Origin of the sequence: Tardiphaga sp. 285_C5_N1_2 (genome assembly GCF_052076065.1) — a bacterium.
Taxonomy (GTDB): domain Bacteria; phylum Pseudomonadota; class Alphaproteobacteria; order Rhizobiales; family Xanthobacteraceae; genus Tardiphaga; species Tardiphaga robiniae.
Window position 1 is genome coordinate 1,019,388 of record NZ_CP197241.1, and the last position, 55,823, is coordinate 1,075,210.

At 62.2% G+C, this 55,823-nt stretch carries 56 protein-coding genes (2 of these 56 cut by a window edge); 37 read left to right on the top strand and 19 right to left on the bottom strand.

Features of this window, described 5'->3' with window-relative positions; translation table 11 throughout:
• A protein-coding gene (locus AB7951_RS04810; RefSeq protein ID WP_175366268.1) for a 3-hydroxyacyl-CoA dehydrogenase crosses the window boundary here: on the top strand, nt 1-141 show its final stretch. It extends 807 nt beyond the left edge of the window; 141 of the gene's 948 nt are visible here — the last part of the coding sequence; its start codon lies off the left edge, out of view; it ends in the stop codon at nt 139-141.
• A 35-nt stretch (nt 142-176) separates the two neighbouring features.
• A complete protein-coding gene (locus AB7951_RS04815) occupies nt 177-1,100 on the top strand; it encodes a 3-keto-5-aminohexanoate cleavage protein (RefSeq protein WP_068734883.1) in 924 nt (307 codons plus the stop codon).
• A gap of 393 nt (nt 1,101-1,493) precedes the next feature.
• On the opposite strand, the gene AB7951_RS04820 is transcribed toward AB7951_RS04815, so the two are convergent.
• Complete coding sequence (locus AB7951_RS04820; RefSeq protein ID WP_158596890.1) at nt 1,494-1,667, bottom strand: hypothetical protein; 174 nt, start codon at nt 1,665-1,667, stop codon at nt 1,494-1,496.
• Between the two features lie 289 nt (nt 1,668-1,956).
• Entirely contained in the window at nt 1,957-2,985 is a 1,029-nt protein-coding gene (locus tag AB7951_RS04825) for a LacI family DNA-binding transcriptional regulator (RefSeq protein ID WP_441256110.1), read from the bottom strand.
• A gap of 108 nt (nt 2,986-3,093) precedes the next feature.
• On the opposite strand from AB7951_RS04825, the gene AB7951_RS04830 reads away from it, so the two are divergent.
• The 6 genes from AB7951_RS04830 to AB7951_RS04855 are packed head-to-tail and all read left to right on the top strand — an operon-like array spanning nt 3,094 to nt 8,040.
• Nucleotides 3,094-3,984 (top strand): dioxygenase family protein, encoded by an 891-nt coding sequence (locus tag AB7951_RS04830; RefSeq protein WP_089265523.1) that lies wholly within the window; start codon nt 3,094-3,096, stop codon nt 3,982-3,984.
• A 7-nt stretch (nt 3,985-3,991) separates the two neighbouring features.
• Entirely contained in the window at nt 3,992-4,738 is a 747-nt protein-coding gene (locus AB7951_RS04835) for an SDR family oxidoreductase (protein WP_120293233.1), read from the top strand.
• A gap of 19 nt (nt 4,739-4,757) precedes the next feature.
• The gene (locus tag AB7951_RS04840) at nt 4,758-5,642 is read left to right on the top strand and encodes a 3-keto-5-aminohexanoate cleavage protein (protein ID WP_120293310.1); all 885 of its coding nucleotides are present in this window, start codon (nt 4,758-4,760) and stop codon (nt 5,640-5,642) included.
• Between the two features lie 20 nt (nt 5,643-5,662).
• Nucleotides 5,663-6,682 (top strand): quinone oxidoreductase family protein, encoded by a 1,020-nt coding sequence (locus AB7951_RS04845; protein ID WP_120293235.1) that lies wholly within the window; start codon nt 5,663-5,665, stop codon nt 6,680-6,682.
• Between the two features lie 4 nt (nt 6,683-6,686).
• Nucleotides 6,687-7,037, top strand: coding sequence for a cupin domain-containing protein (locus AB7951_RS04850; protein WP_089265520.1), 351 nt, complete (start codon nt 6,687-6,689; stop codon nt 7,035-7,037).
• A gap of 34 nt (nt 7,038-7,071) precedes the next feature.
• A complete protein-coding gene (locus tag AB7951_RS04855) occupies nt 7,072-8,040 on the top strand; it encodes a Bug family tripartite tricarboxylate transporter substrate binding protein (protein WP_158596892.1) in 969 nt (322 codons plus the stop codon).
• A gap of 45 nt (nt 8,041-8,085) precedes the next feature.
• Here AB7951_RS04855 and AB7951_RS04860 read toward each other — a convergent pair whose 3' ends face one another.
• The 5 genes from AB7951_RS04860 to AB7951_RS04880 are packed head-to-tail and all read right to left on the bottom strand — an operon-like array spanning nt 8,086 to nt 13,159.
• On the bottom strand, nt 8,086-9,060 hold the full coding sequence (locus AB7951_RS04860; protein WP_093756899.1) for a sugar ABC transporter substrate-binding protein: 975 nt from the start codon (nt 9,058-9,060) through the stop codon (nt 8,086-8,088).
• 55 nt (nt 9,061-9,115) lie between these two features.
• Entirely contained in the window at nt 9,116-10,096 is a 981-nt protein-coding gene (locus AB7951_RS04865; RefSeq protein ID WP_120293241.1) for an ABC transporter permease, read from the bottom strand.
• Entirely contained in the window at nt 10,093-11,070 is a 978-nt protein-coding gene (locus AB7951_RS04870) for an ABC transporter permease (protein WP_199712139.1), read from the bottom strand. The genes AB7951_RS04865 and AB7951_RS04870 overlap by 4 nt, the downstream gene beginning before the upstream one ends.
• Nucleotides 11,067-12,638: a sugar ABC transporter ATP-binding protein gene (locus AB7951_RS04875; RefSeq protein WP_120293314.1), complete on the bottom strand. Its 1,572-nt coding sequence runs from the start codon at nt 12,636-12,638 to the stop codon at nt 11,067-11,069. Before AB7951_RS04875 ends, AB7951_RS04870 begins: the two co-directional genes overlap by 4 nt.
• Nucleotides 12,639-12,694: 56 nt before the next feature.
• The gene (locus tag AB7951_RS04880; RefSeq protein WP_158596893.1) at nt 12,695-13,159 is read right to left on the bottom strand and encodes a RidA family protein; all 465 of its coding nucleotides are present in this window, start codon (nt 13,157-13,159) and stop codon (nt 12,695-12,697) included.
• A gap of 164 nt (nt 13,160-13,323) precedes the next feature.
• Between AB7951_RS04880 and AB7951_RS04885 the strand changes: the two genes are divergently transcribed.
• Nucleotides 13,324-13,842: a MarR family winged helix-turn-helix transcriptional regulator gene (locus tag AB7951_RS04885; protein WP_120293245.1), complete on the top strand. Its 519-nt coding sequence runs from the start codon at nt 13,324-13,326 to the stop codon at nt 13,840-13,842.
• 92 nt (nt 13,843-13,934) lie between these two features.
• Here the strand turns inward: AB7951_RS04885 and AB7951_RS04890 are convergent, their stop codons facing one another.
• Entirely contained in the window at nt 13,935-15,086 is a 1,152-nt protein-coding gene (locus AB7951_RS04890; protein ID WP_120293247.1) for a LacI family DNA-binding transcriptional regulator, read from the bottom strand.
• 190 nt (nt 15,087-15,276) lie between these two features.
• On the opposite strand from AB7951_RS04890, the gene AB7951_RS04895 reads away from it, so the two are divergent.
• The 10 genes from AB7951_RS04895 to AB7951_RS04940 all read left to right on the top strand — a co-directional run bounded on the left by AB7951_RS04895 (nt 15,277) and on the right by AB7951_RS04940 (nt 25,797).
• Nucleotides 15,277-16,356, top strand: a complete 1,080-nt coding sequence (locus AB7951_RS04895; RefSeq protein ID WP_120293249.1) for a maleylacetate reductase — start codon at nt 15,277-15,279, stop codon at nt 16,354-16,356.
• Complete coding sequence (locus AB7951_RS04900; RefSeq protein ID WP_120293251.1) at nt 16,353-17,720, top strand: amidohydrolase family protein; 1,368 nt, start codon at nt 16,353-16,355, stop codon at nt 17,718-17,720. Before AB7951_RS04895 ends, AB7951_RS04900 begins: the two co-directional genes overlap by 4 nt.
• Nucleotides 17,717-18,634: an NAD(P)-dependent oxidoreductase gene (locus tag AB7951_RS04905; protein ID WP_439061836.1), complete on the top strand. Its 918-nt coding sequence runs from the start codon at nt 17,717-17,719 to the stop codon at nt 18,632-18,634. The genes AB7951_RS04900 and AB7951_RS04905 overlap by 4 nt, the downstream gene beginning before the upstream one ends.
• Before the next feature lie 9 nt (nt 18,635-18,643).
• Nucleotides 18,644-19,528, top strand: a complete 885-nt coding sequence (locus AB7951_RS04910) for an intradiol ring-cleavage dioxygenase (RefSeq protein WP_120293255.1) — start codon at nt 18,644-18,646, stop codon at nt 19,526-19,528.
• 59 nt (nt 19,529-19,587) lie between these two features.
• Nucleotides 19,588-20,988 (top strand): FAD-linked oxidase C-terminal domain-containing protein, encoded by a 1,401-nt coding sequence (locus AB7951_RS04915; RefSeq protein ID WP_120293257.1) that lies wholly within the window; start codon nt 19,588-19,590, stop codon nt 20,986-20,988.
• Nucleotides 20,985-22,523: a sugar ABC transporter ATP-binding protein gene (locus tag AB7951_RS04920; protein WP_120293259.1), complete on the top strand. Its 1,539-nt coding sequence runs from the start codon at nt 20,985-20,987 to the stop codon at nt 22,521-22,523. Before AB7951_RS04915 ends, AB7951_RS04920 begins: the two co-directional genes overlap by 4 nt.
• Nucleotides 22,516-23,466: an ABC transporter permease gene (locus AB7951_RS04925; RefSeq protein WP_089265508.1), complete on the top strand. Its 951-nt coding sequence runs from the start codon at nt 22,516-22,518 to the stop codon at nt 23,464-23,466. Before AB7951_RS04920 ends, AB7951_RS04925 begins: the two co-directional genes overlap by 8 nt.
• Nucleotides 23,463-24,437, top strand: a complete 975-nt coding sequence (locus AB7951_RS04930; RefSeq protein ID WP_120293261.1) for an ABC transporter permease — start codon at nt 23,463-23,465, stop codon at nt 24,435-24,437. Before AB7951_RS04925 ends, AB7951_RS04930 begins: the two co-directional genes overlap by 4 nt.
• Nucleotides 24,438-24,473: 36 nt before the next feature.
• Nucleotides 24,474-25,445, top strand: coding sequence for a sugar ABC transporter substrate-binding protein (locus tag AB7951_RS04935; protein WP_120293316.1), 972 nt, complete (start codon nt 24,474-24,476; stop codon nt 25,443-25,445).
• 64 nt (nt 25,446-25,509) lie between these two features.
• Nucleotides 25,510-25,797, top strand: a complete 288-nt coding sequence (locus tag AB7951_RS04940) for a YciI family protein (RefSeq protein ID WP_120293263.1) — start codon at nt 25,510-25,512, stop codon at nt 25,795-25,797.
• A 148-nt stretch (nt 25,798-25,945) separates the two neighbouring features.
• Here the strand turns inward: AB7951_RS04940 and AB7951_RS04945 are convergent, their stop codons facing one another.
• The gene (locus AB7951_RS04945; RefSeq protein WP_441255705.1) at nt 25,946-27,583 is read right to left on the bottom strand and encodes an isocitrate lyase; all 1,638 of its coding nucleotides are present in this window, start codon (nt 27,581-27,583) and stop codon (nt 25,946-25,948) included.
• Between the two features lie 146 nt (nt 27,584-27,729).
• On the opposite strand from AB7951_RS04945, the gene AB7951_RS04950 reads away from it, so the two are divergent.
• On the top strand, nt 27,730-29,169 hold the full coding sequence (locus tag AB7951_RS04950; RefSeq protein WP_120293267.1) for a helix-turn-helix transcriptional regulator: 1,440 nt from the start codon (nt 27,730-27,732) through the stop codon (nt 29,167-29,169).
• Nucleotides 29,170-29,175: 6 nt separating this feature from the next.
• Here AB7951_RS04950 and AB7951_RS04955 read toward each other — a convergent pair whose 3' ends face one another.
• A complete protein-coding gene (locus AB7951_RS04955) occupies nt 29,176-30,675 on the bottom strand; it encodes an ATP-binding protein (RefSeq protein ID WP_120293269.1) in 1,500 nt (499 codons plus the stop codon).
• Nucleotides 30,676-31,052: 377 nt separating this feature from the next.
• Here AB7951_RS04955 and AB7951_RS04960 point away from each other — a divergent pair, with 377 nt between their 5' ends.
• Genes AB7951_RS04960 through soxA form a run of 8 tightly spaced genes read left to right on the top strand, consistent with a single transcriptional unit; the run spans nt 31,053 to nt 37,343 of the window.
• Nucleotides 31,053-31,502, top strand: a complete 450-nt coding sequence (locus AB7951_RS04960; protein ID WP_093756882.1) for a (2Fe-2S)-binding protein — start codon at nt 31,053-31,055, stop codon at nt 31,500-31,502.
• Nucleotides 31,503-31,513: 11 nt separating this feature from the next.
• Nucleotides 31,514-33,688, top strand: a complete 2,175-nt coding sequence (locus AB7951_RS04965) for a molybdopterin cofactor-binding domain-containing protein (RefSeq protein WP_441255706.1) — start codon at nt 31,514-31,516, stop codon at nt 33,686-33,688.
• 43 nt (nt 33,689-33,731) lie between these two features.
• Complete coding sequence (locus AB7951_RS04970; RefSeq protein WP_120293318.1) at nt 33,732-34,019, top strand: cytochrome C; 288 nt, start codon at nt 33,732-33,734, stop codon at nt 34,017-34,019.
• Between the two features lies 1 nt (nt 34,020).
• On the top strand, nt 34,021-35,301 hold the full coding sequence (locus AB7951_RS04975) for an NAD(P)/FAD-dependent oxidoreductase (protein ID WP_120293273.1): 1,281 nt from the start codon (nt 34,021-34,023) through the stop codon (nt 35,299-35,301).
• 16 nt (nt 35,302-35,317) lie between these two features.
• Nucleotides 35,318-35,758 (top strand): sulfur oxidation c-type cytochrome SoxX, encoded by a 441-nt coding sequence (gene soxX / locus AB7951_RS04980; protein WP_120293275.1) that lies wholly within the window; start codon nt 35,318-35,320, stop codon nt 35,756-35,758.
• A 12-nt stretch (nt 35,759-35,770) separates the two neighbouring features.
• The gene (locus tag AB7951_RS04985) at nt 35,771-36,247 is read left to right on the top strand and encodes a SoxY-related AACIE arm protein (protein WP_120293277.1); all 477 of its coding nucleotides are present in this window, start codon (nt 35,771-35,773) and stop codon (nt 36,245-36,247) included.
• Nucleotides 36,247-36,567, top strand: a complete 321-nt coding sequence (gene soxZ, locus AB7951_RS04990) for a thiosulfate oxidation carrier complex protein SoxZ (RefSeq protein ID WP_441255707.1) — start codon at nt 36,247-36,249, stop codon at nt 36,565-36,567. The genes AB7951_RS04985 and soxZ overlap by 1 nt, the downstream gene beginning before the upstream one ends.
• The gene (soxA, locus tag AB7951_RS04995) at nt 36,564-37,343 is read left to right on the top strand and encodes a sulfur oxidation c-type cytochrome SoxA (protein WP_120293281.1); all 780 of its coding nucleotides are present in this window, start codon (nt 36,564-36,566) and stop codon (nt 37,341-37,343) included. The genes soxZ and soxA overlap by 4 nt, the downstream gene beginning before the upstream one ends.
• A 38-nt stretch (nt 37,344-37,381) precedes the next feature.
• On the opposite strand, the gene AB7951_RS05000 is transcribed toward soxA, so the two are convergent.
• Nucleotides 37,382-37,876, bottom strand: a complete 495-nt coding sequence (locus AB7951_RS05000) for a PaaI family thioesterase (protein ID WP_120293320.1) — start codon at nt 37,874-37,876, stop codon at nt 37,382-37,384.
• Nucleotides 37,877-38,060: 184 nt separating this feature from the next.
• The gene (gene carA / locus AB7951_RS05005) at nt 38,061-39,251 is read right to left on the bottom strand and encodes a glutamine-hydrolyzing carbamoyl-phosphate synthase small subunit (RefSeq protein ID WP_120293283.1); all 1,191 of its coding nucleotides are present in this window, start codon (nt 39,249-39,251) and stop codon (nt 38,061-38,063) included.
• Nucleotides 39,252-39,560: 309 nt separating this feature from the next.
• Between carA and AB7951_RS05010 the strand changes: the two genes are divergently transcribed.
• Entirely contained in the window at nt 39,561-41,186 is a 1,626-nt protein-coding gene (locus tag AB7951_RS05010; RefSeq protein WP_439061834.1) for a glycosyltransferase family 39 protein, read from the top strand.
• Nucleotides 41,187-41,328: 142 nt separating this feature from the next.
• Nucleotides 41,329-41,784, top strand: a complete 456-nt coding sequence (locus AB7951_RS05015) for a GatB/YqeY domain-containing protein (RefSeq protein ID WP_093756874.1) — start codon at nt 41,329-41,331, stop codon at nt 41,782-41,784.
• A gap of 109 nt (nt 41,785-41,893) precedes the next feature.
• On the opposite strand, the gene AB7951_RS05020 is transcribed toward AB7951_RS05015, so the two are convergent.
• Together AB7951_RS05020 and AB7951_RS05025 are read right to left on the bottom strand one after the other, a co-directional pair.
• Complete coding sequence (locus AB7951_RS05020; RefSeq protein WP_120293285.1) at nt 41,894-42,244, bottom strand: endonuclease domain-containing protein; 351 nt, start codon at nt 42,242-42,244, stop codon at nt 41,894-41,896.
• A gap of 89 nt (nt 42,245-42,333) precedes the next feature.
• Nucleotides 42,334-43,962: a fatty-acid--CoA ligase gene (locus AB7951_RS05025; RefSeq protein ID WP_120293287.1), complete on the bottom strand. Its 1,629-nt coding sequence runs from the start codon at nt 43,960-43,962 to the stop codon at nt 42,334-42,336.
• A gap of 88 nt (nt 43,963-44,050) precedes the next feature.
• Between AB7951_RS05025 and AB7951_RS05030 the strand changes: the two genes are divergently transcribed.
• Nucleotides 44,051-45,142: an extensin family protein gene (locus AB7951_RS05030; protein ID WP_120293289.1), complete on the top strand. Its 1,092-nt coding sequence runs from the start codon at nt 44,051-44,053 to the stop codon at nt 45,140-45,142.
• 270 nt (nt 45,143-45,412) lie between these two features.
• Here the strand turns inward: AB7951_RS05030 and AB7951_RS05035 are convergent, their stop codons facing one another.
• The gene (locus tag AB7951_RS05035) at nt 45,413-46,099 is read right to left on the bottom strand and encodes a L,D-transpeptidase (RefSeq protein ID WP_068734945.1); all 687 of its coding nucleotides are present in this window, start codon (nt 46,097-46,099) and stop codon (nt 45,413-45,415) included.
• A 430-nt stretch (nt 46,100-46,529) separates the two neighbouring features.
• Here AB7951_RS05035 and AB7951_RS05040 point away from each other — a divergent pair, with 430 nt between their 5' ends.
• Nucleotides 46,530-47,510, top strand: a complete 981-nt coding sequence (locus tag AB7951_RS05040; protein ID WP_309948501.1) for a magnesium transporter CorA family protein — start codon at nt 46,530-46,532, stop codon at nt 47,508-47,510.
• A gap of 1,104 nt (nt 47,511-48,614) precedes the next feature.
• Here AB7951_RS05040 and AB7951_RS05045 read toward each other — a convergent pair.
• Both AB7951_RS05045 and pdxH read right to left on the bottom strand, forming a co-directional pair.
• Entirely contained in the window at nt 48,615-49,334 is a 720-nt protein-coding gene (locus AB7951_RS05045) for an SDR family NAD(P)-dependent oxidoreductase (RefSeq protein ID WP_089265492.1), read from the bottom strand.
• Between the two features lie 65 nt (nt 49,335-49,399).
• Nucleotides 49,400-50,050, bottom strand: a complete 651-nt coding sequence (pdxH, locus tag AB7951_RS05050; RefSeq protein ID WP_120293293.1) for a pyridoxamine 5'-phosphate oxidase — start codon at nt 50,048-50,050, stop codon at nt 49,400-49,402.
• Nucleotides 50,051-50,172: 122 nt separating this feature from the next.
• Between pdxH and AB7951_RS05055 the strand changes: the two genes are divergently transcribed.
• Entirely contained in the window at nt 50,173-50,586 is a 414-nt protein-coding gene (locus tag AB7951_RS05055; RefSeq protein WP_089265490.1) for an RT0821/Lpp0805 family surface protein, read from the top strand.
• A gap of 140 nt (nt 50,587-50,726) precedes the next feature.
• A complete protein-coding gene (locus AB7951_RS05060; protein ID WP_120293295.1) occupies nt 50,727-51,701 on the top strand; it encodes a DnaJ C-terminal domain-containing protein in 975 nt (324 codons plus the stop codon).
• 26 nt (nt 51,702-51,727) lie between these two features.
• Here the strand turns inward: AB7951_RS05060 and AB7951_RS05065 are convergent, their stop codons facing one another.
• Together AB7951_RS05065 and AB7951_RS05070 are read right to left on the bottom strand one after the other, a co-directional pair.
• A complete protein-coding gene (locus tag AB7951_RS05065) occupies nt 51,728-52,501 on the bottom strand; it encodes an anti-sigma factor family protein (RefSeq protein WP_120293297.1) in 774 nt (257 codons plus the stop codon).
• An 18-nt stretch (nt 52,502-52,519) separates the two neighbouring features.
• Nucleotides 52,520-53,008, bottom strand: a complete 489-nt coding sequence (locus AB7951_RS05070; protein WP_068734962.1) for a sigma-70 family RNA polymerase sigma factor — start codon at nt 53,006-53,008, stop codon at nt 52,520-52,522.
• Between the two features lie 226 nt (nt 53,009-53,234).
• Between AB7951_RS05070 and fabI the strand changes: the two genes are divergently transcribed.
• The 3 genes from fabI to aroC all read left to right on the top strand — a co-directional run.
• Nucleotides 53,235-54,056, top strand: coding sequence for an enoyl-ACP reductase FabI (gene fabI, locus AB7951_RS05075; RefSeq protein ID WP_093756866.1), 822 nt, complete (start codon nt 53,235-53,237; stop codon nt 54,054-54,056).
• Nucleotides 54,057-54,067: 11 nt separating this feature from the next.
• The gene (locus AB7951_RS05080) at nt 54,068-54,667 is read left to right on the top strand and encodes a histidine phosphatase family protein (protein ID WP_120293299.1); all 600 of its coding nucleotides are present in this window, start codon (nt 54,068-54,070) and stop codon (nt 54,665-54,667) included.
• A 75-nt stretch (nt 54,668-54,742) separates the two neighbouring features.
• A protein-coding gene (gene aroC, locus AB7951_RS05085; RefSeq protein ID WP_120293301.1) for a chorismate synthase crosses the window boundary here: on the top strand, nt 54,743-55,823 show its 5' portion. It continues 5 nt past the right edge of the window; only the first 1,081 of its 1,086 coding nucleotides appear in the window; its start codon is at nt 54,743-54,745; its stop codon lies beyond the right edge, outside the window.

Here is a 55,823-nt window from a genome sequence, read left to right on the forward strand (position 1 = left end):
CAAAGCCCGAATGTCGACCGGGTGATAGCGGCCTGGCCGCATCAGCCGTCGCCCGATCGGATTGCCGCACTGACACAACAACGCAACGAACGCCTCGCAGCGCTGGCGGCTCACAAGGCCACGCAGCGTCCCAAATCCTGACTACACCATCTCTTAACAGTAAGACGGAGACTGACATGAGCCGCAAAGTCATCATCACCTGCGCCGTGACGGGCGCGATTCATACGCCCTCGATGTCCAAAGCATTGCCGGTAACGCCGCAGGAAATCGCCGACGCTGCCGTCGATGCGGCGGAAGCCGGCGCCGCCATTGTGCATCTGCATGCGCGCAACCCGAAGACCGGGCAACCCGATCAAAGTCCCGAAGCCTTTGCGCCATTCCTGAAGATCATCAAGCAGCGCACCAATGCGGTGATCAACCTGACTACCGGTGGTGCGCCCACCATGACGGTGGATGAACGCGTACGGCCCGCCGCGGTCTACAAGCCGGAAGTGGCGTCGCTCAACATGGGCTCAATGAATTTCGGGTTCTTCGGCATGCTGAACCGCTTCAAGAAGTTCGAACATGATTGGGAATTGAAGCACCTGCAGAACAAGGACATTGTGTTCCGCAATACATTCCAGGACATTGAGTATGTGCTGAAGACGCTGGCGGAGACGGGCACGCGCTTCGAGTTCGAATGCTACGACACGGCGCACCTCTATAATCTCGCCTACTTCCTCGAACAGGGGCTGGTGAAGCCGCCGCTGTTCATCCAGACGGTGTTCGGTTTGCAGGGCGGTACAGGTGCACATCCCGAAGATGTGCTGCACATGAAGCGCACGGCGGATCGGTTGTTCGGCGACAAGTATGTCTGGTCGGTGCTCGGCGCCGGTCGCAATCAGCTGCCGATCGCGGCGATGGCCGCGGCCATGGGTGGCAATATCCGCGTCGGTCTGGAAGACTCGCTGTGGGCGGCGCCAGGTCGCATGGCCTCCTCGAATGCCGAGCAGGTCACGCTCGCGCGCAAGATCGTCGAAGGCTTGGGTCTTGAGATCGCGACCCCGGATGAAGCGCGCGAGATGCTTGATCTGAAGGGTGGAGACAAGCTGGAGGTCTAAGCTATCCCTGGAGGAGGCGGACAGTGCAAGAGATGTCCGCCTGCTCTGCTTTGGGGGAACCCTGCTGGCGAATGCCCGCTTCTGACACAAAGTCGACGTGATGGGTTACCGCTTTTGGCGCAAAGCGGACATTTGGCGCGCTGGACGTTGCGGGGATCGCATACTTTATCGTTCATGAATTTGGCATTTCTCAACCAAATCTCTCCGTATGATTCTGTTCACCATCCGCTTTAGGGAAGCGAAGAGGCGCATAAGAGATGCTGTGCCATGTTCGAAGATCAACTTCGACAAGGAGGCGTCAATGGCCCTTATCATTATGCCGTTTTTGGTGACCGCAGCGGCTGTCGGTATGTTTGTCCTGGCGACCGAGCGCACCGATGACAAACAATGCAGTTAGGCGCGGGGCTGGTCAGATTTAGAAACTTCCGGCTGATCGGAGAGCAGCTGAACAGCTTGCGAGATCAACAAGGCTACATCGCTTAGATCCAGGCGTTGGGCCCGGCCTCGCATGATGTGCAGATCGTTTTTCAACAGAATAAGTTGAGCGCGGCGAGAAACATCATGCATCTTGGGTTCCCTAGCGTGGGAACCGCCCAGCTTCATTATATGGAATGTGGAATAGCGCCGAATTACTGCACATGAATGTTCAATGCATCCCATATGACGTCAGATCTGTCATGCAACTTGCTCCGGTCTGATCACTCGCTTGTTATCGTTTGGGCGTGTCGCTTCTGGATTTGGCCGAATTGATAAGGAACGTCGGGGGCGTGTGCCGGTATGCGAGTCCGCCCTTGTTCAAAGCGAAGGGGCGCAAACCAGAATCACGCTGGCTCAATTAATCAGATCCAACGCTGGCTTATCGCGAGATCCTTGGTGGCTGTGTCGAGCGGCGCACGACGAGCAGGGGCGCTGTGACGACATAAGGCGCATCGCCGCGGACGCCTTCGATCAGGTCGAGCAGGAGTTGGCCGGTCTGTTCACCCATCTCGCGGTGGCTGATGCGGATCGTGGACAGCGGCGGATCCACCAGATCCACCAGCGGCATGTCGTTGTGACCGATCACTGACAGATCTTCCGGACATCGCCGGCCCGTTTCGCGCAACGCTTCATAGATGCCGAGCGCGAGGAGATCGTTGGCTGCGACGATGGCGGTGGCCTCAGGCTGTCGTGCGAGCAGTCTGAGTGCGGCAGCGCGTCCTGCCTCGCGCGTGAATACTTCAGCCTCTTCGATATCATTGTCGGCCGGCGCGAAACCGGCTTCGTGCATTGCCTCCAAGAAACCGCGGCGGCGAAGCGATCCGGTCGATAGCATTTGCGGGCCGGCGAGGTGGAGGATGTGGCGATGTCCAAGTTCGAGAAGATGCGCAACCGCGAGCCGCATGCCGGCCACATCGTCCGAGACCACCGAAGGCACACGCGCCTCAGTCTCCGCGCGATTGACAAGCACGACAGGGACTTTCCAACTCAGACAACGCTCGATCGAATTATCCTTGAGCGCGACATTCGCCAGCACGAGGCCGTCCACGCGGCGCGCCACGAGCCGTTGAACGATGTCGTCGGTGCCCGTCCGTTGCGGTTGCGGGTCGGCGACAATCAGCGCGTAGCCGCGCGCCGATAGCACGTCTTCGAGGCCGCCGATGATCGGCGAGAAGACGGGGTTCGCGATGTCCGGGACGATGATGCCGACCATGTTCGAACGGCCACTGCGCAGACTCGCGGCCACCGTGTCCGGGCGGTAACCCAGCCGCTCCGCTGCTTCCAGAATCCGGCGCACGACCGGCTCGCCGATCCGTCCGCGGCGGGCAGGGTCGAGCGCGCGCGACACGGTGGAGGGGTGCACTCCCACCTCGCGCGCCACGTCTTTGATTGTCGTCATCCCTGCCACGATCTCCAAACTAGCTGGTGCGGTTGACTTGCGCAATCGATTGCACTAAATGTGCAATCGATTGCGCAGAGTGGGCAGCCAAAAAAACCGCAAGGTGAGGGAGTGTCGATGATCATCACGCGTCAGGAGGATGTGACCGACGTTGTGCTTGCCGCGATGAGCGGTGCGCCGAACGAGCGGTTGCGCACGGTCATGGCCGCTTTCGTTCGTCATCTGCACGAATTTGCCCGCGAGGTTCGGCTGACCGAGGCGGAATTCGAGTTTGCTATCGATTTCCTGAACCGCATCGGCCAGGCGACAAACGACACCCATAACGAGGGCGTGTTGTTCAGCGATGCAGTCGGGCTCTCGACATTGGTCTGCCTGTTGAACAACGGCCAGGATGGCGCGAGCGAGACCGCCGCAGCGTTGCTCGGGCCGTTCTGGCGGGCGAACGCTCCGCGCGTGGAGAATGGTGCCTCGATCTTGCGTTCGCCGACGCCCGGTGCACCACTGTTCGTCGATTGCCGCATCACCGACGCACTGGGAGCGCCGCTCTCGGGTGTCAGCGTTGATGTCTGGCAGGCCTCGCCATCGGGAATGTACGAAAACCAGGACGCGGGTCAGGCTGACATGAATTTGCGCGGCGTGTTTGAGACCGATGCGAATGGCCGCTTCGCGTTCCGCTCGGTCAAGCCTGCTGGCTATCCGGTGCCGACCCATGGTCCGACCGGGGAGATGCTGGCCGCGCAGCGCCGGCATCCGTTCCGGCCGGCGCATCTGCATGTGCTTGCCTTCAAGCCAGGCTTCAAGACGCTGATCACGCAGATCTTTGTCGATGACGACGAGCATCTGGAGAGCGACGTCGTATTCGGCGTGACGCGTGCGCTGATTGGCGATTTCCGCAAGGGCGAAGGCGCGTCGCCAGCGCCGGATGTCGCTGGCGAATGGTTCAGCCTCAACTACACATTCGTCATGGAGCCCGGCGAAGCTGTGCTCCCGCATCCTCCCATCAAGTGAGCTCTCGATGTCGGATATTCTCGCGAACAAGGTAGCCGTGGTGATCGGCGGTTCGGGCGGCATCGGCGCCGCGGCCGCGCAAGCTTTGGCAGCCGAAGGTGCCCGTGTCGTCGTGACCTGGCGCTCTGGCGAAGCAGCCGCCAACGCGTTGCTAGCCGGCCTTCGGGGCGAAGGCCATCTCGCCAGACGCGCGGTAATTGAAGATAGCGCAACGCTGACGGCGCTTGCCGGCGAGGTGGAGCGAGCGTTCGGTCGCTGCGATATTCTCGTCAATACCGCCGGCTACACCAAGCCCATTCCGATCGGCGATCTCGACGCGCTGACCGACGAGTTCATCGACGACATGTTCAAGGTGAACTGGCGCGGCCAGTTCGCGGCCATCCGCGCTTTCGCACCGCTGCTCAAGGCGAGCGGCGACGGGCTCATCGTCAACGTCTCCTCGATTGCGGGGCTGAACGGCGTCGGCTCCAATCTGGCTTACGCGGCGATCAAGGCCGGCATCGACACCATGACCAAGTCGCTCGCGCGGGCGCTGGCGCCGGCCGTGCGCGTGATGGCGGTGTCGCCGGGCGTGGTGGCCACTGACTTTGTGCCGGGCCGTGATGCGGCCGCGCTTGAAAAGGTCGCGGGGACCATTCCGCTCAAGCGTGTTGCGACGGCCGAGGATGTCGGCCGCGCAATCGCGGCCTGCGCCACCCACCTGACCTATTCCACCGGCTCGCTGATCGTCGTTGACGGCGGCCGAGCGTTATAAGGAGAGATTGATGCGCCCGATGCTCGACAAGATCGTCATCACTTGCGCCGTCACCGGCAATCTGACGCGGCCGGACCAGACCCCGCATCTGCCAATCACGCCGGAAGAAATCGCCGACGCCTGTCTCGGTGCAGCTGAGGCCGGCGCGGCAGTCGCGCATATCCATGTGCGCGAGCCCGGCACCGGCGCGCCGTCAATGAAGCTCGAATATTATCAGGACGTCGTGGCGCGCATTCGCGCGCGCAATCGCAACCTGATCCTGAATATCACCACCGGTCCCGGCGGTCGCTTCGTGCCTTCGCAGGACGATCCCAAGGTCGCCGCCGCCGGTACTACGCTGATGAACCCGGAAGAACGCGTTGCCCATATCACGGCGCTGAAGCCTGACATCTGCACGCTCGATCTCAACACCATGAATTCCGGCGGGCAGGTGGTGATCAACACGCCCGGCAATGTGCGCCGCATGGCCAAGGTCATCCGTGAGGCCGGCGTGAAACCCGAGATCGAACTGTTCGATTCCGGCGATATCGCGCTGCTGCACGATCTCCTCGCCGACGGTACGCTCAGCAGCCCGGCGCTCACCTCCTTCGTGATGGGGGTGAAATACGGCTTCCAGCCGTCGCCGGAAACGGTGCTGTATGCGCGCGGTCTGCTGCCGCGGGATGCGCATTTCACGGCCATCGGCATCGGCCGTTCCACATTTCCCATGGTGGCGCAATCGGTGCTCGCCGGCGGTCATGCCCGCACCGGTCTGGAAGATGCGGTGATGCTCGGCCGCGGCGTACTGGCGCCGTCGAACGCCGTGATGGTGGACAAGGCACGCCGCATCATCGAAGAACTCGGCGCGCAGATCGCGACGCCTGCTGAAGCACGCGCACTGTTCGATTTGCCGGGCGCCGCATAACACAGCATTCGAGGACTGAAATGACTGCAGCCGCCAAGACTTCCTCCAGCGTCACCGCAACATGCCTGCGGGTCGCCGCCAAGGCTGATCGCATCGAGAATGTGGCGCTCGGCATCGAGCAACGCACACTCGCCTGCGCCAGGTCAGGCGATGCGCTGGTCGAGATAAGGGCCGCCGCGATCAATCCGTCGGACGCCAAGGCGACGCTCGGTCTGATGCCGCATGCGGTCTTCCCCCGCACGCCCGGCCGTGACTTCGCCGGAGTCGTGATCGATGGGCCGACCGACCTGATCGGCAAGGAAGTATTCGGCTCGTCCGGCCAACTCGGGATCGGCCGCGACGGCACCCATGCCACGCATCTGGTGGTGGAAGCGTCTGCGCTGGTCGAGAAGCCGATCAATATCAGCCTCGCGGAGGCGGCCGGCATCGGCGTGCCCTTTGTCACCGCGCAAGAAGGCTTTCGCCGCAGCGGCATGCCGAAGCCCGGCGAGACGGTGTTGATCCTCGGTCTGAACGGCAAGGTCGGTCAGGCGGCGACGCAGATCGCGTCATGGCAGGGCGCTCGCGTGATCGGCGTCGTCCGCAAGGACGAGCTATATGCTGGCCATGCCCATGGCGAGGTGACCGTCGTCGATTCCAGCCGCAATGACGTCGCAGCGACCGTGCGCGAAATTACCGGCGGCAAGGGCGCGGACATCGTCTACAACACAGTCGGCGAACCGTATTACGACGCCGGCACGAAATCGCTCGCGCATCTCGGCCGCCAGATCTTTATTGCCTCCACCAAGGCCACCGTGCCGTTCGATATCTTCGCCTTCTATCGCGGCAAGCACACCTTCTTCGGTGTCGACTCGCTGTCGCTGTCATCGCCGGAAGCCGGCGAGATCCTGCGTGAATTGGTGCCGGGTTTCGCCAGCGGCGCATTGAAGCCGTTTCCGATTAAGCCGGACGCGATCTACCCGTTGGAGCGCGCTGCAGAGGCCTATCTCGCCGTGCTCGGCTCCTCGCGCGATCGTCTTGTTTTTCAGCCTAACGGGTGAAGCCATGCATGTTGTCCGCCTGAACGATGCCCCGCGCTACGAAGCCCCTGGCCACAATGACATGCGGATGTTCCGCCTGCAGGGCCGCGACGCCGGGCCGGGCGATGTGATGTGGCTCGGCATGAGCCAGATTCTGCCGGGCGGCGGCATTACGCCCTCGGCCTCGCCGGAGGAGAAGTTCTATGTCGTCCTCGAAGGCGAAGTAACCTTCGAGACGCCGGATGGCATCGCCACCCTCGGCATCTGGGATTCCTGCCGCATCGCGCCCAACGAGACGCGCGCGCTGCGCAACGAGACGAAACGACCGGCGGTGGTGTTGCTTGCAATGCCGCTGCCCAACACCGCCAGAGGCTGAAAGCCCGGCACTTGGTTCTTTAAGGGAGAAAATGATGGATCGCCGACACTTTATGATCGGCTCTGGCCTTGCCGCGACTGCGGCGCTGATGGGCAGCGGAGCCATTGCACAGACTTATCCGAACCAGCTCGTGCGTATTATCGTGCCGTTTTCGGGTGGCAGCCTCACCGACATCCTTGCCCGTTCGGTGGCCGAGAAGCTTGCTGCGAAGTGGAAGCAGCAGGTCATCGTCGAGAACAGGCCCGGCATCGCCGGTGTCAGCAGTGTCGCCAAAGGCCCGACCGATGGCTCGCAGATCATGCTGACCTCAAACGGCCACAGCGTGATCGGCGTGGTCAACAAGAACCTCAACTTCGATCCGATCAAGGATTTCGCTGCGATCAGCCGCGTCGGATCGACGCCGTCCATCCTGATCGTGCCGCCGGATGCGCCGTTCAAGACGCTGGCCGAACTGATCGCTGCGGCAAAGGCCAAACCGGATTCGCTGAGCTACAGCTCTGCCGGCGTCGGTAGTTCCACCGGTATCGCCGCCGAACTGTTCAGGCATCTCACGCAGACCAAGATGGTGCTGATTCCGCATCGCGGACTGCCGGAATCCCAGATCAGCATTATGCGCGGCGACACCTCGGTTGCCTTCACTTTCTTCGGCGTCGGTGGCGACCTGATCCAGTCGGGAAAGTTGCGCGCACTGGCAGTCACCGGCAAGAGCCGCATGGCGCAACTGCCTGATGTACCAACCTTCGCCGAGGCAGGGCTCCCCGAATTCACCTACGATAGCTGGTTCGGCATGCTCGCCGCCGCGGCGGTGCCGAAGCCCATCGTCAGCCAGATCGCGCGCGATCTCGCCGAGGCGCTCAGCGATCCGGCCCTGATCAAGCAGTTCGCCGCGCAGGGCGCCGACATCGCCAGCTCGACGCCGGAAGCGTTCGAGGCCGAATTGCGCAGCGATGCGGAGCGTTATGGCAAGCTCATCGCGATGTCGACGGACGGGGCGGCCAAGTAGGAAGGCAGGCCTGCAGCACGCGACGCGTCTGCAGGCCCGTTAGCGCTACTTCGCGATATACGCGTCCGGCGTCGGGCAAGTCCGGTCCTTGTAGGGGATGAGCCAGGGCGCATAATTGGCCTTGGTGATGATCGCACCGGGGATCGTGATCTGCTTCGGCGCACTCTGGCCGCGAATGGCATTCAGGCCGACAGCGGTGGCGACGCAGCCGATCTTGAAGCCGTCGAACTCCGCGATTGCCAGCAGGCTGCCGGCCTTCACGGCTTCGACAGCCTCCGGCACGCCATTGATCGAGACTACCGCGACGTTCTTGCGGCCGGCTGCATTGAGCGCCTCGATCGCGCCGAGCGCGGACGCGTCGGCAGCGGCGATCACGCCGTCGATGGTGCTGAACTGCTGGATCAGGTTCTCCATCGTCTGCATGCCGAGCAGGCGCTGGAAGTTGGCGGGCTGCGAGGCCAGTACTTTGATATTCGGATAGTCCTTGGCCGCAGCGTCGAAGCCGCGCTTGCGCTCGTCGCCCGTGGTCGAGCCCTTGACGCCTTCGAGGATCACCACATTGCCCTTGCCGCCGAGGTGGTCGAACAGCGTCTTGGCAATGTCATAGCCGAGCTTGTAATCGTCCTGGCCGACAAAGGAGAGATAGGGGGCGTCGCCGCCGCGGTCATTGTAGTTGATGATCGGCAGGCCGGATTCGATCAGGCGCTTGATCGTCGGCAATTGCGCCTTGGCGTCGATTGGCATGAACAGCATCAGATTGGGCTTGGTCACGCCGACGTCTTCGAGCTGCGACATGCCTTCGGTGATATTGTTCGGCTTGGTCGGCGTGTAATATTTGACAGTCGCGCGCATTTTCTCCGCCATCTGCGCGACGCCGGCGCGCACACCCTCGAAATGAGGGTCCACCTGGTTCTTCGTGAAGGCTGCAATCACTTCGCCATCGGCGCGCACCGCCGAATTGAACAGGGTGCCGCAAATGACGGCGGCAAGAACGCATCGGATAGATCGGGTGGTTCGCATGATGGCCCCTCTGGTTGTGAATGACGAGACGTGTGGTGAACTGGTGATGCCGGGTCTATCCGCTCCCTGATCGGCGTCGGCTGATGACGAGATCCGCAATGATGGCGACCAGGACGACGGCGCCGTTGACGAAGGGATGCCAGGTCGCTGCAACATTCAGCAGATTGAGGCCGTTGACGATGATGGTGAGCAGGATGGCGCCAAGCACGGTGCCGACGATGTTGCCGTTGCCACCGAACAAGGATGTGCCGCCGACCAGAACTGCGGCGATAGCAGGAAGCAGCAACGGCTCGCCGATTCCGGGCTCGGCGGCATTGAGGCGTGCGAGATAGACGAGAGACGCGATGCCCGCCGTCAAGCCGCTGAGCACATAGAGCAGCAGCCGACGACGCTCGACCGGGACGCCGGACAGCAGCGCGGCGGTCTGGTTGGCGCCCATGAAATACGCCTCGCGGCCGAAGGTCGTGCGGTGCAGGAGGATGCTGCAGGCGAGACAGACCACAAGCGTGATCCAGATCGGCAGCGGAACGCCGAGGAAGAAGCCGGTGCCGAAATAGCGAAACGACATCGGCATGCCGTAGATCGTCTGCCCGGCCATGAACCAGTAGGCGATGCCCTGCGCCACCCACAGCATGCCGAAAGTCGCAAGGAAAGGCGGCAGCTGCAGGCGGTTGATCATCAGCCCGTTAGCGTAACCGATCAGCGTACCGGCGCCGATGGCGACCGCGACGCCGTACCACGGGTTGCCGGTCGTCTTGATCGCGGCTGCGGCGAGACAGGCCGACAGCGTCAGATTGGCACCGACCGACAGATCGAGCCCCCCGCCAATAATGACGAGTGTGAGGCCGGACGCCACGAGAAACAGCAGGCTCGCCTGTCGCAGCATGTTCAGGAGATTGCTCACCGACGCGAATCCGGGATCGACCGCGGTCAACGCGCCGGCGATCAGAGCGATCAGCACGAACCGGCCGAGCAGGGCCGCGGCGTCGGGCGACAGGGACGATGGGCGGATATCGAGCGTTGCCGGGACCGTCATGCCGTACGCCTCATGAATTGTTTGCGCGCCTGGTCGATCAGCAGCGCGAGAATGAGCAGAATGCCGATGCACACGACCTGCAGCGACGAGTCGATGGACAGAATGTTGAGGCCATTGCGCAGTACGGTGATGGCGAGCGCGCCAAGCACGGCTCCGAACAGCCAGCCCTGTCCTTTTTCGAAGGAGGTGCCGCCGAGCACCACCGCGGCAATCGCCTCGAACTCCATGCCGATGCCGACGGTTGGATGCGCTGAATTGGTGCGCCCGATTAGCAGCACGGCAGAGAGACCGATGATCGCGCTGCCGAGCACATAGACGGCGAGGTGGACGAGATTGGCGCGAATGCCGGCGAGACGCAGCGCGTCCTTGTTGCCGCCGATGGCGATCACATAGTTGCCGAGCCGAGTGCGATAGAGCAGTAGCCACAGCGCGGCATAAAGGGCGGCCGCGATCGCGATCGGCGTCGGAATGAACCAAAGCTGGGAGCGATAGAAGGTTTCGATGGCAGGCGTGAAACCGCCGACCGGATCTCCATTGGTGAGTACCAGCGCAATCCCCTGCATCAGCCCCATGGTGCCGAGGGTGACGACGAAAGCGGGCAGCGTCAGATAGGCGATCAGGACGCCGTTGAGGGCGCCAAAGGCGGTGCTGATCGCGAGTGCCGTCGCGCAGGCAGCGAACACGCTCCAGCCTGCGAGAAGCGCTTCAGCGACGATGACGCCACTCAGCCCGAGCAGAGCTCCGGCCGACAGGTCGAGGCCCTCGGTCATAATGATGAGCGTCATCGGCAGGGCGAGCATCAGCAGTAGCGAGGTCTGCAAGCCGACATTGATGAGGTTGGTCTGGGACACGAATCTCGGATTGACGATCGTGAACAGCACCAGCATCAGGATCAGCAGGAGGCCGGCGCCGGGGATTGCGCTGAGGAACTGGCCCATGCCGGACCTGCGCTGCAGCTGGATCGTCACGCTCATTGATGCACCGCCAGTTCGAGGATGGCCCGCTCGGTTAGCTGGTCGCCGGCGAGATGCCCGACGATGCGATGGTCGCGCATGACATAGGCGCGGTCGCAGAGCTGGACGAGCTCCGGCAGTTCCGAACTGATGACGACGACACCGGCCCCGCCATCGACCAGTTGATCGATCAGGCGATAGATCTCCGCCTTGGCGCCGACATCGACACCGCGCGTCGGTTCATCCAGCAGGAACAGCTTGGACCCTGCCGCCAGCCATTTGGCCAGCACGACTTTCTGCTGATTGCCGCCGCTGAGGGTGTGGACGCTCTGGCGCGTGCCATGGGCGGCAATGCCGAGCTGTGCGATCAGCCTGCGTGTGTCCCGCTCGGCTTTGGCCGGTGAGAACCAGCCGGAGGCGAAGCTGCGCCACAACGAGGCGACCGTCGCATTGTCGCGGACATCGAGTGGCAGCGCCAATCCCTCCCGTTTGCGATCTTCCGGGAGCAGGGCCATGCCCGCACGCACCCGTCTGTCCAGTGTGGCCGGCGCGCGCGATCCCAACAGTGAGATCTCGCCGCTTGCGATCGGGTCCGCGCCGAACAAGGCGCGGACCACTTCAGTCCGGCCGGACCCGACGAGGCCGGCAAGCCCCACCACCTCGCCGGCGAGAATTTCGATGGAGATGTCCGACAGTTTGGCCGTGTTCACATCCTTGGCGAACAGGACAGGCTCGCCGGGCGGGCGCGGCGTCCGTGCGAGCTGCGATCCCGATGGTCGCCCGATCATCGCGCCGACCATCTCGGCCTGGCTTTTCTGATCGCGCAGCACGCTGGTCACGACGGCGCCGTCGCGCAGGATGGTGATGCGATCGCCGAGCATCTGCACCTCTTTCATGCGATGGGAGATGTAGACGATGGCGACGCGCTTCTCCGTCAATCGCGCGATAGTTTGAAACAGGCGATCTGATTCACGCTCGGAGATCGCCGCCGTCGGTTCGTCCATCACGAGCACCCGCGCGTTCTGCGAGAGCGCCTTGGCGATCTCCACCATCTGCTGCTGGGCTACGCCGAGATCGGCGGCGTATGCGTGGGTGTCGTAGTCGAGGCCGAGATTGTCGAGGATGGTGTGTGCGGCTGCATGCATAGCCGCGGAATCGACGAGGCCAAAGCGACTGAATGCGGCTTCGCGACCGAGAAAGATGTTCTGCGCGATGTCCAGATACGGGATCAGCGAGAATTCCTGGAAGATGACGGCGATACCAAGTGCGCTGGCATCGGCCGGGCGGGCGACGGCGACTCGCCGGCCCTCGATCTCGATATAACCGCGATCGGCCGCATAGGCGCCGTACAGCGTCTTGATCAGCGTCGACTTTCCCGCACCATTCTGGCCGAGGATGACATGGACCTCACCGGCATAGACGTCGAGCGATACGTTCTTGAGCGCATGCACGCCGGGAAAGGATTTGTCGATACCGACCAGACGCAGGAGCGGCGCATCGGCTTCGCTTCCGGTCGCCCGCGGCGCAGACCCCTTTGGGGCGTGCAGCGTGCGGTCCCCTTGCTCATTTTGATTTTCAGTGCCGTGCATCATTGTCGGCCTCGTTCGACCCGATGACCCGGGGCCGGCGGGAGGTCATATCCGGTCTATTTTTGCACGGGAATGGCGGCGATCATGTCGAGCTCGACACGGGCGCCCTGGGTCGAGAGCTGGTTGATGCAGATGGTGGTGCTGGCCGGCGTCCAGTCGCCGAAATATTCCTTCATCACCTTCACCATACCGTCCTGGTCCCGGATGTCGGTCAGGTACTTCGTCACCTTGACGATGTCGGTCCAGGTCAGCCCTTCGTGATCCAGGATCGACTGGATCGTCTGCATGGCGCGGTGGGTCTGGTCCTCGATCGAATTCGGATGATCGTGCTCCTCCAGAACATGGGGATGCTTGTGATAGAGCGGCGAGGGCGTTGCTCCGGAAATGAAAAGCATGCCGCAGGGCACTTCGACCCGGATCGCTGGTGCATAAGGCATGTCCGGCTTCCGCTCCGGCATCGTCTGGATTTCCTTGACGTGCGGATTGGATGGCGATGTCGCAAAGGCCGGCTTGGCTGTCATGATCATTTCCTCGATGGCGGGCGTTGATAACCTCGTGACCTTCTCGCGAGGGGGCATCCGGTCAACCCGTCACGAAGCGTGAGGTCAAACTATCTTTTAGTCAAGATAAAATATCTTTGCAGAAAGATAGATGAATTTGCATATATTCGGTGCCCCGTGCCTATATGCTGATCATCATGACCACCGATTCGATTGACAAGATCATTGCCGGCTGGGGCCGGCGGCGGCCCGACCTCGACGCCGGCCACCTCGACGTCGTCGGCCGGATTGTCCGGCTGTCCGTGCATATGCGCAGCGCCATCGAGCCCGCACTCGAGGAGCAGGGCTTCAATTGGGAATTGTTCGACCTGCTCCTGACGATTTACCGCCGCGAGGCCGATAGCAGTATCGGTGTTCGACCGACTGACCTCTATGCGGAGTGCCTGCTGTCGTCGGGCGGGCTCACCGCGCGGCTGCGGCGTGCCGAGCAGGACGGCTTCATCGTCAGGCGCCAGGATCCTGAAGATGGCCGTGGTGCTCGGATCACACTTACGGCCAAGGGGCGAAATTCCGTAGACAAGGCGATTGCCCAGCACTTCAAGCTGTCCCGGTCGGTCGACGAGGTCCTGACGGCCAACGAACGCCAAACGCTCACGCGCCTGCTGCGGAAACTTCTGATTTCGGTCGAGAAGCCAGGTCTGTAACGGATCGCGTCTGAGCGCCCCCGTTGTCAGCAAATTTGGATTGGTTGTTCGCACCTTTCCATGTCACCGCCGCAGCATGCGTCAGGTTTCGCTTAGCTTTGTCGGCGTCGTATTCTGACTTCTCTTTTGGTCGCGTCAGAAAAATCTGACGAACGTGTCTTGGTCGGCAGCTTGATCGCGGCGACAGAATCCCGCGCAAGCAAAACCGGCTTCAGTACGATCCGATCGTTTTGAACCGGCGTTCCCTTGATCATCGCAATAAGGATGTGAGACGCCTGCGTTCCTAGTTCCGCAGTCGGTGTACTGATGGTCGTCAGCGCCGGTGCTATCGCATCCATGAACAGCATGTCGTTCATGCCGACCAGCGAGATGTTGCCGGGACATGAAATGCCCTTGTTTCTCAGGTGCCGAAGGCAGCCTACGGCCAGCATGTCGTTGCCAGCCACAATCGCCGTAATATTGGGGTTCTCCGTCAGCAAACGTTCGCAAGCGAACTCGCCTTCCTCGACCGTAAAGGCCTCACCGAATACGGCAGTGGGCGCAACTCCGTCTTGAGCCAGGACTTTGCAAGCGCGCCGAAAGCCGCGATAGCGGTGGTAACCCGTCGAGACATTTTGCGGGCCGCCGACATGAGCAATTTGCCTGTGCCCACACTCGGCGAGATGATGAACCGCCAGTTCCATTGCCTTCGCGTCGTCGACCCGGACGCTCGGAATGAATTCGCTTTCAGGATCGCGAAACACCGCGACGACTGGAATATTCGCCTCGACGCAGGCTGCGATGCCGGGATCGTTTCGCTCGAAGGTCGCGACGATCAGCCCCTCGACGCCTTGCTGGATGAAACGATCGATCAGCGCGGCCTGCCTGAGCGGATGGTTGTCGGTATTGCCGACGATGGTGACGTATCCAATCTCGGCGAACCGGTCCTCAATCGCCCGCACTATGGGGGGATGGACGGGGTCACCAAGGTTCGAAACAATAACGCCGACGGTGCGAGATCGCTGGGTCCGAAGCGCCGATGCCATGGCGTTGGCCCGATATCCCAGCTTCTTCGCGCAAGCTTCGACGCGCTCGATCATTTCTGGGGAGATCAGGTGGCGCTTCTCGGGATTGAGCCCGCGCGACACCGTTGACCAATGGACGCCAGCACACTTCGCGACATCAATGATTGTCTTACGCGACGACCGCTCCTGAAGCGCGGGTGACGTCTTCTTGGTGTTCTTGGTTTTTTTGGGCATCGCCATCCAGCCTGCTCGCGCGCGTCGTCGTATCCGCTAACGATCACGTGAGAATGCCTCATCTTGCACCAATTGACAAACGTGTGCAGAGTTTCTTGACAAACGTGTGCACGGGAATGATGGTAGCGAAAATCCGCTGCATGCCTTGGTGCAATGCAGCAGAAGCGCCCTAACGGCGTCGACGATCAGGGATGGAATGATGGAGAGCTTTGTCTATCAGGCGGCGCCCATGCGGGTCGTCTTCGGCTCGGGACGGCTGGCAGATCTGGCCGCCGAGCTCGACCGACTCGGCGTTAAGCGCGCACTCGTTCTGACGACAGACCAGCAGAAATCTCACGGCGAGCAGATTGCCGCCCTGATCGGTGACAGAGCGGCGGGCGTCTATGCCGGTGCGGTGATGCATACGCCGGTTGATGTGACCGAACTTGCGATGCAGCAGGTCAAGGCTCTGCAGGCCGACGGCATCGTCGCGGTGGGCGGTGGTTCAACCATCGGGCTAAGCAAGGCGATCGCGCTACGGACCGACCTGCCGCAAATCGTCGTACCGACCAGCTATGCCGGGTCCGAAATGACGCCGATCCTGGGTGAGACCCGCGAGGGACTGAAGACCACGCAATCGAGCCCGAAGATACTCCCCGAAACGGTCATCTACGACGTCGACCTGACACGCACATTGCCGCCTGCATTTGCCGTGACATCGGGCGTCAATGCAATCGCTCACGCTGTCGAAGCGCTCTATGCGCGCGATGCCAATCCGGTCGTGTCGTTGATGGCGGAAGAGGGCATTCGCCTGTTCGCCGGCGCGCTGCCGAAGCTCGCGGCTGGCGAGGACAACGCGGCGGCACGCGATGATGCCCTGCGCGCTGCCTGGTTGTGCGGCGCCTGTCTCGGCGCCGTCGGCATGGGGCTGCATCACAAGCTCTGCCATACGCTGGGCGGCACGTTCAATTTGCCACATGCCGAAACCCACACGGTGATCCTGCCGCATGCGATGGCCTATAATGCTCCCGCCGTGCCGGTTGCGGCGGCTCGCGTCGCGCGCGCGCTTGGCGCCGGACAGGCCGCGCAGGGACTATTCGATCTTACGCAGGGACTTGGCGCCAAAGTCGCGTTGCGCGATCTGGGAATGCCGAAGGACGGCATAGAACGCGCCGCCGACCTTGCCGTCAGCAATGCCTACTGGAACCCGCGGCCGCTGGAGCGCGATGCCATCCGCGATCTGATCGCGCAGGCCTGGGCGGGCGAACCTCCGGTCGTAGCGGAGGCGTTGCGATGACGGCGACACGCACGCTCATCAAGTCCGCCACGATCCTGACAATGGACGACACGATCGGCGATCTCGCGCAAGCCGACCTGCTGGTTGATGGCGATCGCATCGTCGACATCCGGCCGGGCCTCGATGCCGGTGATGCGGAGATCGTCGATGGTCGTGGCCGCATCGTCATTCCGGGCCTTGTCAACGCGCATATGCATACGTGGCAAACCGCCTTGCGCGGCTTCTCCGCGAACTGGACGCTTCCTGAATATTTCCGCCGGATGCATGCGGGACTGGCCACGGTCTTTCGTCCCGAGGATATCCATATCGGCACGCTGATGGGCGCGCTGAACCAGATCAATTGCGGCACCACCACGCTGGTTGACTGGTGTCACAACAACCCAACGCCTGCGCATAGTGATAGCGCCGTCGCGGCGCTGAAAAAGAGCGGCATCCGTGCCGCCTTCTTTCACGGCTCGCCGAAGCCGGAGGCGGCGCCGGGGCAGCCGCACTTCTCCGAGGTTCCGCATCCGCGCCATGAGGTCGAGCGCTTCCTGGCAGGGGCACTGTCTAACCGCAGCGACCGCGTCACCCTCGGGCTTGCAATTCTTGGTCCTCATTATTCGACCATGGATGTTGCCATCCATGATTTCGAATTGGCGCGTGAGTTCGATCTGATTGCCTCGATGCATCAGGGCGGAGGCCCGGCCAAGACGCCGGGTGGCTGGGCGAGGCTGATTGCGGCCGGTCTGGTCCGTCCCGGCATCAACATCGTGCACGGCAACGATCTTCCCGACGATCTGCTGCATCAGCTTGTCGATCTCGGCGTGTCGTTCTCGGTCACGCCAGAAAATGAAATGAATCAGGGCCACGGCTACCCGATCACCGGGCGGCTGTTGAAGCTGGGATCGCGGCCATCGCTCGGGGTCGATCTGGAATCCGTGCTGCCTGGCGACATGTTCAATGTTGGCCGCATCGCACTGTCGATGCAACGCGCGCTGGACAACGCCGAGAGTCGGCTGGCCACGGGCGCCATTCCAGCGGGGACGACAATCACGACGCGTGAGGCCTTGCGCTGGATCACCATCGAGGGCGCGCGCATGCTCGGACGTGAAAGCAGCATCGGCTCGCTCACGCCGGGCAAGAAGGCGGATCTGGTCGTCATCAATGCCACGGACCTTAACCTCTGTCCGGTCCATGATCCGGTTTCCACGGTCCTGATGCAGTCCAGCATTGCCAATGTCGAGGCGGTGATGATCGACGGCATCTGGCGCAAGCGGGGCGGACGCCTTCTGGCGGAGAACCTCGACCACAAAAAGAATGAACTCGAGCGATCGGGCATGCGCATCGTCTCCGAGATTGAACGTCAGGAGAAAGCGGCATGACAACCCCGTCGAGAGATCAAGCACAGGCCGTGGCCTGGATCGGTGTTGGCAAGATGGGCTTGCCCATTGCGGGCCGTATGGTGGAGGCCGGTATCCGCGTCACCGGTTACGACCCGGGCCAACAGCGCTTGGTGTTGGCACAGCAGCTTGGGCTTCAGACGGCCAACTCGGCCGCAGACGCCGCTGCAAACCACGCCATCATCTTCACATCGCTGCCCGACGATGCGGCGCTGCGTTCCGTGGTGCTCGGACCAGACGGCTTGCTGAACAAGCTGACACGTGGTGCGGTTCTGATCGAGACGAGCACTGTCAGCGCCGAAATATCAGCGGAGGTTGGTGTCGCGGCGGAGGCAACGGGTATTGCCTATCTGCGCGCTCCGGTGTCCGGCAATGCAGCGATCGCGCATACCGGCGCGCTGACCTGCTTCGTGTCGGGGCCGCGCGACGCGTTCGATGCGGTTCAGCCGGTGCTGGCGACGTTCACGCGCGCGCAAACCTATCTCGGCGTGGCTGAAGAGGCGCGATTTGCCAAGCTCGCGGTTAACCTGATGATCGCGGTGTCTGCCGGAATGATGGCCGAAAGCCTCGCGCTGGCGCGCAAGGGCGGAATCTCCTGGCCGGATATCCTCAAGGTTCTGGACGATAGCGCGATCGCCTCGCCGATGGTCAAGTACAAGACGCCGCCGCTTGCCACGCGCAACTTCGAGTCCACTTTCTCGTGCCGGCAGATGGCCAAGGATCTCGACCTCATCATCGGGGCCGGCCATCACGTCGGCGTGCCGCTGCAACTCGCAGCGCAGGTGCGAGAAATCTACGGATCGCTTGTTGCCCAAGGAGATGGCGAATCCGATTTCATCGCCACCGTGCGCCATGTCGAGCGACTGTCGGGTCTCGGCGAGCCGAAGCTTGGGTGAGGGGAGGCCATGCGGAATTTCAACGAGAACACCATCACCGACGCCGTGCTGGATCGCATCACGGATGCCGGCCAGCCGCGGATCAGGCAGATCAGCGAGGCGCTGGTACGCCATCTGCATGCCTTCGTCCGGGAGATTCGGCCGACCCAGAGGGAGTGGGAGCAGGGCATCGAATTCCTGACGCGTACCGGTCACATGTGCGACGATAAGCGCCAGGAGTTCATCCTGCTTTCGGATACGCTCGGGGTGTCGATGTTGGTCGATGCTATCAATCATGGTGCCGAAAAAGGTGTGACGGACACGACCGTGCTCGGGCCGTTCTTCGTCCAGGCGGCCCCGGAGAAGAAGCTTGGCGAAGACATCTCCGGTGGCATGGAGGGCGATCCGATGATCGTGACGGGATCGGTCTCGACGCCGGATGGTAAGCCGATCGCAAATGCGACAATCGACGTCTGGCACTCCGACGACGACGGGTATTACGATGTTCAGCAGCTCGACAAGATCGGCGATCTGGCGATGCGTGCGCGGTTTCATGCCGATGCCGAGGGCCGTTTCCGGTTCTGGTCGATCAAGCCAGCGGCCTATCCGATCCCGCATGACGGGCCGGTCGGCGATATGCTCACGGCTCAGGGGCGTCATCCGTGGCGGCCCGCCCATGTTCACTTCATGATCTCGGCGCCTGGCTTCGAGCAACTGGTGACGCATGTGTTCGTCGCGGGCGACAAGTATCTCGACTCCGACGTCGTCTTCGGCGTCAAAGATACGCTCATTCGCGAATTCGCCCGCAAAGATGCCGGCGAAGCTCCCGACGGGCGCATGCAGAACACGCCTTACTATCATTTGAATTACGATTTCGGTTTGAAGCCAGACGCCAACAAGGCGCATGCTGTCTAGCTAACAATGCGCATCAAGGGCCGCAGAGCCTGAGCGCTGATATGGAAGGGGAGGATGCTATGGGAGCGCCAGTGAGCGCCGAGACGGCCGTGGTCCGTCTGAACGAGATCATTGGGGCGCGCGCGACGATCGCGCGCGGCGTGCTCGATGATCACGGCCGCAGCGAGGCCTATCACGCCAGTCGTCCACCGGACGTCGTGGTGTTTCCGGAGACCACGCAGGAAGTCGCTGAGATCGTGAAACTCTGCGGCGAGCTCGGTATGCCGGTCGTTCCATTCGGCGCGGGCACCTCGCTCGAAGGCAACGCAGCATCGGTGGCTGGCGGCGTCTGTATCGATTTTGCGCGGATGAACCGCGTGCTCCGGGTGCATGACAAGGACCTCGATGTCGTCGTGCAGCCTGGCATCACCCGCAAGCAACTCAACGCGCATCTGCGCGACACCGGATTGTTCTTTCCGATCGATCCCGGCGCCGATGCGTCGATCGGCGGCATGACCTCGACGCGCGCGTCCGGGACTATGGCCGTCCGCTACGGCACCATGAAGGACAACGTGCTTGCGCTCGAAGTCGTGCTGCCGGATGGGCGGGTGATCCGTACCAGCCAGCGCGCCCGCAAATCGTCAGCCGGTTACGATCTCACCCGGCTGTTCGTCGGCTCCGAGGGCACGCTCGGCGTGATCACCGAAATTACCCTGAAATTGCATCCATGGCCGCAGGCGATCTCGTCCGCTGTCTGCAGTTTTGGGCGGCTCGATCAAGCGATCGATGCCGCGATCGAGGTGATCCAGTCGGGCATTCCGGTCGCGCGGATGGAACTGCTGGATGAAGTCATGATGCGCGGCATAAATGGTTATTCCAAACTTGGCTATCGCGAGGCGCCGACGCTGTTCTTTGAATTCCACGGCACCGAGGCGAGCGTCGCGGAGCAGGCCGAACTGGCGGAGGCGATCGCCGCCGAGCATGACGGCCAAGGCTTCCAATGGGCGCGTGCGGCGGAAGAGCGGACGAAGCTGTGGCATGCCCGCGACAACACGCTCTATGCGGGTCTCAGCCTGAAGCCGGGCGCCAAGGCCATGATCACGGATGTCTGCGTGCCGATCTCACGGCTGACGGAATGTCTCACCGAAACCCGCCGCGATATCGATGCCAATGGACTGATCGCGCCCGTGGTGGGCCATGTCGGCGACGGGAATTTCCATCTGCTGATCCTGATCGACCAGGACAATGCCGACGAAGTCGCGCGTGCCAAGGCGCTGCACGCGCGGTTGGTGGCGCGGGCAATCGCGATGGAGGGCACCTGCACCGGCGAGCACGGCATCGGCACCGGCAAGATCAGTTTCCTCCAGGACGAGCTCGGCGACGCCGTCGATATCATGCGTGGCATCAAGGCGTCGATCGATCCGAAAGGCATGATGAACCCCGGCAAGATCTTCTTGCCCAATGCACCGGTGATGGCATGACGCAACTCGCGCAGTCCAAGGCTGCCGTGTCGATCGTTCACGCGGCACCGCCGCTGTTCGAACTGCGCGGCATCTCCAAGGAATTTCCGGGAGTGAAGGCACTCGACGATGTGTCATTCTCGGTCTGGCCAGGCGAGGTGCATATGCTGCTCGGCGAGAACGGAGCAGGCAAATCGAGTCTGATGAAAGTGCTGTGTGGGGCCTATCGCGCCGATAGCGGCTCGTTCCACTATAACGGCGAGACAGTCGAGATCGCGTCGCCAGCCGATGCGCAGAAGCTCGGCATCGCCGTCATCTTCCAGGAATTCTCGCTGGTCCCCTATCTCGACATCGCGCAGAACATCTTCCTCGGACGCGAGCCGGCAGGACGTGTTCCCGGCACGATCGATCGCAAGAAAATTCTGGCCGATGCCAAGCGCGTGCTGGATTCGATTGGATTCGACATCGATCCGGCGATCCGGATCGAGAAGCTGGGCGTCGCCCAGCAGCAGATGGTGGAGATTGCAAAGGCCATCAGCCAGAACGCGCGAATTCTCGTGATGGATGAGCCAACGGCGGCGCTGTCCGATCGCGAGACGGAATTGCTGTTCGCACTGATCGCGCGGCTCAAGGCAGACGGCGTCGCCATCATCTACATTTCGCACCGCATGGCGGAGGTGTTCTCGCTCGGTGACCGCATCACGGTGCTGCGCGATGGGCGTCGTATCGATGAAGTAAAACCCGGGGCCGTATCATCGGACGATCTGGTCCGGATGATGGTCGGTCGCAGCGTCGATATGAGCTATCCGCGGACCTTCGCCGAGTCCCCTGGCAAGGTCATGCTCGAGGTGAAGGGTCTCGCCTCTGCCTCCGGCATTGCGGGCATCGACCTGGTCGTGCGGCAAGGCGAGATCGTCGGGCTGTGCGGGCTGGTCGGCTCGGGGCGCACCGAAGTGGTGCGGGCCATTTTCGGAGCCGACAAGGCGACCGCGGGACAGATCCTGTTCGACGGCCGGGAGAAATCCGGCGGTCCGGACGAAGCAGCCAGACTGGGGCTCGCGCTGATTCCGGAAAGCCGCAAGGCCGAAGGTCTGGCTCTGATCCGCTCCGTCGGAGACAACCTGATCGTTTCCGCGCTACGCAAGATCTTTCCGCGTGGCTTCTTCGATCAGGGGAAATCCAGGCAGGTTGCCAATGATCTGATCCGGCAGTTGAGGATCGCGACCCCATCGGACAAGCAGGCCGTGGGTCTTCTGTCCGGCGGCAACCAGCAGAAGGTCGTCATCGGCAAATGGCTGGCGGCCGGCGCCAAGCTGTTCATCTTCGACGAACCGACACGCGGCATCGATGTCGGAGCCAAAGCCGAGATCTTCGCGCTCATCGACCGGCTGGTCGCAGATGGTGCCGCTGCGCTGATGATCTCGTCGGAGCAGGCGGAAATCTGCCACGTCTGCGATCGCGCCTATGTCATGTGCGACGGACGGATCGCGGGTGAACTGGCTCGCCACGAACTGAGTGAGGAAAACATCGTGAAGTTGGGGATGCATCATGCGTGAACAAGCGATGGTATTAAACACCAATCCGCTTCAGCGGATTCCCGGCGTTGCCGTCATGCTGGTGCTGCTATGTGTTGTCTTCAGCCTGATGACGCCCGGCTTCCTGACGGTGCCGAATATCTCCAACGTGCTCGTCCAATCGACGATTCTGTTGATGCTGGCGCTTCCGATGACGCTGATCATCATGACCGAAGGTCTCGACCTGTCGATGGGCGCAGTGCTGACGCTGACCTCGCTGATCGTCGCCATCGTCGCTTTGGCCACTGGCTCGCTGCTGCTCGGTCTGCTTGCGGCAATGGCCGTTGGAATCTTGTTCGGGACGGTCAACGGCTGGCTGGTGGCCGTTGTCGGCATTCCTCCCTTTGTCGCCACGCTGGGTACACTCGGGATGGCGCAGGGGCTCTCGCTGATCGTCAGCGATGGCCAGAGCGTCGTCGGCATGCCAGCGGCCGTTCGCGGCGTCTATTCCGGAACGCTCGGCGGCGTTCCGCTTCCGATCGTGCTGGGGCTGGGAAGCTATCTTGCCTTCCACGGATTGCTCTACCACACCCGTTTCGGGACTTACATTTTCGCACTCGGCGGCAACCGTGAAGCGCTGAAATTCGCCGGCATCTCGGCCCGACGCTTGCTGATCCTCGTCTACGCGCTCGGCGGCGCCATGGTCGGTCTGGCCGGTCTCCTGATGACCGCGCGCATGAACTCCGGGCATCCAACCGCTGGCCTCGGTCTTGAGTTCGATGCCATTGCCGCGGTCGCCGTCGGCGGCACGTCGTTCGAACGCGGCAATGGCTGGCTGCTCGGCACCTTGCTCGGTGTGGTCACCGTGGGTGTGCTGCGCAACGGATTGAATCTGCTGGCGCTGCCGTCTTCGATCCAGGTGGCAAGCGTCGGCTTGCTGGTAATTGCAGCCTTGTTCGTCGATGGATTGCGGAGCCGATCATGACCGATATCTCAAAGCCGATCACAAGCGGGCGAATGTTGCTCTCCGACGAGATGATCCAGGTATTCTATCGCCTGCTCGCCGCGTTTCTGATCTGTGCGGCGCTGACCATCCTGACCAACTCGTTCTTCAGTCTCGGCAACATCCTCAACGTCCTGCGTCAGGCGAGTCTGCTGTTCTTCATTGCGTCGGGTCTGACTTTGGTGGTGCTGACAGGTGGCCTCGACCTTTCGATTGGTGCCAATGTCGCCATTTCCGCCTGTATTGCCGGAACGGTGATTCATCAGACGGGCTCGCCGACCTTGGGGGTACTGACAGGCATCGGCGTCGGTGGCGCGGTGGGGATGCTGAACGGCGTGATGGTGACGGCGCTTCGAATCCCATCTTTCATTGCGACCTACGGGATGCTGTGGGTGCTGCACGGCATCACCTACTGGTACATGGGCGGAGAGACCATGCACGGATTCCCGGCTGGCTTTCGCCAGATCGGCAGTGGCTATTTTCTCGGTCTTCCGATCCCGGTCTATCTGTTGCTGGTCTTCCTCGCTATCGGAACCATTTTCGCGCAGCGCACCACATGGGGACAGGAAATCTATGCCATCGGCGCCAACCCGGTCGCCGCGCGATTGTCGGGCATTCCCGTCGCTCGCCGGCTTCTGCTGGTCTACACAGTGTCCGGCGCGATGGCCGGGCTCGCCTCGATCATCTTTCTTGCGCGACTGAACTCTGCCGAAGCCGACATCGGAGAAAGCTTGACACTGCCGGCGATCGCGGCGGTTCTGATCGGGGGCACCTCGCTGTTTGGTGGTCTCGGAACGGTGTTTGGCACGTTCGTCGGCGCACTCATTTTGACCCTGGTCCTCAATGGCATGAACCTGTTGTCGGTCAACGCGAGTTGGCAGCCACTGGTGACAGGCGTCATCGTCATTCTGGCAGTATGGCTGGATATGAAAACACGGCGCCGTGCGGCGTAAGTGTTCGATCTCAAAAACAAAACGGAGGGAACGACTATGAAGAAAGCCTATGGCGCGCTTGCTGCATTGCTTCTGACGACATCACTCTCATCCCACGCGTTCGCAGACGGCGAGACGATCGCGGTGTTTACCAAAAACCAGACCAATCCGTACTTCCAGACCGTGCGAGTCGGGTCCGACGCAGCCGCCAAGGCGATGAAGGCAAAGACGCTGCATTACATCCCGACAAAGCCGGACAGCATTCCGGAGCAGCTCAGCCAGATTGAGGACGTGGTGGTGAAGAAGCCGTCGGCGATCGTCTTCATCCCGGTCGACTACAAGGCGATGGTCCCCGGCGTCGAGAAGATCAATGACGCAAAGATCCCGGTCGTGAACGTGACGGATCGTTCCGCCGGCGGCAAGTTTGTCGCCTTTGTCGGTGCCGACGATTATAGTCTGGGTCTCGAGACCGGGCGCTATCTGCTGAAGACGCTCGGCGGCAAGGGCAATTTTGTGATCATTGAGGGCGTCAAAGGATCCTTGACGAGCATCGACCGCGTCCGCGGCTTCAACGACGCCTTGAAGGAAAATCCGGGAGCCAAGCTGCTGGCGTCGCAGCCCGGCAACTATCAGCGGCTGCAGGCGCTCCAGGTCATGGAGAATCTCATGCAGTCGAATACCCAGATCGACGGCGTACTGGCCGCCAACGACGCAATGGCGATCGGCGCGATCGAGGCGCTCGACGGTGCCAATCGCAAGGCCCAGGTCATCGGCGTCAATGGCACCAAGGAGGCAATCGACGCGATCAAGTCCGGGAAGTTGCTGGCGAGCGGCGACTACAATGGCTTCATGCAGGGATGCCTCGGCATGATGATCGCCATTCGTTCGCTGCGCAACGAGCCGGTGATCACCGAGATCGTTCTCAAACCCACGGTAATCGGCAAGGAGAACTATCAGCCCTACGACGTGCCGCTGGAATCGCGCACCTGTCCGAGCTGGGACGAGGCTGCGAAGCTCGGCACTAAATAACATCTGTGCCACCAGGACGGTCGCCGCGGAACGGCGGCCGTCTTCTGCTTTTCAGGAGCTACTTATGCTGTTTGCCATCCATGGCGTCGATCATGCCGGCGCGCTTGACAGGCGCTTGTCTCACTACGAGGCTCACAAGGCCTTTTTGTCCGACACCTCGGCCTATGACGTGACGATCGTCATGTCCGGTCCGCTGACAGCCGATGACGGCCAGACCATGATTGGCAGTCTGTTTCTCGTCGAGGCCGCCGACCGCGCGGCGGTCGAAAGATTTCATCACGCCGATCCGTTCTTTGCCGCCGGCATCTGGCAGACCGTCACGATTACCGGGTTCCTGCGCCGACAGGGATAAGCGCAACGCCCTCCGGGGCTCATGGCGGCCCGCCATCCGGATAGCCTGTTGGTGAGACAGTCGTTCGGCGTTTGAACGCCGACAACGAAATCAGCCTGGGATCTGACAAGATCCCAGGCTGATTTTATGATGAGCTGAACCGTAACGATTAGCCGAACTGGTTCATCGTGTTGTGCGCGCCGCCCGCCTTCAGGGCCGCCTCACCGGCGAAGTATTCCTTGTGCTCGTCGCCGATGTCCGAACCCGCCATGTTCTGATGCTTCGCGCAGGCGATGCCTTGACGGATTTCCGCGCGCTGGACGTTCTTGACGTAGCCCAGCATGCCCTGTTCGCCGAAATATTCCTTGGCGAGGTTGTCGGTAGACAGCGCAGCCGTGTGATAGGTCGGCAGCGTGATCAGGTGATGGAAGATGCCGGCACGCTTGGCTGAATCAGCCTGGAATGTTCGGATGAGTTCGTCGGCTTCGACCGCCAGCGGCGTGCTGTCGTACTCCACCTTCATCAGCTCGGCGCGGTTGTACTTGCTGACATCCTTGCCGGCCTCCTTCATCGCGTCATAGACCTGCCAACGGAAGTTCAGCGTCCAGTTGAACGACGGCGAGTTGTTGTAGGCCAGCTTCGCATTCGGGATCACCTCACGAACGCGATCAACCATCTTGGCGATCTGCTCGATGTTCGGCTTCTCGGTTTCGATCCACAGCAGGTCGGCGCCGTTCTGCAGCGAGGTGATGCAGTCGAGGACGCAGCGGTCCTGACCGGTGCCTTCGCGGAACTGGTACAGGTTGCTGGCAAGACGCTTCGGGCGCATCAGCTTTCCATTACGCGTAATGACGACGTCGCCGTTGCCGATCTTTGAGGCGTCGATTTCCTCGCAATCAAGGAAGCTGTTGTACTGGTCGCCGATGTCACCCGGCTTGTGGCTGACGGCGATCTGCTGGGTCAGGCCGGCGCCGAGCGAGTCGGTGCGGGTGACGATGATGCCGTCTTCGACGCCCATTTCGAGGAAGGCGTGACGGCAGGCGCGGATCTTCGCGAGGAAGACCTCGTGCGGCACGGTGACCTTGCCGTCCTGATGGCCGCACTGCTTCTCGTCCGAGACCTGGTTCTCGATCTGCAGGGCACCGGCGCCGGCTTCGATCATCTTCTTGGCGAGCAGATAGGTCGCTTCAGCGTTGCCGAAGCCGGCATCGATATCGGCGATGACGGGAACGACGTGGGTCTGGAAGTTGTCGATCTTGTTGATCAGTTCTTCTTCCTTTGCCTTGTCGCCAGCCTTGCGAGCGGCGTCGAGGCTGCGGAAGATGTCGTTGAGCTCGCGCGAGTCAGCCTGACGAAGGAAGGTGTAGAGCTCCTCGATCAGAGCCGGGACCGAAGTCTTCTCGTGCATCGACTGATCCGGCAGCGGGCCGAATTCCGAGCGCAGCGCCGCGATCATCCAGCCCGAGAGGTACAGGTAGGTGCGGTCGGTGGTGCCGAAATGCTTCTTGACCGAGATCAGCTTCTGCTGCGCGATAAAGCCGTGCCAGCAGCCGAGCGACTGAGTGTACTTGGTGGTGTCTGCATCATAGGCGGCCATGTCGGCACGCATCAGCGATGCCGTGTAGCGTGCAACGTCGAGACCGGTCTTGAAGCGGTTCTGCAGGCGCATGCGTGCGACGGCCTCGGCGGTCACGCCGTTCCAGGTGTCCTTGGTCTTGAGCAGCGCCGACGCCGCCTCGACTTCGCTCCGATAGGAGCCGGTGCCGAGGATGGTCTGGTTGCTGATCCCGCGTGGCTGGAAGTTCATTGTCTCGATTCCTTTGGCTGACGAAAACCTGTCCTTGGTTGTAATCGCGGGATCGCCAGCCGCTAGACGGAACGCAGATAACTTGTCATACTTTACAAATTGAACGTGTAAGGCTGTAAAGTAGTTACAAGGTATTGGAGTGTGCGATGGCCGCCTCGGCAGGTCGTTCGGTGTTCATGGGGCCGCGAATCCGGCGGCTTCGGCGCGATCTGGGCCTGACCCAGGCCGATATGGCGGCCGATCTGGAAATTTCGGCCCCTTATGTCGCTTTGCTGGAGCGCAACCAGCGGCCGATGACGGCCGACATGCTGCTTCGGCTGGCCCGCACCTACACGATTGATCTCGCCGATCTCGCCGGCGATGGCGGTGCCGACAATACGGCGCGGATGCAGTCGATCCTGAAAGAGCCGATGTTCTCGGACATCGATATCCCTGCGCTTGAAATCAGCGATCTCGCGGTGAGCTATCCCGGCATGGCCGAGGCTTTTCTGCGCCTCTACACGGCCTATCGCGAGGAGCAACTCGCGCTGGCGGACCGACGCGCGCCGGCGCTCGCGGGCGGTGCATTGCAAGCGGGTAGCGAGGGCTATGATGCCAACGATCCCGTCGCCGAGGTCCGGCGTTTTCTCGCCGCACGTCGCAACAATTTCGCGGGTCTCGACGACGCGGCCGAGCGTCTCGTGCAGGCGACGTCGGGCCCGAGCGGTTTCGTTGAGCGTCTCAAGACCCGACACAGGCTGCAAGTGCGCTATCTGCCGCCGGACGTCATGCTCGGCTCGGTGCGACGATTGGATCTGCATCGGAAACAATTACTACTTGAGGACTCGCTCGACACCGCAAGTCTCAATTTCCAATTGGCGCAGCAACTCGTCTATCTCGAAATGGAAAACGAGATCGGCACCGCGCTCGAAGACGGCCAGTTCACCACCAAGAGCGCCGAACTTCTGGCGCGCCGCGCGCTCGCAGGCTACGCCGCGGCTGCGCTCATCATGCCCTATGCAGCCTTCGCGCGTGCAGCCGAGACGCGGCGCTACGATCTCGAAGCGCTGGCGCGCCAATTCGGTGCCAGCTTCGAACAGACCGCGCATCGCATCACGACCTTGCAGCGGCCGGGTGCCGAAAAGGTCCCGTTCTTTCTCATCCGCGTCGATCCCGCCGGCAATATTTCCAAACTGCTCGACGGCGCAGGCTTTCCGTTCGCGAAGCACGGCGGTGCGTGCCCGTTGTGGTCGGTGCACGACGTTTTCAAAACGCCGCGCCAGATCGTCACGCAGTGGCTGGAATTGCCGGATGGCCAGCGCTTCTTTTCGATTGCCCGCACCGTCACGGCTGGCGGTGGTGGTTACGGCGCACAACGCGTTGAGCGCGCCATCGCGATCGGTTGCGCAGCCGAACATGCCGGCCAGTTGATCTATACGCGCGACGCATCGGCGCCGCGTGCGGATGCTCCCACGCCGATCGGTGTCGCATGCCGTGTCTGTCACCGTCCAAGATGTGCTGCGCGCTCGGCGCTTCCGATCGGGCGCGAGTTGTTGCCCGATGATTTCAGGACGCTGAACGTTCCGTTCGGCTTCTCGGCGGACTGAAACGGCTCAGGCCTGCTCGGCCGCAGCTTCCTCGGCATTGGGATCGCCGGGCGCCGTAGCCCAGGCCAGTTCGACCAGCGTCACGATGCGCCGACCGGCGCCATCAAGCTGGCACACGATGAGGCCCTGCTCCTCGATATAGTTCAGCAGGCGCTGTGCACGGCGCAGCGAATGCGAGCCGTAGGCGCGGGCGATCGCGGCATTGCTTGGGCAGGGCCAGCCTTCCTTGGCGGCGCGGGCGATCATCATGAAAACGCCCTGCATATCCTCCGGCAGAATCGAGGCGCGGACCGAGACGTCCTGCCACCCGTCATCTTCTGTAATGTCGGAGCCGAGCCCGGCGCGGGCGCGCGTCAGCATGCGGCGAAAGTCGTCGAGGTCCGGCACGGCGGCACCGAGACCCTCGATGCGGCAGCGGACCACGAATTCCTGATAGAGCACGCCAACCACCCGGAAGCCTGCATCGGGCTCTGCCATCAAGGCCTGAAGAACCCGGTCGACGCGCATGCGCCGCTCCGCCAGTTCCTCGGCGCTGATCGGCGTCTCCGCCACGTCCGGCCGAATTTCCAGCGCTGCGGACTTCGCCGCCATGAGCTGGCCAAGCAGATCCGGCGATGACGGCGTGCGACGCTGCGGCCGGACCGGCTCCGGCGGGGGCGCTGCGAGAATCGTGGCGCGCACGTCGTCGAGTGTTGCTTCCGGCAGCGGCATCAGGCGCGGCGTGGCGTTGCGCGGGCTTGTTTCGGTGACGCCGATGCGCAGGCCAAGCGGACGACGGGAGAGGGCGGGACCCAGCGCCATGAACTGGCCGCGCTCGAGGTCGCGGAAGGATTCGGCCTGCCGTCGCTCCATGCCGAGAAGATCGGCGGCGCGTGCCATATCGATGTCGAGGAAGGTGCGACCCATCAGGAAATTCGACGCTTCGGCCGCGACGTTCTTGGCGAGCTTCGCCAGTCGCTGTGTCGCGATGACGCCGGCAAGGCCGCGTTTGCGGCCACGGCACATCAGGTTGGTCATGGCGCCGAGCGAGAGCTTGCGGGCTTCGTCGGACACCTCGCCGGCAACGGCCGGGGCGAACAGCTGTGCCTCGTCCACCACCACGAGCATCGGATACCAATGGTCGCGAGGCGCGTCGAACAGCCCGCCCAGAAAGGCGGCGGCGCGGCGCATTTGATTCTCGGCATCCAGCCCTTCGAGATTGAGCACTGTGGAGACGCGGTGCATGCGCGCGCGCTCGCCGGCGACCTGCAACCCGCGTTCGGTATGCGCCTCGGCATCGATCACCAGATGACCGAATCGCTCCGCCAGCGAGACGAAATCGCCTTCAGGGTCGATGATGGTTTGTTGTACCCATGGGGCGCTCTGTTCGAGCAGCCGGCGCAGCAGATGCGATTTTCCGGAACCCGAATTGCCCTGTACGAGCAGACGCGTCGCCAGCAGTTCCTCAAGGTCCAGAGCCGCCGGGGCGCCTGACGTCGTATGCCCCATCTCGATCGCAACGGTCATGTCTCGACTCAGGTCTCCTTGTAGAGAGGGCTTACCAACCCGGCCACAGCGCGTCGAGCGGCGCACGGCTATCATCCCGTGTTCCGCGCAACTCTCACCAAGTAAATCGCGACAGCGAATCGGCGATGTTCTGCACACGGCGGTGCCCGGCTTTGCCAATGGCAATCTCAGGCGGCATGATCGCATTGTGTTCGACCCGCGGTGATAGAGCGTCAGCAGACAGAAAATCCCGCGTGACGTAACTGTGACGTCCGCAAGGCAGGGACATCGCTGGAATCTTCGGGCGCCGCAGTCACCAAACATTTGATTTGGAATTCTTCCAGTTTCAGGGGAGGGTTGCTGCAACGGCGATATGCGCCACGACCCGGGGAAATGCGATGGCAAGCCTCACGATCAATGGACGAACCTACGAGATCGATGCAGAACCGGACACGCCGTTGCTATGGGCGATCCGCGAAAATGCCGGGCTAACAGGGACAAAATACGGATGTGGCGTCGCCCAATGCGGCGCCTGCACCGTTCATGTCGATGGCCAGCAGGTCCGTTCCTGCAGCATGGCGCTCAGTGAGGCGATCGGAAAGCAGATCACGACGATCGAGGGCCTTGCGTCCGAGGGGGCCGTGCACAAGGTGCAGCAGGCCTGGATCGATCATGATGTGCCGCAATGTGGTTACTGCCAGAGCGGCATGATCATGGCAGTTGCAGCGCTGCTGGAGACAGTGCCGCAGCCGACAGATGAGGATATCGACCTCGCCATCACCAATATCTGCCGTTGCGGCACGTTCCAGCAGGTCCGTGAAGCGATTCACGCCGCTGCAAGCGCTTGAGGAAGATGGTCATGGGTCATGCTCCGCAACTCAATCGCCGTTCGTTTGTCCTGGGAACTGCTGCTATCGGCAGCGGCCTCGCGCTCGGTATTCCCTTTGGCGGGCCGACCGCAGTCTATGCGGCCGATGGTACGCCTGAGGTCAATGCCTGGGTGGTGATCCGGCCTGATGAGACCGTTGTCGTGCGTATCGCGCGGTCCGAGATGGGGCAGGGAACGCTCACGGGTCTGGCACAATTGGTCGCTGAAGAGCTTGAATGCGACTGGTCCAAGGTGACGACGGAATATCCTACGCCCGGGCAAAGTGTCGCACGCAAGCGCGTCTGGGGGGACTTTTCCACCGGCGGCAGCCGCGGCGTTCGCACTTCGCATGATTACGTCCGCAAAGGCGGCGCGGCTGCGCGTCTGATGCTGATCCAGGCTGCTGCCAATGAGTGGGCCGCGCCCGTGTCGGAATGCGCCACGAGCAACGGCGTTATCACCCACGTCCCGTCGGGGCGCACCATCACTTACGGCAAGGTCGCGGAAGCGGCTGCTAAGCTGCAGCCGCCGGCCGACGTCAAGCTGAAGGATCCCAAGGACTGGACCATCGCCGGCAAACCGCTGAAGCGGCTCGATACGGTCGAGAAAACCAACGGCAAGATGGTCTACGGTGCCGATATCAAGCTGCCGGGAATGCTCAATGCCGCGATCAAGGATTGCCCGGTGTTCGGCGGCACGCTGAAGAGCTTCGACGACAGCAAGATCCTTGGCATGAAAGGCGTCAAGAAGGTCGTGCGCGTCGGCGAGAGTGCCGTGGCTGTGGTCGCCGATACGTGGTGGCACGCCAAGTCGGCGCTGGAGGCGATGCCAGTCGTCTGGGACGATGGCAAGAACGCCAGCGTGTCCAGCGAGTCCATCGGCAAGTGGCTGCAGGAAGGCCTAGACGCTGCGCAGCCCGCTTTTGTCGGCAACAAGGCTGGCGATGTCAAAGCAGCGTTTGCGGGTGCTGCGAAGACGGTGGAAGCGGTCTACGCCTATCCCTATCAGAACCACGCCACCATGGAGCCGATGAACGCGACGGTGCTCTATACGGCGGAGAAGTGCGAGGTCTGGACCGGGACGCAGAACGGCGAAGCCGTGTTTGCGGCCGCAGTCGAAGCGTCAGGCCTGCCGAGCGACAAATGCGAGGTCTACAAGATCATGCCGGGCGGCGGCTTCGGTCGACGCGGCATGACCGATTACGTCCGTCAGGCGGTGGCCATCGCCAAGCAGATGCCCGGCACGCCGATCAAGCTGATGTGGTCGCGCGAAGAAGACATGCTGCACGGCCGCTATCACCCCATTACGCAAAGCAAGCTGGTCGGCGCCTTCGATGCCGATAACAATCTGATCGGTTTGCACATGCGGATCTCAGGCCAGTCGATCCTGGCCCGCGTGCGTCCCGAGGGAATGCAGAACGGGATGGATCCCGTCACTTTCCAGGGGCTGAATGCCAGCGGCGAAGCAGCGATCGGCTACACCGTTCCGAATTTGCTGATCGACCATTCCATGCGCAACCCGCATGTGCCGCCGGGCTTCTGGCGCGGCGTCAACGTCAACCAGAATGCGATCTATCTTGAGAGCTTCATGGATGAGCTCGCGCATTCGGTCGGTCAGGATCCGCTCGAATTCCGCCGCAAGCTGATGACCAAGCATCCGAAGCATCTCGCGGTGCTCAATGCCGTCGCAGAGAGGATCGGCTGGACGACGCCGGCGCCGCAAGGCGTGTTCCGCGGCATCTGCCAGCATATGGGCTTCGGGAGTTATGTGGCGGCTGCAACGGAAATTTCGGTGACGGGCGGCAACAAGATCAAGATCCATCGCATCGTTGCCGCCACGGATCCTGGCTATGCAGTGAACCCTTGGCAAATCGATCGCCAGATCGCCGGCTCGTTCGTCTACGGCCTGTCGGCGCTATTCTATGGCGAATGCACCGTGAAGGGTGGTCGCATCGAGCAGGAGAACTTCGACACCTATCAGTCGATGACCATGAAAGAGATGCCGAAGGTCGAATCGATCCTGATGCCATCGGGCGGCTTCTGGGGCGGCGTCGGTGAGCCGACGATCTGCGTTGCGGCGCCGGCCGTGCTGAATGCCTATTTTGCCGCGACCGGCAAGCGCATCCGTTCCGTGCCGCTGAAGAATCACGACATCATCTTTGCGTAACCGACGCGTCGCCATGCTTGCTGCCCATCACTGGATTTCACTCATGAAGACGTTGCGTACCTCACTTGCGATCGGGCTGATCGTCACCTCGGCGGCGCCGGTCCGGGCGGCATCGGCGCCGCCGCCTGGCGCGGCCTCGTGCTCCGGCTGCCATGCGGCGACATCGCAGGCCATCCCGAACATCTATGGGCGCGATGCCGATGCGACGCGCTCCACATTGCTGGCCTTTCGCAATGGGTCGATGCCGGCCACAGTGATGACGCGGATCGCCAAGGGCTTCTCCGAAGACGAAATCGGGTCGATTGCGGCCTGGCTGGCAACGCAGAAATAGCATGACCCACAAAAATCATACCTCACGACGGGAGTTTCTTCGCACTGCCGCTGCCGCGACGGCATCCCTTGCGCTGGCATCGCCAAGCCTGGCGCAATCGCCTGCGCGGGTCGTTGTAATCGGCGGCGGCTTCGGTGGCGCCAGTTGCGCCCGCGCGCTTCGGCAGCTCGATCCGTCGCTGGATGTCACGCTGGTGACGGCCGATCGCCAATATGTCGCGTGCCCGTTCAGCAATGAGGTCATTGCCGGCGATCGCGCCATCGAGGCCCAGCAATTCACCTACGAGAAAATCGCGGCCGGTGGCATCAAGCTCGTTGCGCAAATGGCGCAGACGATCGACCCGCAGGCGCGCACGATCGGTCTCGCCGATGGATCGAAGCTGCGCTACGACCGGTTGGTTCTGTCGCCCGGAATCGATCTGCGCTTCGATGCGCTGCCGGGCTATGACGAGGCTGCAGCGTCGCGCATGCCACATGCCTGGAAGGCGGGCGAGCAGACGCTGCTGCTGCGGCGCCAGTTGGAGGCGATGGACGATGGCGGCGTGGTTGCGATCGTCGTTCCCGCCAACCCCTTTAGGTGTCCGCCGGGCCCGTACGAGCGCGCGAGCCTGATTGCGCACTACCTCAAGACTCGCAAGCCGCGGTCGAAGCTCATCATTCTCGACTCGAAAGACGCGTTCTCGAAACAGCGGCTGTTTCAGGCCGCGTGGCAGGAGCTGTATCCGGGACTGATCGAATGGGTCGCGCTATCGCAGGGCGGCAAGGTCACGTCGGTCGATCCGGCGACCAATACGCTGGTGACCGATTTCGCGACACATCACGTTCAGGTGGCCAATGTCATTCCACCGCAGCGCGCCGGACGCATCGCGGAGATTGCCGGCGTCACCGATAAATCCGGCTGGTGCCCGATCAATCCCGTCAGCCTCGAGTCCACGCAAGTGCCGAACATCCATGTGATCGGCGATGCCTGCATTGCCGGCGCCATGCCCAAATCCGCATTCTCGGCGAATGCGCAGGCGAAGACCTGTGCCGGCGCGATCGTGGCGTTGCTGGCGGGGGCGACGCCGACGTCGCCGAAGCTGATCAACACTTGCTACAGTCTGGTCGCGCCCGACTACGGCATTTCCATCGCGGGCGTCTACCAGCCCCGCAATGGCCTGTTTGCGGATATCGAAGGCGCGGGCGGTACGAGTCCGCTGGATGCGCCGCGTGATGTCCGGGCCCGTGAAGCGATCTATGCGCGATCGTGGTTCGAGACGATCGGAGCAGAGGTCTTTGGTTAGTCGTCGCCGCGCATCGATGCTGTTGTCGGCGAGCGTGGCGACGCTGCTGCTGACTGCTCCGGTCCGTGCGAGTGAACTTGTCCCTTATGCGGTGATTGGCGATGCGATTCCGTTGCCCCTGGCGGGCGCGGTCGGCGACGCGTCGGCGGGCAGGGCGATCGTCGTCAACCGCACATATACGTGTCTGCTCTGCCACAGCGGGCCATTTACCGAACAGAGATTCCAGGGCGATCTTGCGCCAAGTCTTGCCGGCACCGGCAGTCGCTGGTCGGAAGGCCAGTTGCGGCTGCGGCTGGTGGATGCCTCACGCCTCAATGCCGCGACCATCATGCCGTCCTATTATCGTGCAGATGGGTTACAGCGTGTCGGGGATGCATGGCTTGGCAAGCCGATTCTGTCGGCGCAACAAATCGAGGACGTTGTCGCTTACCTGACAACGCTGCAGAACCCATCATGACGAAAGCAATCCATGGCTGAGCCCGATCGAACGACGCGTCGCCAGTTCCTGGCGACCGCTGGCGCCGCGGTGCTCGGCACGGTATCGCTCGTGCATGTCGGCCCGGTCCATGCGACGCCGGACACCATGAAGGCGGCCATCCGCGATGTCGTCAACGGCGCCGCTGTGCGCCCCGGCAAAGTGAAGCTCGACGTCCCGCCGCTGGTCGAGAACGGCAACACCGTGCCGCTCACCGTCACGGTGACGAGCCCGATGAGTGATGCGGATCACGTGGTCAGCATCCATATCTTCAACGAGAAGAACCCGCAGCCCAATGTCGGTAATTTCTATATCTCCCCACGTGCAGGCCGTGCGCAGATATCGACGCGCATCCGGCTTGCCGATACGCAGACGCTGACGGCCATCGCGAAACTCTCCGATGGTTCGTTCTGGTCGGCGACCGCCGATGTCGTTGTCACGCTCGCGGCATGTACCGAGGAGGCAACCTGATGGCATCCGCGCTGATCAACGTTCCCGCCACGGCCAGGCGTGGCGATATCATCGAGATCAAGACGCTGATGTCCCACATCATGGAGACGGGCTTTCGCCATACCGTGACCGGCGAGGTTATCCCGCGCAACATCATCACCAATTTCACCTGCCGCTATAATGGCGGTGAAGTGTTCCGGGCCGATCTGTTTCCTGCGTTCTCCGCCAATCCTTTCATCTCCTTCTTTACGGTCGCCACCGAGAGCGGAAAATTCGAATTCCAGTGGATCGGCGACAACGGATTTCAGGAAACCGCGTCGGCCAGCATCACGGTCACATGAGGCGACTGCGAAATATCAGCCTGTCGTTGCTGGCAGCCGTCGCCTTCACGTCGCTCATCGAGGCGGCGGAGATCGCGCCGGGCGAGCGACGCTCCGGTGCCAGTTTCATGTCCGTCGAAACCCAGGCCATGCAGAACGACGCCACGGCCAATCCCGGCATGTTGGGGGTGCTGGATGGCGAGGCGCTATGGACCCGAAAGCCCGTTGCCGGCCGTGCTTGCGCGGATTGCCACGGTGATGCCAGCAGCATGCGCGGCGTCGCCGTGCGGTACCCGGCATTCGACGACAAGCTCAATCGCCCGGTCGATCTCGAACAGCGCGTCAATCTCTGCCGTGTCGATCATCAGCAATTGCCGCCGCTCGCCGATGAAAGCCGCGATCTGCTGGCGCTGACCGCACTGATCGGCCGGCAGTCACAGGGGATGCCGATCGAGACGGGCGCCGATTCACGTCTGCAGGCATTCATCGACAAAGGCCGCGATGCCTTCATGCGGCGTCAGGGGCAGTTGAATCTGGCATGCACGAACTGTCACGACGACAACTGGGACAAACGTCTCGCCGGCTCCGCGATCACGCAGGCCCATCCAACGGGCTATCCCGTCTATCGGCTGGAGTGGCAGGGGCTTGGCTCTCTCAAGCGCCGCCTGCGCAATTGCATGATCGGCGTACGTGCGCAGCCTTATAGCGCCGACGCGCCTGAGATGGTCGAGCTTGAACTCTATCTGATGTCGCGCGCGCGGGGCATGGCAAGCGAAACTCCCGCTGTCAGGCCATGACGTATCGAATGTCCGTGAGCGTGCCCGCGGGCTGCAGGTCAGGCCGCGTCCTTCGGAATCTCGAACACCAGACACGTCGTGGTCGCATGGGCGATGAGTCGACCCTTGGAATCCGTGATGCGCGCTTCCGCCGTCGCCGCGCGGCGGCCGACATTCAGCGTCTTGCCTTCGGTGCGCACGGTGCCGCTATCCTTGCTCATGCCGCGGATGAAGCTGATCTTGAATTCCAGCGTGGTGTAGCCGGTGCCGACAGGCAGCATCGAATGCACAGCCAGTCCCATCGCCGAATCCAGCAGGATCGCGGCGTAACCGCCGTGCACCGAGCCGATCGGATTGTAGTGGCGGAAGCCGGGGACGCTGTGAAACACGACAACACCAGGTTCTGCGGTCGAGTCGAACGGCTCGACATTCTCCATGATCGGCGGTTGCGGCAACTCGCCGGAGAAGATCTTGCGCACGAAATCGAGCCCGGGCATCGAGGCCATCAGGCTGGTGGGGAGGACGTCGTAGCGGGGCGTGGGGGCGTCGGTCATGGCGCTTCCTTTATTTTTGATGACGATCATCATACAAAGCTGCAGGTGCGGATGCTAGCGCTTGCCGCAAGCCCTTCCACGTCATGCTCGGGCTTGACCCGGGCATCCACGCCTTCGCAGCCCTAAAACGTAGATGGCCGGGACAAGCCCGGCCATGACGTCTGAATTCTATCGATAAAGAAAGCTACGACGCCTTGTTCGCCCGCATCAGTTCCGCGAACCGCTTGAACAAATAATGCGAGTCGCGCGGACCGGGGGAAGCCTCCGGGTGATACTGCACGGAGAACACCGGCTTGCCGTCGAGCTGGATGCCGCAATTGGATCCGTCGAACAGCGAGATATGGGTCTGCGTCGCGCCCTTCGGCAATGTCGCTTCATCCACCGCGAAGCCGTGGTTCATCGAGGTGATTTCCACCTTGCCGGTGGTCTCGTCCTTGACCGGATGATTGGCACCGTGATGGCCCTGATGCATCTTCTTGGTCTTGGCGCCCACCGCAAGGCCGAGCATCTGGTGACCGAGGCAGATGCCGAATGTGGGCACGCCGGAATCGATCACCTGCTTGATGACAGGCACAGCATATTTGCCTGTCTCGGCGGGATCGCCCGGTCCGTTGGACAGGAATACACCGTCCGGCTTCAGCGCCATGATCTCTTCTGCCGAAGTCGTGGCCGGAACGACTGTGACCTTGCAGCCTTCGCCGGCCAGCAGACGCAGAATGTTGCGCTTGATGCCGTAATCGATGGCGACGACGTTGAATTCAGGATTGGTCTGTCGGCCGAAGCCCTTTTCCCATTCCCAGGGAGTCTCGTCCCAGGTGAAGCGCTGGGTGGATGTCACCATCGGCACCAGGTCCATGCCTTCGAGGCCGGGCCATTCGCGCGCTTCTTCCTTCAGGCCGTGCAGATCGAATTGGCCGTCCTTCGCGTGCACAAGCACCGCATTGGGCATGCCCTTGTTGCGGATCAGCGCGGTCAGGGCGCGGGTGTCGATGCCGGAAATGCCGATGATGCCGCGGGCCTTCAGCCAGGCGTCGAGATGCCGGGAAGAGCGGTAATTCGACGGGTCGGTGATCGCCGAGCGCAGGATCACGCCGCGGGCGCCTGGCGTCGCCGCCATGTTCACCGTCTCGATATCCTCGTCGTTGGTGCCGACATTGCCGATATGCGGGAAGGTGAAGGTGATCAGCTGCCCGGCATAGGATGGATCGGTGAGGATTTCCTCATAACCGGTCATCGCCGTGTTGAAGCAGACTTCGCCCACGGCCTGGCCTTCCGCGCCGAGGCCGAAGCCCTCCAGCACGGTGCCATCGGCGAGCACGAGGAGCGCGGTCGGTTTGTGGTCCGGCCAGGCTGAAGATGTTTCTGAGGGGGTCATGAGGGGACTACATAGTCCGCGCATCCGCCGCCGTCAAAGCCGGAAAGGCCGGATTCACACGTCAACCATGGCCTGGCAGGTTAGCAATCGGCGCTTTGCCCGATCAACGGGCCCGGACAGAGCTGCGTTAAGGAATAATATCTTATCTGGCAGAATTGTGGTGTTCCGGTTGTCCGGCGAAACCTGCACGCCGATAGCGCGTAATTTGCAGAATGAGATGTAAAATCAACTAATTATAATTACGGATGCTTGCCGGAACTCACTTTCGCCGGTAGCAAGCTACGACTTCCCGTATTTCCGGATATTTCAGTGCAGTTGGACTATTTCGCCAAGATGGCCGCGCGCTCGGCCGTCGCGCCTGCGCGATGGCGCAGGCCTTTTCTGACCTTCCTCGATGGGATCGAGAAGGGCTGGACGATTCCTGTGCTGATCGTCGGCTTCGCGGGAATCTGGCTGATGTTTCTGGTGATCGCCTATCAGAGCGGCGATCTACATGCGGATGCGCTGGAAACCTGGACCCTTGGGCGCGAATTCGCATGGGGGAATCCCAAACATCCGCCCTTGATGGGCTGGGTCGCGCGGCTGTGGACGCTGGTTTTCCCGCTGACCGACTGGTCGTTCCAGTTGCTGTCGATGACCAATGCCGCGGTGGCGCTCTGGGCCGTCGATCTGATTGCACGCCGCTTTGTGCGCGGCGATTCGCGAGCCGTCATATTGCTGTTGCTGATGCTGCTTCCGGCCTACCAGTTCCACGCCCAACGCTTCAACGCGAACACGGTGCTGCTGGCGATCTGGCCGCTGGCGACCTACTGCTTCCTGCGCTCCTATGAAACGCGGGCCGTTGGCTGGGCCGCTGCCACTGGTGTCCTGGCCGCGCTGGCAATGCTCGGCAAATATTATTCGATCTTCCTGATCGGCAGCTTCGCGCTGGCAGCGATCGTGCATCCGCAGCGGGCGGTCTATTTCAAATCCTGGGCACCGTGGATTTCGGCACTGACCGGACTCATTGCCCTTGGGCCGCACATCCATTGGCTCGTGACGACCGGTGCTACGCCGTTCACCTATGCCATGCAGGTTCACGGCGGCATCGACTTCGGTCAGTCACTGATCGAAGCCAGCATGTTTTTGCTCGGTCTCGCGGCGACGCTGGCGCTGCCGGCCATTGTCTGGGTTTTATCGGCCGAGCTGCGCCTGAAGTACTTTTCGGCCGATTTCCGTGCCATGGGTCCAGGATTGCTGCTGCTGTTCTGGGTGTTCATCGGCACCGTGCTGCTGCCTGTTATGACAACCGTCACGCTTGGCACCGACATGCCTTCGCTATGGGCGCTCCAGGGTTTGTTCCTGCCTGCCGTTTTGATCGTTTGCGGCGCCCGCTTCACGCTCGAACGCCTGTATGTGGTCAATATGGTGGTGTTCGTCGCCGGCATCGCCATCATCGCAACCGTTGTGGCTGCTCCGATCCATGCGATTTACCGCAACAGCATCAATCCTAACGAGCGGACTTACTATCGGCTGGCCGCTCAAGAGCTGACCGACCGGTGGCACCAGATGACAGGCCGGCCGATGCCGCGGATCAGTGGCGACGACGGGCTGGCATTCGCGACGGCCTTTTACAGCCATGACCATCCCGTCTACAGCCGCCCGTTCCAGTTCCAGTACACTTGGGGCATGCCGCGTGCGACGACGCTGCAGAAGGGGTGGGCTTCGATGTGCTTTGCGACAGATAGCGATTGCCTGATGTGGATGGGCAAGGTCGCGATGCTCGAGCCGCGGCACGTCAGGTTTGATTTCGAGGTTCAGCCCCGGCTATGGGGCCAGGCCGGTATTCCGGCCACCATATCGGCGTTGATGGTTCTGCCCTACGTCGCTGGGGCCAATGCGCCCGGGCCGCTGTCCGCAGGCGTGGAGGATTTCAGCTCCAGCCATCGGCAATAGGTTTGGGCAGTAGGTTCGGGCAACAGCTCCGGGCGGCGTCCCCGAGAATTGGCGGGTGCAGTTGTGCATACCCCTTAAAACGCTTAGATCGGGGCCAACCGAGTTCCGGCGCTGCGATTGGCGGCCGCAAGAGGAGACGCAGATGCTGCGCGATGACATCAACAACGCCGTCAAGGACGCCATGCGGGCCAAGGACGAGCGCAAGCTTTCGACGCTTCGCATGGTCAATTCGACCATCAAGAATGCCGATATCGAAGCGCGCGGCCAGAGCAAGCCGCCGCTGTCGGATGCCGACCTGTTGAGCCTACTGCAGAAGATGATCAAGCAACGCCAGGAATCCGTCGAGCTCTATGACAAGGGCGGCCGCGCCGAACTCGCGGCCCAGGAGCGCGAGGAAATCGCGATCATCTCCGCTTATCTGCCGCAGCAGATGTCGGAGGACGAGACCAAGTCCGCCATCGCAGCCGAGATCGCAGCGACGGGTGCGGCCGGCATGAAAGACATGGGCAAGGTGATCGCCGCGCTGAAAGCGAAATATGCCGGCCAGATGGACTTCGGCAAGGCCAGCGGTCTGGTCAAGGCTGCGCTCAACGGCTGAGGCTCTCTTTAACCTCTCCCCGCCCTTTGCGGGGAGAGGTCGCGCGCACCTGGCGCGCGGGTGAGGGGCCAAGCACGCTGCTTCAACGCACGCAATCTATCGGTTCGGATCAATCCGAGGTCTTGCGCAATTCCTCATCGATGAGCGACAGCACGCCTTCGATATTTGACAGCACATCGTTGTTCCAGAAGCGAAGCACGCAATAACCTTGCTCGCGCAGATATCGATCGCGCATGGCGTCCCGTTGCGACTCCAGATGCTGCCCGCCATCGACCTCGATAACGATCATCTTCTCCCGACAAACGAAGTCGCAGATATATCGCCCGATCGGCTCTTGGCGAATGAATTTGCAGCCGGCAATCTGCCTGTTGCGCAGACGATTCCACAGTTTCGTTTCGGCGTCGGTGGAGTTGGCGCGTAATTCGCGCGATCTGTTGGTGATGCGAATGTGGCCACGCATGTGCCATGCCCCTCACCCGACCGGCTTCGCCGGTCGACCTCTCCCCGCGAAGGGCGGGGAGAGGTTAGGAACGCTGTCGCTCTTGTCAGCTAAGCCGCCGCCGTCGGCAGGCTATACGTCTTGAACTGATCGCGCAGTGCGGTCTTCAGGATCTTGCCGGTGGCCGTGTGCGGGATAGCATCGACGAACACCACATCGTCCGGCATCCACCACTTGGCGATCTTGCCATCCATATATTTCAGGATGTCTTCGCGCGTGGCGGTTTGATCCTGCTTCAGTTGTACGATCAGCAGCGGGCGCTCGTCCCACTTCGGATGATAGACGCCGATGACGGCGGCTTCCGCCACCTGCGGATGACCGACGGCAAGGTTTTCCAGATCGATCGACGAGATCCATTCGCCGCCGGACTTGATGACGTCTTTGGAGCGGTCGGTGATCCGCATATAGCCATGGGCGTCGATGGTGGCGACGTCGCCGGTGTCGAAATAGCCTTCCGCGTCGAGGATCTCGTCCTCGACGCGGAAATAGGCTGATGATACTGACGGGCCGCGCACCTTGAGACGGCCGAAGGTCTTGCCGTCCCATGGCAGGTTCTTGCCGGCGTCGTCGGTGATCTTCATCTGGACGCCGAACGGCGGATAGCCCTGGGTCTGCAGGATATCCAGCCGCTCGTCGCCTTCGAGCTGGTCGAACGGCGGCTTCAACGCGGCCAGCGTGCCGATCGGGCTCATTTCGGTCATGCCCCAGGCATGACGTGCACCGATGCCCATATCGACGAACGCCTTGATCATCGAGCGCGGCATCGCCGATCCGCCGCATACCACCATGCGCAGGTCGGGCAGTTTCAGATTGTTCTGCGACATGTAGTTGAGCAGCATCAGCCATACCGTCGGCACGCCCGCGGTATGCGTCACCCTCTCGGTGGAGAGCAATTCGTAGATCGAAGCGCCGTCCATCTTGGCGCCTGGCAGCACGAGCTTGGTGCCCATCGACGGCGCGGAGAACGCGATGCCCCAGCTATTGGCATGGAACAGCGGGACCACCGGCAGCATGGTGTCGGCGGCATTGGCGCCGAGCGAGTCACCGGTATTGGCCATCAGCGCGTGCATCACGTTGGAGCGGTGAGAATACAGCACGCCCTTCGGATCGCCTGTTGTTCCCGATGTGTAGCACATCGCCGCTGCGGTGTTCTCGTCGAACTCCTTCCATTTGAAGTTGCCGTCGACCTCAGCGATCCAGTCCTCATAGGCCACGGCGTTTTTCAGCGTGGTCTGCGGCATGTGCGCCTTGTCGGTGTAGATGATGTAGCGCTCCACTGATGGCAGCTGGTCGGCGAGTTTCTCGAGGATCGGGACGAAGGTGAGGTCGGTCATCACGATGCGATCTTGCGCATGGTTGATGATCCACGCGATCTGATCCGGGAATAGACGTGGATTGACGGTGTGGCAGATGGCGCCGATGCCCATGATGCCGTACCACGTTTCCAGGTGTCGCCACGTGTTCCACGCGATGGTGGCGACGCGGTCGCCCATCTTGATGCCCTCGCGGTCGAGACGCTGCGCGACCTTCAGGGCACGGGTACGAATTTCGGCGTAATTGGTGCGGTGGATGGGACCTTCGACTGATCTGGTCACGACCTCGCGCTCGCCGTGGACTTGGGCCGCATGATCGATGATCCGATGACACAGCAAAGGCCAGTCTTGCATCAAGCCACGCATTTGATCGTTCCTCCGTCTTGTGATTGGCGTGCCGGCTCCCCGATCGTTGCCGGGGAACTTCGACCCTGTTCTTGCTTTAGGTCTTGGCATGAAGTTTAGCGCGGGGAAAGCGGCCCGGAAATGGACTTTTGGCCTATCCGGCTGCGACCAAAGGACAATTGGGGCCGTTCTGGCGTTGCTGCTGGTTGCCGCGCCGGCGCAGGCCTATCTGACGACATCGCGTGTGCCGCTGCCAAAGCCTCGCCCGGCAGAAGCGCCGGCGATCGAGCCGGCGCAAAAGCCTGGTGAGGAGCCCACCAAATCCGAACAGTCCCCTGAGCCTGAGAAGCCTGCTGCGGAAGCGCGTCCGCCGGAGCCGCCGCCGCCTTCAGCCTGCCGCTTGGCGCTCACGGATGCCATCGCTGTTGCGCCGAGTATTCCCGACATCAAGGGGCCGGGCGCCTGCGGCGGACCCGACATGGTGCGGCTGGAAGCGGTCGTGCTGCCGGACAAGACGCGCGTGCCGCTGAAGCCGGCGGGAACTATGCGCTGCGCCATGGCAACGGCGGTGGCCGAATGGATCCGCGCCGACATGGCACCGCTCGCGACCAACCTCGGCACCAAGCTTCTTGAGCTCGATAATTTCGACTCCTTCGATTGCCGTGGTCGCAACCGTGTCGTCGGGGCGAAACTGTCAGAGCATGGCCGCGCCAATGCGCTGGATGTGCGCGGGCTGAAACTCGCCAACGGCCGCTCGATCGCACTCACCGAGCGCAACACGCCGCGTGAGCAGCGCGAGGCCGTGCTGCATTCGGTCTGTACACGGTTCACCACTGTGCTGGGGCCAGGCTCCGACGGCTATCACGAGGATCATATCCATCTCGATATCGCCGAGCGGCGCGGCAACTACCGCATCTGCCAATGGGACGTCTGGGACGAGTGGCCGCGCATCGCGCCGCTGATGCCGGCCGTGCGCCCGGACGAAGCACCGCCGCGCGAAGTGGCGGAAGGCAAACCGGGGGAGGCGAAGCCTGAGACGGCGAAGCCTGCAGAGCCTGCGGCGGCTCGACCGGCTGCGACGGAGCCCGAACCGGAGCCCGAAGCAGAAGCCGCGCCTCCACAAGAACAGCCCAAGCCGAAGCCAAAACCCAAGCCGAAGAAGCGTCGCGCGCCGCCATCGCCGTTCAGCTTTTTGCGGTGATCTGAAAAGGAGTGGGAGAGCAGGCGTGAGGCTGCAATAGCCTCTCGGCTGTCATCCCCGCGAAGGCGGGGATCCATAACCGCTATCGGGTGTAGTGGGGGCGGTCACGGAGCCGCATCTGCTGTGCTTCGTCAGTTCTCGGGAGTGTATGGATCCCCGCCTTCGCGGGGATGACACCGGTGTTTGGGGTAATAGCCGGGCAACCCGATATCCACCCAACAAAAAAGCGCCGGATCAACCGGCGCTTTTTCCATCTCATAAAACCTCAGCTCAGTACGGCGTTCCGCCGCCGCCCTGCAGGGCCAGCTTCGAATTATACGGCGAGTCGCCGGCCTTCGGCTCGAGCACGACGACCACAGCGCCGGGCTTGACGCGGCTATAGAGGTCGATGACGTCTTCGTTGGTCATGCGGATGCAGCCCGACGAGATCGAGGCGCCGATATATTCCGGCTGATTGGTGCCGTGAATGCGGAACAGCGTGTCCTTGTTGCCCTGATAGAGATAGAGGGCGCGGGCACCGAGCGGATTATCGACGCCGCCGGGCACCTGGGCCGGCAGGCCTTCGATGCGGGCGTGAATGTCCTTGGTCGGGGTCCACTTCGGCCATTCGGCCATGTTGCCGACGCGCGCGACGCCCGAGAAGGCCAGCGCTTCTTCGCCGACGGTCACGCCGTAGCGGATCGCCTTGCCGCCGTCCTGGACGAAATAGAGATAGTGGTTGTCGGAATCGACCACGATCGAGCCCGGCGCTTCCTTGCGGTGGAAGTCGACGATGGCGCGGCGGAACGGCTCGGCGACGGCAACCTTGGCGTAACGTGCCTTGGCGAGCTGTGCCTTGTCATTCGGCTTGAGGCTGGCTTCCGGAGCGGCCTGGAATTGCGTGGCGGTCTGCATGCAGCCCGACAGCATCAGGCCGGCGGCAACAATCAAACCAAGCTTAATCTTGAGCGGCGACATGTCATTGTTCCAATTGCGTGAGGTCCGAAGAAACAGGCTGGTGCAAGGAAACGCACCCAAAATAGCCTGCGAACGCCACGATTCCGTTAAAGCTACTATCGCTGAAATCCGCTGCAATTCCAGCGGTTAGATGCGCTGCGCATCATGCAGCGCACAACCTGTGTCATATTTGCCGCAGAATTTTCGACCCTCCGGCCAAATCCTGTGCAGAACCGCAACGCCTCGCGAAGCCGTGATGCGCGCGTGACAATTTTGTTAAATCGAGACCATGGAGCGCGTGATCTTACGGGAAAAATTCCCCGGGTTGGCGCGCCGCACAAAGGCTGTCATGACGGCTGCATCCGCGTCGGTCATGGTCGGTCGCCCCTGCCGATTCTGCCCGGATCGTCCGTATTGCAGTTTCCCGCCTTTTCAATCTTCCGGAGTTGCCATGCTCGCTGTCTTCACCCCTGCCGACCACGCCTTGAGGAAATCCGAGCCGACCGATCTCGAGGCGTTGCCGGATAATGCGGTGTGGATCGACATGGTGAAGCCGTCGCCGGCCGAGGACAAGGCGGTGGAGAAGCTGGCGGGGATCGAAATCCCGACCCGTGAAGACATGCAGGAGATCGAAATCTCCAGCCGTCTCTATATCGAGAACGGCGCCCGCTATATGACCGCGAGCTTGATGTGCGGCTCCGACACGGAGTCGCCGCGGATCACGGCGGTAACGTTCATCCTCACCCGGCAACGGCTGGTGACGGTGCGCTACGATACACCGCGTCCGTTCGCGTCCGTCGAACTGAAGCTTGGCCGCAATGCGCCCGCCGGCGCCAATGGCGAAACCACCCTGCTCGAACTGCTCGACGCGGTGATCGATCGCTGCGCCGACATTCTCGAACGCGTCGGCGCCGATGTCGATCAGGTCAGTCACGACATCTTCGAGCCGGATGAGTCGCTGCGGACCGGCCATGCCAAGCGTTATTCCGAAATTCTCATCACCATCGGTCGCAAGGGCGACCTGACCTCGAAAGTGCGTGAAAGCCTCGTCTCGATCGGCCGCGTCGTCACCTTCATCACGGCGGAAGCCGAAGGCGTGAAGTGGTCGAAGGACATGCGCGCGCAGCTCAAGACCATGCAGCGCGACGTGGTGTCGCTGACCGATCACGCCTCCTATCTGTCGAACAAGATCACCTTCACGCTCGATGCGATGCTCGGTGTCGTCAATCTCGAACAGAACAACATCATCAAGCTGTTCTCGGTCATGGCCGTCGTGCTGATGCCGCCGACATTGATCGCCTCGGTCTACGGCATGAATTTCAAGGCGATGCCGGAACTGCAATGGGACGTCGGTTACCCCATGGCGCTGATCATGATGCTGTTCGCCGCGGTGCTGCCTTATATGTTCTTCAAGTGGAAGAAGTGGCTGTAGGGGCATGCAGGAAGGCACTAACCCCTCATTTGTTATTCCAGGATGCGCCCGACCGGCGCAGTTGGTCGGGGCAGGCCCGGAATCCATAAGTTCGATCGTGGTTATGGATTCCGGGCTCGCGCAAGGGCGCGCCCCGGAATGACAAATGAGGGATAGCAGCGTCCAAACATTTTTTCCTGCATCTCTTGACAAGATACCTATAAGGATTATCCTCCGCTCATCCGGTTCGCGAGGGGCGCTTCATGAGGCGTCTTGAAGTGGGACAGGATGCGGCGCCTGCGGGTGTGGGGTGACGTACCCTGCGCACTCGGGAGGCCTTGGGTCACCGTCCGACCCCACTACGGGGGTCTGCCACTCATGCTGGCTGGACGTGGCATTGGTGAACGGTGGGAAACCGTCGGGATCAGCGGAGTGCGGAGCTCTGCGCCTTTGCCCGGAAGAACGGTCCCGGGGACAGAAAAGCCGCGGTGGCGCGCCTGATGGCGTTGCGCGGCTGCAGCTTGCCGGCGTTCCGGCGGAGCGGATCGCGAAAATTACCACCATTTCGCGTCGTCAGGCGCGCTGCCACCCCTCATGTTTCAGGAGGGGACACCGCTTAGACAACCCCGAGCATGCGCTCGCGGGATCATAAAGGCGCGGGTGTCTGAATCTTTTTCCAACTATCAAAACGCATTCATGATGCGTGTTCGAAAAGCCCAATGATCATAGGCTTCGCGCGATTCCCGCCACAATTTATCCGGTAAAATTCGAGCGTTCCGCTGAACGGTTGCGCTAATGGTTGCTGTCATAACGCTGTCAGAAGCGATGAGGATAGCAATGGTTGACAAAACAGAAACATCGGGACGGAACGTCGTCGATCTCAGGTCCTATCAACAGGCGCGCATGGCCAACGGTCGGGCGCAGGCGATGTCTGCGCGTACCTGCCGGCATTGTGGTGCCGGGTTGATGGACGGCGAATCCGAAGACGATTGTTCCAGCGCGGGGATCAGCGCGGCTGCGCCGATGCCGCGGAAATTTTACGCGGACTAGAAAATCCCGCGCTTTTCGAGGAGCGCCAGAATGGCGCGGTCCTCAGCATGACTATTCCCCACCCGTTACCGCTGATCAGACGTGCTGGCCGCCATTGATGTGGATCTCGGCGCCGTTCACGTATGAACTCGTTTCCGTACACAGCACATAGATGATCTTGGCGACTTCGTCGGGCGTGCCGAGCCGATGCAGCGGGATCTGCTGATCGACGATGGTCTGCGTGCCCGGCGAGAGGATCGAGGTGTCGATCTCGCCCGGCGCGATGGCGTTGACGCGGATGCCGAGGCGGCCGAAATCCGACGCCATTTCGCGGGTCAGCGACGCCAGCGCCGCTTTCGATGTGGCATAGGCCGCACCGGCAAACGGATGCACGCGCGAGCCGGCGATCGAGGTGACATTCACCACTGAGCCCTTCGCAGCCTTCAACTGCTCGATCAGCCCGCGGGCCATCATGATCGGTGCGAAGAAGTTGACGTTGAAGACATGGCTCCAGGTCGCGACGTCAGTATCGATCGAGCCCATGCGCGCGCCACCTTCGGCCTTCGGCGAGATGGCGGCATTGTTCACCAGCGCATGCAGCGCGCCGCCGTTCAGCCGTTCCTTGATGTCGTCGATGGCGCGGACGGTGTCGTCATGGTCGGCGAGGTCGACCTGGATGTGATCTTCGGGGCCGGCATCCCATGGGCAGACTTCCGGAAACGGATGCCGCGAACAGGTCAGCACACGCCAGCCGGCGCTTGAAAAGCGCATCACGGTGGCATGACCGATGCCGCGGCTTGCGCCGGTGAGCAGCATGGTGCGCTTGGGCGCGTTCGATCCTGGATGGCTCACGGGTCTGGTTCTCGTCTCGTTGTCGGCGTTCACGGATACAGTCTCACCTTGGTCCAGGACGTATCTGGTGCCGCGGTGTCGCGGCGGAATTCGATGCGGTCGTGCAGGCGATACGGGCGGTCGTGCCAGAATTCGAACCGCTGTGGCGTGATGCGCCATCCGCTCCAGCCTGGCGGACGCGGAACGGCGCCGATCAGGTGCTTGGCGCCTTCCTTGGCGATGGCCTGTTCGAAGGCAAAGCGGCTTTCCAGCGGCTGCGACTGCTTGCTCGCCCAGGCGCCGATCTGGGCCTGTTTCGGGCGGGTCGAGAAATACTCGTCGGCCTCGGCATCGGTCACGCGGGTGACGGGACCGCGAATGCGGACCTGCCGGCGCAGCGACTTCCAGTGAAACAGTAGCGCTGCCTTGGGATTGGCGGCGAGCTCCTGACCCTTCTGGCTGGCGATGTGGCTGTAGAACACGAAGCCGTCGGTGTCGTAGCCCTTCATCAGCACCATGCGGACATCCGGCAGGCCGTCGGCGTCGACGGTGGCCAGCGCCATCGCGTTCGGATCGTTGGGCTCGGACGCCTTCGCCTCGGTAATCCACTCGGAAAACAGCGCAAATGGTTCCGCAGCGGCCGTAAAATCACCTGACGTTAACGGAGTTGAGTCTTTGATGGGGGAGGTCGTGTCGGTCATGTCCGGAGTTCCGCTTGCGTTGGCCTGTTGTAGAGAGCTCGCTGCTGCCCCTGCATAGGCAAGACCTATATAGGATACGGCAACGCATTGGCCTATCGGCCATCTGCCCGCTCGGTGCGGCTTTGACAGCAATTCTTATCGGCAGCACCCTCGGTGGTTGCAGTATGGGCCGAAACGAGTCCGCGCTGGCCAGGATGGAGGGCGGCGATGTCACCGGTTCGATTTCGCCGGCATCCGTCCAGGCCACCAATTACGAGCCCACCGAAGCCGATCTTGTCCTGACGCGCACTGCGGCCTCCGATGTCCTTACCAAGGGCAGCAAGGATTCCAGCCAGCCCTGGGAAAACCCGTCGACCGGCGCGCGCGGATCGGTAACGCCTCTGTCCAGTGCCTATGTCGCGGAAGGTCGCACCTGCAGGGATTTTCTGGCCAGCTATGTCAACGGCACCAGCGAAAGCTGGATGCAAGGTGCGGCCTGTAAGGGTGACCGCGGCAGCTGGGACGTGCACACGCTGAAGCCGTGGAAACGGAGCTAGTTTTCACCGGCGGGCCGCTTGCGGCCGAGTTGCAAAAATGACACGAAGTCACCAGATGAAGAAGCAGGCGGGCCTTGGCCCGCAAACCCAACATGCGGGCCGATTGCCCGCCTTTTAGTTATCTGAAGGAGAGACGACGGATGCGCGACCCCTATGAGGTCTTGGGGGTGCAGCGGGGCGCCAGCGCTGCGGCGATCAAGAGTGCCTATCGCAAGCTCGCCAAGAAGCATCATCCCGACAGCAACAAGGACGATCCGAAAGCCGCCGACCGGTTTTCGGAATTGAATGCGGCCAACGAGATCATCGGCGACGAGGACAAGCGCAAGCAGTTCGACCGCGGCGAGATCGATGCCGAGGGTAAAGCACGCTTCCAGGGATTTCCGGGCGGCGGCCGGGCCGGCGCGTCGCAGCGCGGCTTCGAGCATGCTTTCCGCGGCGGTCCCGGTGCGCAGCAGGGCTTTCCCGGCGGTGCCGGTGGCGGTTTCGAGGATATCCTCAACAGCATGTTCGGTGGCGCCAGCCCGCGCGGCGCGCGGCCGGGCGCGCAGGGCTTTGAGTTCGATACCGGTGGCTATGCCGGCGGGATGCCCGATTTGGATCTGAACGTCGCCATGACGGTGACGCTGGAAGAATCCGTGAAGGGCGCCGAGAAGCGCGTACGTCTGCCATCCGGCAAGGAATTGAACGTCAAGATACCGGCCGGCGTCACGTCGGGCCAGCAGATCCGGCTCCGCGGCCAGGGCGAAAGCGCGCCAGGACATCGTCCCGGCGATCTGATGATCACCGTCACTATCGCTCCCCATTCCTTCTTCAAGGTGGATGGCAACGACCTGCGCGTCGATCTGCCGATCACGCTTTACGAAGCCGTGCTGGGGGCCAAGGTGCGCGCGCCGACACTCACCGGCGCCGTGGAGCTTTCAATTCCGAAGAACACGTCGAGCGGACGGGTGTTTCGCTTGAAGGGCAAGGGCCTGCCGCTGGCGGGAGGCGCCGCGGGTGATCTCTACTTCACCACCAGGATCATGCTGCCGGACGGCAACGATGCCGAGCTGGAAGCCCTGATGGAAAAGTGGCGCGACGGGCATCCGTATCATCCGCGGAGTGATCTGGGGTGAGGCGAGCAGCGATCAGTTCGCTGTCCTCATCCCCCGACCTTCTCCGTTTGATCGTAGATCTGGCGCGCGACCTGGTTGAGCCGGTCCTTGTCGGTCGGGCCTGACACGACATAGCCGACGCCCTTGTCGGCCCAGAACATGGCGCCGTCCTTGTCCTGCGCGGCATAGCGCATCTGGGTGGCGTCGGCTTTCGCCGCACGCGAAGTGTAGAGCGTGTAGCGCTCGCCCGACGGGCTCTCATACATGAAGAAGGCCGCAGGCGCTTCGGGGCCGGGCAGCAAGCGTCCGCCGACCAGCTTCAATCCGGCCGCATCGAGTTCGGGCGCCTTGATCTCGTAGCCGACGCGCTTCGACAGCCACTGCTGCAGGTGTGCACGTTCATTGGCTGCGACTTCGACCGGATGACGGACTTCGACCACATAGGTCCGGTGTGCACCGAGCGCGTCCACCGTGAAACTCCGGAATATCGACGGCGTGGTCGCTGCGCCGCGTGCGACCCAGCCCGCGCTGCCACCTGCAATGAAGGCGACAAGCGTTGCCGCGACGGCGCCGTAGATCCAGCGCCGCGGCTGCTGAACCAGTCGCTCGATTTCCAGCCGCTGCGGCACGGCTTCGTCGGCAATCGCATCGTAGCGGGCATGCAGCAACTCGGCCATTGCGCGCCATGATGCGACGCGCTCGGCATCGTCGGGATGTGTCGTAAGCCATGCCTCGACATCGGCGCGGCGCTCGGCCGGCAATTCATTGTCGACGAAGGCGTGCAATTCGTCTTCGGTCACGGGAATGTTCGGTCCGGTCATTATCATCTTCCCTTTAAATCATTTGACCGCGCGCAGCGCCGGGCGCTCGCCGTCGAGATAGGCTTTGACATGGGCGCGGGCGCGGGCGAGGCGCGACATCACGGTGCCGATCGGCACGCCCTGGATGTCGGCGACTTCGCGGTAGCTCAGGCCCTCGAGCATCACGAGCAGCAGCACCGAGCGCTGCTCTTCGACGAGGGCGGCAAGGGCGCGCGAGATGTCGCGCCCTTCGGCTTCGGTCCCGCTGGCATCCGGATTGTTGTCGAACAGCTCGGTGAAGATGGGCTTGCGTGCCAGCGACCGGCGGCGGTTGCGGTTCAGGTTGGTCAGGATCGTGTAGAGCCAGCTTCTGAGGTCACCGCCGATGAACAACTTCTCCGAGCGCAGCGCGCGCACCAGCGTGTCCTGCACCAGGTCGTCGGCAATGTCGGTGTCACGCGCCAGCGCTCGCGCATAGCGGCGCAGCGCCGGAATCATGCTCTCAACGCTTTCGCGAAAGGCGCTCATGCTATTAGTGCCATCCGTTGCAATCCTGACGGTATCTCGGGCGGTCCGCAATTGCGCCCGCATCTATCATAACACCTTGGCGGACCGTCTATTCCGGCGTTAAGCCCGGACGGTAAACAGCCACATAACCGGGCTTTTGGGCTGTACCGGACGCAAGTGCTGGTGTACCCCCAAGGCCAGATCGGCATGGACTGCCAAGTTATCAGCCAAGCAAATAGGATGTGATATGAGTGAAGTTTCAGGCCTGATGAAGGGCAAGCGCGGCGTCATTCTCGGCGTGGCCAATAACCGTTCCATCGCCTGGGGCATTGCCAAGGCGTGCCAGGCGCAGGGCGCCGAGATCGCGCTGACCTATCAGGGCGATGCGCTGAAGAAGCGCGTGGAGCCGCTGGCGGCGGAACTGGGCGCGCTCGTGCTTGGTCATTGCGACGTCACGGATGCCGCGACCATCGATGCGGTGTTCGACGAGCTCAAGGCGAAGTGGGGCAAGATCGACTTCGTCGTCCATGCCATTGCGTTTTCCGACAAGAACGAGCTCGAGGGCCGCTATGTCGACACCACGGCGGAGAACTTCAGCAAGAGCATGCTCATCTCCTGCTATTCGCTGACCGCGGTTGCGCAACGCGCCGAGAAACTAATGACCGACGGTGGTTCGATCATCACGCTGACTTATTACGGCGCCGAGAAGTGGATGCCGAACTACAACGTGATGGGCGTCGCCAAGGCCGCGCTCGAAGCCAGCGTGCGCTATCTGGCGGCTGACCTCGGCGAGAAGGGTATCCGCGTCAATGCGATCTCCGCCGGCCCGATCAAGACGCTGGCCTTCGCAGGGATTGCCGACTCCCGCTACCTGCTGAAATACAACGAGGTCAATGCGCCGCTGCGCAAGAACGTCTCGATCGACGAAGTCGGCCAAAGCTCGATGTATTTCCTGTCTGACCTGTCCTCTGGCGTCACCGGCGAAGTGCATCACGTCGATGCTGGCTATCACGTGCTCGGCACCAAGGTGCCGGATGCGCCGGATATCTCGATGGGCGGCAAGGACTGATCGCTTAGTCCATGCCGAAACCAACGATCTATTATATTCGCCACGGTCAGACCGAATGGAATGCCGCCGGTCGCTTTCAGGGCTCGAAGGACATTCCGCTCAACGATCTCGGTCGTGAGCAGGCGGCGCATGCCGGTGGTGTCCTTAAAGATCTGCTGGCGCGCGACGGGCGCGCCAGCGGCGATGTCGCATTCGTCTCCAGTCCGCTCGGCCGCGCGCGCAACACCATGGAACTGGTGCGCGGCAAGCTTGATCTGCCGCATGACGACTACGTCCTCGACGATCGTCTGCGTGAGATCGGCTTCGGTCACTGGGAAGGATTCACGTTGGCCGAGCAGGAAGCCGCACATCCCGAGATCTTTGCGGCGCGCTTGCGCGACAAATGGAGCCTGCCGGCGCCGGGCGGCGAGAGCTACGCTGAGGTGCAACTCCGGATGCGCGAATGGGTTGACGGCCTGACGGGCGATACCGTTGCCGTTGCCCATGGCGGTACGGCGCGGGCGCTAATGGTGGCGCTGGGCTTTGAGACGCCGGACGGGGTCAGTGAGCTGTCGATCCAGCAGGGCGCGGTCTACGTGTTCAACGCCGACGGGATGGACAAGTTTAGTTAAGCATTGCGGCTGACCGGGCGATTTGACCCCTCGGACGGCCCGCGTTACGACATCTGCTCAAGCAGCGAGCGCCCCATGTCCCACAACACCTTCGGCCACATGTTCCGCGTCACGACCTTTGGCGAAAGCCACGGGGTGGCGATCGGCTGCGTGGTCGATGGCTGTCCGCCGCTGATCCCGCTGGATGTGACCGAGATCCAGGCCGATCTCGATCGCCGTCGTCCCGGCCAGTCGCGCTTTACCACGCAGCGGCAGGAAGCCGACGCGGTCAAGATCCTGTCCGGGGTCATGGCGCATCCGGAAACCGGTGTGCAGGTCACGACGGGGACGCCGATCGCGCTGCTGATCGAGAATACCGACCAGCGCTCGAAGGACTATTCGGAGATCAAGGACAAGTTTCGGCCGGGCCATGCCGACTTCACCTATGAGGCCAAATACGGGTTGCGCGATTATCGCGGCGGCGGCCGCTCGTCGGCGCGCGAGACGGCGACGCGCGTGGCCGCTGGCGCCATTGCGCGCAAGATCGTGCCGGGCATGACGGTGCGTGCGGCGCTGGTGCAGATGGGACCGCACAAGATCGACCGCGGCAACTGGGATTGGGACGAGGTCGCCCGCAATCCCTTCTTCTGCCCGGACAAGGACAAGGCCGCCTTCTTCGAAAGCTATCTCGACGGCATCCGGAAATCCGGCTCGTCGATCGGTGCGGTGATCGAGGTGGTCGCCGACGGCGTGCCGGCGGGATTGGGGGCTCCCATTTACGCCAAGCTCGACGGCGATCTGGCAGCGGCGCTGATGAGCATCAATGCGGTGAAGGGTGTCGAGATCGGCGACGGTTTCGGTGCTGCGGAATTGTCCGGCGAGGACAATGCCGACGAGATGCGCATGACCAATCACGGCCCGTCATTTCTCTCAAACCATGCTGGCGGCATCCTCGGCGGCATTTCCACAGGCCAGCCGGTCGTGGCACGTTTTGCAGTGAAGCCGACTTCGTCGATCCTGTCGCCGCGCAAGACCGTCGATCGCAATGGCGCCGATACGGACATCCTGACCAAGGGTCGTCATGATCCCTGCGTCGGCATCCGCGCCGTGCCGGTGGCGGAAGCCATGGCCGCTTGTGTGCTCGCCGATCATTTCATTCGGCATCGCGGACAGGTCG

Excerpts from the sequence above, each read along its gene's own strand:
- AB7951_RS04815 (WP_068734883.1), top strand. The coding sequence starts at position 177 with ATGAGCCGCAAAGTCATCATCACCTGCGCCGTGACGGGCGCGATTCAT.
- AB7951_RS04820 (WP_158596890.1), bottom strand. The coding sequence starts at position 1,667 with ATGCATGATGTTTCTCGCCGCGCTCAACTTATTCTGTTGAAAAACGAT.
- AB7951_RS04830 (WP_089265523.1), top strand. The coding sequence starts at position 3,094 with ATGATCATCACGCGTCAGGAGGATGTGACCGACGTTGTGCTTGCCGCG.
- AB7951_RS04835 (WP_120293233.1), top strand. The coding sequence starts at position 3,992 with ATGTCGGATATTCTCGCGAACAAGGTAGCCGTGGTGATCGGCGGTTCG.
- AB7951_RS04840 (WP_120293310.1), top strand. The coding sequence starts at position 4,758 with ATGCTCGACAAGATCGTCATCACTTGCGCCGTCACCGGCAATCTGACG.
- AB7951_RS04845 (WP_120293235.1), top strand. The coding sequence starts at position 5,663 with ATGACTGCAGCCGCCAAGACTTCCTCCAGCGTCACCGCAACATGCCTG.
- AB7951_RS04850 (WP_089265520.1), top strand. The coding sequence starts at position 6,687 with ATGCATGTTGTCCGCCTGAACGATGCCCCGCGCTACGAAGCCCCTGGC.
- AB7951_RS04855 (WP_158596892.1), top strand. The coding sequence starts at position 7,072 with ATGGATCGCCGACACTTTATGATCGGCTCTGGCCTTGCCGCGACTGCG.
- AB7951_RS04860 (WP_093756899.1), bottom strand. The coding sequence starts at position 9,060 with ATGCGAACCACCCGATCTATCCGATGCGTTCTTGCCGCCGTCATTTGC.
- AB7951_RS04865 (WP_120293241.1), bottom strand. The coding sequence starts at position 10,096 with ATGACGGTCCCGGCAACGCTCGATATCCGCCCATCGTCCCTGTCGCCC.
- AB7951_RS04870 (WP_199712139.1), bottom strand. The coding sequence starts at position 11,070 with ATGAGCGTGACGATCCAGCTGCAGCGCAGGTCCGGCATGGGCCAGTTC.
- AB7951_RS04875 (WP_120293314.1), bottom strand. The coding sequence starts at position 12,638 with ATGCACGGCACTGAAAATCAAAATGAGCAAGGGGACCGCACGCTGCAC.
- AB7951_RS04880 (WP_158596893.1), bottom strand. The coding sequence starts at position 13,159 with ATGACAGCCAAGCCGGCCTTTGCGACATCGCCATCCAATCCGCACGTC.
- AB7951_RS04885 (WP_120293245.1), top strand. The coding sequence starts at position 13,324 with ATGCTGATCATCATGACCACCGATTCGATTGACAAGATCATTGCCGGC.
- AB7951_RS04890 (WP_120293247.1), bottom strand. The coding sequence starts at position 15,086 with ATGGCGATGCCCAAAAAAACCAAGAACACCAAGAAGACGTCACCCGCG.
- AB7951_RS04895 (WP_120293249.1), top strand. The coding sequence starts at position 15,277 with ATGATGGAGAGCTTTGTCTATCAGGCGGCGCCCATGCGGGTCGTCTTC.
- AB7951_RS04900 (WP_120293251.1), top strand. The coding sequence starts at position 16,353 with ATGACGGCGACACGCACGCTCATCAAGTCCGCCACGATCCTGACAATG.
- AB7951_RS04905 (WP_439061836.1), top strand. The coding sequence starts at position 17,717 with ATGACAACCCCGTCGAGAGATCAAGCACAGGCCGTGGCCTGGATCGGT.
- AB7951_RS04910 (WP_120293255.1), top strand. The coding sequence starts at position 18,644 with ATGCGGAATTTCAACGAGAACACCATCACCGACGCCGTGCTGGATCGC.
- AB7951_RS04915 (WP_120293257.1), top strand. The coding sequence starts at position 19,588 with ATGGGAGCGCCAGTGAGCGCCGAGACGGCCGTGGTCCGTCTGAACGAG.
- AB7951_RS04920 (WP_120293259.1), top strand. The coding sequence starts at position 20,985 with ATGACGCAACTCGCGCAGTCCAAGGCTGCCGTGTCGATCGTTCACGCG.
- AB7951_RS04925 (WP_089265508.1), top strand. The coding sequence starts at position 22,516 with ATGCGTGAACAAGCGATGGTATTAAACACCAATCCGCTTCAGCGGATT.
- AB7951_RS04930 (WP_120293261.1), top strand. The coding sequence starts at position 23,463 with ATGACCGATATCTCAAAGCCGATCACAAGCGGGCGAATGTTGCTCTCC.
- AB7951_RS04935 (WP_120293316.1), top strand. The coding sequence starts at position 24,474 with ATGAAGAAAGCCTATGGCGCGCTTGCTGCATTGCTTCTGACGACATCA.
- AB7951_RS04940 (WP_120293263.1), top strand. The coding sequence starts at position 25,510 with ATGCTGTTTGCCATCCATGGCGTCGATCATGCCGGCGCGCTTGACAGG.
- AB7951_RS04945 (WP_441255705.1), bottom strand. The coding sequence starts at position 27,583 with ATGAACTTCCAGCCACGCGGGATCAGCAACCAGACCATCCTCGGCACC.
- AB7951_RS04950 (WP_120293267.1), top strand. The coding sequence starts at position 27,730 with ATGGCCGCCTCGGCAGGTCGTTCGGTGTTCATGGGGCCGCGAATCCGG.
- AB7951_RS04955 (WP_120293269.1), bottom strand. The coding sequence starts at position 30,675 with ATGACCGTTGCGATCGAGATGGGGCATACGACGTCAGGCGCCCCGGCG.
- AB7951_RS04960 (WP_093756882.1), top strand. The coding sequence starts at position 31,053 with ATGGCAAGCCTCACGATCAATGGACGAACCTACGAGATCGATGCAGAA.
- AB7951_RS04965 (WP_441255706.1), top strand. The coding sequence starts at position 31,514 with ATGGGTCATGCTCCGCAACTCAATCGCCGTTCGTTTGTCCTGGGAACT.
- AB7951_RS04970 (WP_120293318.1), top strand. The coding sequence starts at position 33,732 with ATGAAGACGTTGCGTACCTCACTTGCGATCGGGCTGATCGTCACCTCG.
- AB7951_RS04975 (WP_120293273.1), top strand. The coding sequence starts at position 34,021 with ATGACCCACAAAAATCATACCTCACGACGGGAGTTTCTTCGCACTGCC.
- soxX (WP_120293275.1), top strand. The coding sequence starts at position 35,318 with ATGCTGTTGTCGGCGAGCGTGGCGACGCTGCTGCTGACTGCTCCGGTC.
- AB7951_RS04985 (WP_120293277.1), top strand. The coding sequence starts at position 35,771 with ATGGCTGAGCCCGATCGAACGACGCGTCGCCAGTTCCTGGCGACCGCT.
- soxZ (WP_441255707.1), top strand. The coding sequence starts at position 36,247 with ATGGCATCCGCGCTGATCAACGTTCCCGCCACGGCCAGGCGTGGCGAT.
- soxA (WP_120293281.1), top strand. The coding sequence starts at position 36,564 with ATGAGGCGACTGCGAAATATCAGCCTGTCGTTGCTGGCAGCCGTCGCC.
- AB7951_RS05000 (WP_120293320.1), bottom strand. The coding sequence starts at position 37,876 with ATGACCGACGCCCCCACGCCCCGCTACGACGTCCTCCCCACCAGCCTG.
- carA (WP_120293283.1), bottom strand. The coding sequence starts at position 39,251 with ATGACCCCCTCAGAAACATCTTCAGCCTGGCCGGACCACAAACCGACC.
- AB7951_RS05015 (WP_093756874.1), top strand. The coding sequence starts at position 41,329 with ATGCTGCGCGATGACATCAACAACGCCGTCAAGGACGCCATGCGGGCC.
- AB7951_RS05020 (WP_120293285.1), bottom strand. The coding sequence starts at position 42,244 with ATGCGTGGCCACATTCGCATCACCAACAGATCGCGCGAATTACGCGCC.
- AB7951_RS05025 (WP_120293287.1), bottom strand. The coding sequence starts at position 43,962 with ATGCGTGGCTTGATGCAAGACTGGCCTTTGCTGTGTCATCGGATCATC.
- AB7951_RS05030 (WP_120293289.1), top strand. The coding sequence starts at position 44,051 with ATGAAGTTTAGCGCGGGGAAAGCGGCCCGGAAATGGACTTTTGGCCTA.
- AB7951_RS05035 (WP_068734945.1), bottom strand. The coding sequence starts at position 46,099 with ATGTCGCCGCTCAAGATTAAGCTTGGTTTGATTGTTGCCGCCGGCCTG.
- AB7951_RS05040 (WP_309948501.1), top strand. The coding sequence starts at position 46,530 with ATGCTCGCTGTCTTCACCCCTGCCGACCACGCCTTGAGGAAATCCGAG.
- AB7951_RS05045 (WP_089265492.1), bottom strand. The coding sequence starts at position 49,334 with ATGCTGCTCACCGGCGCAAGCCGCGGCATCGGTCATGCCACCGTGATG.
- pdxH (WP_120293293.1), bottom strand. The coding sequence starts at position 50,050 with ATGACCGACACGACCTCCCCCATCAAAGACTCAACTCCGTTAACGTCA.
- AB7951_RS05060 (WP_120293295.1), top strand. The coding sequence starts at position 50,727 with ATGCGCGACCCCTATGAGGTCTTGGGGGTGCAGCGGGGCGCCAGCGCT.
- AB7951_RS05065 (WP_120293297.1), bottom strand. The coding sequence starts at position 52,501 with ATGACCGGACCGAACATTCCCGTGACCGAAGACGAATTGCACGCCTTC.
- AB7951_RS05070 (WP_068734962.1), bottom strand. The coding sequence starts at position 53,008 with ATGAGCGCCTTTCGCGAAAGCGTTGAGAGCATGATTCCGGCGCTGCGC.
- fabI (WP_093756866.1), top strand. The coding sequence starts at position 53,235 with ATGAGTGAAGTTTCAGGCCTGATGAAGGGCAAGCGCGGCGTCATTCTC.
- AB7951_RS05080 (WP_120293299.1), top strand. The coding sequence starts at position 54,068 with ATGCCGAAACCAACGATCTATTATATTCGCCACGGTCAGACCGAATGG.